Origin of the sequence: Streptosporangium sp. NPDC051023 (assembly GCF_040689595.1) — a bacterium.
Taxonomy (GTDB): domain Bacteria; phylum Actinomycetota; class Actinomycetes; order Streptosporangiales; family Streptosporangiaceae; genus Streptosporangium.
Genome location: NZ_JBFBCE010000001.1, coordinates 169413 through 226005 on the forward strand (window position 1 = coordinate 169413; position 56593 = coordinate 226005).

General features: G+C 70.5%; 51 protein-coding genes (2 of these 51 only partly in view). 27 read left to right on the forward strand and 24 right to left on the reverse strand.

Going from position 1 to position 56593, the window contains the following annotated elements; all coding sequences use genetic code 11:
• The 3 genes in view from AB0395_RS00800 to AB0395_RS00810 are tightly spaced (at most 16 nt apart) and all read right to left on the reverse strand, a layout consistent with a single transcriptional unit that may run on beyond the window.
• A protein-coding gene (locus AB0395_RS00800) for a hypothetical protein (RefSeq protein WP_366275718.1) crosses the window boundary here: on the reverse strand, positions 1-443 show its 5' portion. It extends 130 nt beyond the left edge of the window; the window shows 443 of its 573 coding nt (coding positions 1-443); the start codon lies at positions 441-443; its stop codon lies off the left edge, out of view.
• A gap of 6 nt (positions 444-449) precedes the next feature.
• Positions 450-1280 (reverse strand): hypothetical protein, encoded by an 831-nt coding sequence (locus AB0395_RS00805; protein WP_366275720.1) that lies wholly within the window; start codon positions 1278-1280, stop codon positions 450-452.
• A gap of 16 nt (positions 1281-1296) precedes the next feature.
• A complete protein-coding gene (locus AB0395_RS00810) occupies positions 1297-2715 on the reverse strand; it encodes a hypothetical protein (protein ID WP_366275722.1) in 1419 nt (472 codons plus the stop codon).
• 60 nt (positions 2716-2775) lie between these two features.
• Between AB0395_RS00810 and AB0395_RS00815 the strand changes: the two genes are divergently transcribed.
• Positions 2776-3030 carry a hypothetical protein gene (locus tag AB0395_RS00815; protein ID WP_366275724.1) on the forward strand — a complete coding sequence of 85 codons (255 nt, stop codon included), beginning with the start codon at positions 2776-2778 and terminating at the stop codon, positions 3028-3030.
• A gap of 127 nt (positions 3031-3157) precedes the next feature.
• Here AB0395_RS00815 and AB0395_RS00820 read toward each other — a convergent pair whose 3' ends face one another.
• From AB0395_RS00820 to AB0395_RS00865, 10 genes are all read right to left on the reverse strand, one after another.
• Positions 3158-5692, reverse strand: coding sequence for a penicillin acylase family protein (locus tag AB0395_RS00820; protein WP_366275725.1), 2535 nt, complete (start codon positions 5690-5692; stop codon positions 3158-3160).
• Between the two features lie 519 nt (positions 5693-6211).
• On the reverse strand, positions 6212-6688 hold the full coding sequence (locus AB0395_RS00825; RefSeq protein WP_366275727.1) for a GNAT family N-acetyltransferase: 477 nt from the start codon (positions 6686-6688) through the stop codon (positions 6212-6214).
• A gap of 187 nt (positions 6689-6875) precedes the next feature.
• On the reverse strand, positions 6876-12338 hold the full coding sequence (locus AB0395_RS00830; RefSeq protein ID WP_366275728.1) for a carboxyl transferase domain-containing protein: 5463 nt from the start codon (positions 12336-12338) through the stop codon (positions 6876-6878).
• A 221-nt stretch (positions 12339-12559) separates the two neighbouring features.
• On the reverse strand, positions 12560-13939 hold the full coding sequence (gene cysS, locus AB0395_RS00835; RefSeq protein ID WP_366275729.1) for a cysteine--tRNA ligase: 1380 nt from the start codon (positions 13937-13939) through the stop codon (positions 12560-12562).
• A 67-nt stretch (positions 13940-14006) separates the two neighbouring features.
• Positions 14007-15854 (reverse strand): sigma factor-like helix-turn-helix DNA-binding protein, encoded by a 1848-nt coding sequence (locus tag AB0395_RS00840; RefSeq protein ID WP_366275730.1) that lies wholly within the window; start codon positions 15852-15854, stop codon positions 14007-14009.
• A 49-nt stretch (positions 15855-15903) separates the two neighbouring features.
• Positions 15904-17961, reverse strand: coding sequence for a UvrD-helicase domain-containing protein (locus AB0395_RS00845; protein ID WP_366275732.1), 2058 nt, complete (start codon positions 17959-17961; stop codon positions 15904-15906).
• 3 nt (positions 17962-17964) lie between these two features.
• Positions 17965-20535 carry a hypothetical protein gene (locus tag AB0395_RS00850; protein WP_366275733.1) on the reverse strand — a complete coding sequence of 857 codons (2571 nt, stop codon included), beginning with the start codon at positions 20533-20535 and terminating at the stop codon, positions 17965-17967.
• A 111-nt stretch (positions 20536-20646) separates the two neighbouring features.
• Positions 20647-21399, reverse strand: coding sequence for a methyltransferase domain-containing protein (locus AB0395_RS00855; RefSeq protein ID WP_366275735.1), 753 nt, complete (start codon positions 21397-21399; stop codon positions 20647-20649).
• Between the two features lie 129 nt (positions 21400-21528).
• Positions 21529-22608 carry an extracellular solute-binding protein gene (locus AB0395_RS00860; RefSeq protein ID WP_366275737.1) on the reverse strand — a complete coding sequence of 360 codons (1080 nt, stop codon included), beginning with the start codon at positions 22606-22608 and terminating at the stop codon, positions 21529-21531.
• A gap of 69 nt (positions 22609-22677) precedes the next feature.
• Positions 22678-22884 (reverse strand): hypothetical protein, encoded by a 207-nt coding sequence (locus AB0395_RS00865; RefSeq protein ID WP_366275738.1) that lies wholly within the window; start codon positions 22882-22884, stop codon positions 22678-22680.
• A gap of 160 nt (positions 22885-23044) precedes the next feature.
• On the opposite strand from AB0395_RS00865, the gene fdxA reads away from it, so the two are divergent.
• The 3 genes from fdxA to AB0395_RS00880 all read left to right on the forward strand — a co-directional run bounded on the left by fdxA (position 23045) and on the right by AB0395_RS00880 (position 25296).
• On the forward strand, positions 23045-23371 hold the full coding sequence (gene fdxA / locus AB0395_RS00870; protein ID WP_366275740.1) for a ferredoxin: 327 nt from the start codon (positions 23045-23047) through the stop codon (positions 23369-23371).
• 165 nt (positions 23372-23536) lie between these two features.
• Positions 23537-24616 carry a succinyldiaminopimelate transaminase gene (dapC, locus tag AB0395_RS00875; protein WP_366275742.1) on the forward strand — a complete coding sequence of 360 codons (1080 nt, stop codon included), beginning with the start codon at positions 23537-23539 and terminating at the stop codon, positions 24614-24616.
• Between the two features lie 11 nt (positions 24617-24627).
• Positions 24628-25296, forward strand: coding sequence for a DUF4178 domain-containing protein (locus AB0395_RS00880; RefSeq protein ID WP_366275745.1), 669 nt, complete (start codon positions 24628-24630; stop codon positions 25294-25296).
• Between the two features lie 119 nt (positions 25297-25415).
• Here AB0395_RS00880 and AB0395_RS00885 read toward each other — a convergent pair whose 3' ends face one another.
• Entirely contained in the window at positions 25416-26270 is an 855-nt protein-coding gene (locus AB0395_RS00885) for a hypothetical protein (protein WP_366275747.1), read from the reverse strand.
• 153 nt (positions 26271-26423) lie between these two features.
• Between AB0395_RS00885 and AB0395_RS00890 the strand changes: the two genes are divergently transcribed.
• From AB0395_RS00890 to AB0395_RS00905, 4 genes are all read left to right on the forward strand, one after another.
• A complete protein-coding gene (locus AB0395_RS00890; RefSeq protein ID WP_366275748.1) occupies positions 26424-27362 on the forward strand; it encodes a DapH/DapD/GlmU-related protein in 939 nt (312 codons plus the stop codon).
• A gap of 79 nt (positions 27363-27441) precedes the next feature.
• Entirely contained in the window at positions 27442-28515 is a 1074-nt protein-coding gene (gene dapE, locus AB0395_RS00895) for a succinyl-diaminopimelate desuccinylase (RefSeq protein WP_366275750.1), read from the forward strand.
• 296 nt (positions 28516-28811) lie between these two features.
• On the forward strand, positions 28812-29606 hold the full coding sequence (locus tag AB0395_RS00900; RefSeq protein ID WP_366275751.1) for a TIGR00730 family Rossman fold protein: 795 nt from the start codon (positions 28812-28814) through the stop codon (positions 29604-29606).
• A gap of 40 nt (positions 29607-29646) precedes the next feature.
• A complete protein-coding gene (locus AB0395_RS00905) occupies positions 29647-30234 on the forward strand; it encodes a TIGR00730 family Rossman fold protein (protein ID WP_366275753.1) in 588 nt (195 codons plus the stop codon).
• A 48-nt stretch (positions 30235-30282) separates the two neighbouring features.
• Here AB0395_RS00905 and AB0395_RS00910 read toward each other — a convergent pair whose 3' ends face one another.
• Entirely contained in the window at positions 30283-30582 is a 300-nt protein-coding gene (locus AB0395_RS00910) for a hypothetical protein (protein ID WP_366275755.1), read from the reverse strand.
• A 42-nt stretch (positions 30583-30624) separates the two neighbouring features.
• Here AB0395_RS00910 and AB0395_RS00915 point away from each other — a divergent pair, with 42 nt between their 5' ends.
• Both AB0395_RS00915 and AB0395_RS00920 read left to right on the forward strand, forming a co-directional pair.
• A complete protein-coding gene (locus AB0395_RS00915) occupies positions 30625-31119 on the forward strand; it encodes a hypothetical protein (protein WP_366275756.1) in 495 nt (164 codons plus the stop codon).
• The gene (locus tag AB0395_RS00920; RefSeq protein WP_366275758.1) at positions 31116-31661 is read left to right on the forward strand and encodes a DNA-3-methyladenine glycosylase I; all 546 of its coding nucleotides are present in this window, start codon (positions 31116-31118) and stop codon (positions 31659-31661) included. Before AB0395_RS00915 ends, AB0395_RS00920 begins: the two co-directional genes overlap by 4 nt.
• Before the next feature lie 107 nt (positions 31662-31768).
• On the opposite strand, the gene AB0395_RS00925 is transcribed toward AB0395_RS00920, so the two are convergent.
• Positions 31769-32551, reverse strand: coding sequence for an enoyl-CoA hydratase-related protein (locus AB0395_RS00925; protein ID WP_366275759.1), 783 nt, complete (start codon positions 32549-32551; stop codon positions 31769-31771).
• Between the two features lie 486 nt (positions 32552-33037).
• On the opposite strand from AB0395_RS00925, the gene AB0395_RS00930 reads away from it, so the two are divergent.
• Both AB0395_RS00930 and AB0395_RS00935 read left to right on the forward strand, forming a co-directional pair.
• Positions 33038-33205 (forward strand): DUF3117 domain-containing protein, encoded by a 168-nt coding sequence (locus tag AB0395_RS00930; RefSeq protein ID WP_012894793.1) that lies wholly within the window; start codon positions 33038-33040, stop codon positions 33203-33205.
• A 175-nt stretch (positions 33206-33380) separates the two neighbouring features.
• A complete protein-coding gene (locus AB0395_RS00935; protein ID WP_366275761.1) occupies positions 33381-34898 on the forward strand; it encodes a leucyl aminopeptidase family protein in 1518 nt (505 codons plus the stop codon).
• Here the strand turns inward: AB0395_RS00935 and AB0395_RS00940 are convergent.
• On the reverse strand, positions 34888-35538 hold the full coding sequence (locus AB0395_RS00940) for an O-methyltransferase (RefSeq protein ID WP_366275763.1): 651 nt from the start codon (positions 35536-35538) through the stop codon (positions 34888-34890). The genes AB0395_RS00935 and AB0395_RS00940 overlap by 11 nt on opposite strands.
• A 171-nt stretch (positions 35539-35709) precedes the next feature.
• Here AB0395_RS00940 and sigE point away from each other — a divergent pair, with 171 nt between their 5' ends.
• The 5 genes from sigE to AB0395_RS00965 all read left to right on the forward strand — a co-directional run bounded on the left by sigE (position 35710) and on the right by AB0395_RS00965 (position 40125).
• Entirely contained in the window at positions 35710-36342 is a 633-nt protein-coding gene (sigE, locus tag AB0395_RS00945) for an RNA polymerase sigma factor SigE (protein ID WP_366275765.1), read from the forward strand.
• A gap of 52 nt (positions 36343-36394) precedes the next feature.
• A complete protein-coding gene (locus tag AB0395_RS00950; protein ID WP_366275766.1) occupies positions 36395-36922 on the forward strand; it encodes a zf-HC2 domain-containing protein in 528 nt (175 codons plus the stop codon).
• Positions 36919-37932, forward strand: coding sequence for a sigma-E factor regulatory protein RseB domain-containing protein (locus AB0395_RS00955; protein ID WP_366275767.1), 1014 nt, complete (start codon positions 36919-36921; stop codon positions 37930-37932). Before AB0395_RS00950 ends, AB0395_RS00955 begins: the two co-directional genes overlap by 4 nt.
• Before the next feature lie 96 nt (positions 37933-38028).
• Positions 38029-39645, forward strand: a complete 1617-nt coding sequence (locus AB0395_RS00960; RefSeq protein ID WP_366275768.1) for a trypsin-like peptidase domain-containing protein — start codon at positions 38029-38031, stop codon at positions 39643-39645.
• 105 nt (positions 39646-39750) lie between these two features.
• A complete protein-coding gene (locus tag AB0395_RS00965) occupies positions 39751-40125 on the forward strand; it encodes a sec-independent translocase (protein WP_366275769.1) in 375 nt (124 codons plus the stop codon).
• Positions 40126-40391: 266 nt separating this feature from the next.
• Here AB0395_RS00965 and AB0395_RS00970 read toward each other — a convergent pair whose 3' ends face one another.
• Positions 40392-41534 (reverse strand): P-loop NTPase, encoded by a 1143-nt coding sequence (locus AB0395_RS00970; RefSeq protein ID WP_366275770.1) that lies wholly within the window; start codon positions 41532-41534, stop codon positions 40392-40394.
• A 266-nt stretch (positions 41535-41800) separates the two neighbouring features.
• Between AB0395_RS00970 and AB0395_RS00975 the strand changes: the two genes are divergently transcribed.
• The gene (locus AB0395_RS00975; RefSeq protein ID WP_366275771.1) at positions 41801-42259 is read left to right on the forward strand and encodes a MarR family transcriptional regulator; all 459 of its coding nucleotides are present in this window, start codon (positions 41801-41803) and stop codon (positions 42257-42259) included.
• Here AB0395_RS00975 and AB0395_RS00980 read toward each other — a convergent pair.
• The gene (locus AB0395_RS00980; protein WP_366275772.1) at positions 42256-42753 is read right to left on the reverse strand and encodes a DUF1003 domain-containing protein; all 498 of its coding nucleotides are present in this window, start codon (positions 42751-42753) and stop codon (positions 42256-42258) included. The two genes, AB0395_RS00975 and AB0395_RS00980, sit on opposite strands and share 4 nt — an antisense overlap.
• A complete protein-coding gene (locus AB0395_RS00985) occupies positions 42746-43981 on the reverse strand; it encodes a CBS domain-containing protein (RefSeq protein ID WP_366275900.1) in 1236 nt (411 codons plus the stop codon). Before AB0395_RS00985 ends, AB0395_RS00980 begins: the two co-directional genes overlap by 8 nt.
• Positions 43982-44119: 138 nt before the next feature.
• Between AB0395_RS00985 and AB0395_RS00990 the strand changes: the two genes are divergently transcribed.
• Positions 44120-45067: a DMT family transporter gene (locus AB0395_RS00990; RefSeq protein WP_366275773.1), complete on the forward strand. Its 948-nt coding sequence runs from the start codon at positions 44120-44122 to the stop codon at positions 45065-45067.
• 116 nt (positions 45068-45183) lie between these two features.
• Here AB0395_RS00990 and AB0395_RS00995 read toward each other — a convergent pair whose 3' ends face one another.
• Positions 45184-45549 carry a hypothetical protein gene (locus tag AB0395_RS00995; RefSeq protein ID WP_366275775.1) on the reverse strand — a complete coding sequence of 122 codons (366 nt, stop codon included), beginning with the start codon at positions 45547-45549 and terminating at the stop codon, positions 45184-45186.
• Between the two features lie 175 nt (positions 45550-45724).
• Between AB0395_RS00995 and AB0395_RS01000 the strand changes: the two genes are divergently transcribed.
• Positions 45725-46666, forward strand: a complete 942-nt coding sequence (locus AB0395_RS01000; protein ID WP_366275776.1) for a CoA ester lyase — start codon at positions 45725-45727, stop codon at positions 46664-46666.
• A gap of 70 nt (positions 46667-46736) precedes the next feature.
• Here the strand turns inward: AB0395_RS01000 and AB0395_RS01005 are convergent, their stop codons facing one another.
• Together AB0395_RS01005 and AB0395_RS01010 are read right to left on the reverse strand one after the other, a co-directional pair.
• On the reverse strand, positions 46737-47288 hold the full coding sequence (locus AB0395_RS01005; protein WP_366275778.1) for a DUF6529 family protein: 552 nt from the start codon (positions 47286-47288) through the stop codon (positions 46737-46739).
• Positions 47288-48016: a hypothetical protein gene (locus AB0395_RS01010; RefSeq protein WP_366275779.1), complete on the reverse strand. Its 729-nt coding sequence runs from the start codon at positions 48014-48016 to the stop codon at positions 47288-47290. The genes AB0395_RS01005 and AB0395_RS01010 overlap by 1 nt, the downstream gene beginning before the upstream one ends.
• 427 nt (positions 48017-48443) lie before the next feature.
• Between AB0395_RS01010 and AB0395_RS01015 the strand changes: the two genes are divergently transcribed.
• A complete protein-coding gene (locus AB0395_RS01015) occupies positions 48444-51890 on the forward strand; it encodes a hypothetical protein (RefSeq protein WP_366275780.1) in 3447 nt (1148 codons plus the stop codon).
• Here the strand turns inward: AB0395_RS01015 and AB0395_RS01020 are convergent.
• On the reverse strand, positions 51853-52272 hold the full coding sequence (locus tag AB0395_RS01020) for an NUDIX domain-containing protein (protein WP_366275782.1): 420 nt from the start codon (positions 52270-52272) through the stop codon (positions 51853-51855). The two genes, AB0395_RS01015 and AB0395_RS01020, sit on opposite strands and share 38 nt — an antisense overlap.
• 74 nt (positions 52273-52346) lie before the next feature.
• Here AB0395_RS01020 and AB0395_RS01025 point away from each other — a divergent pair, with 74 nt between their 5' ends.
• The 6 genes from AB0395_RS01025 to AB0395_RS01050 all read left to right on the forward strand — a co-directional run.
• Positions 52347-52988 carry a DUF6758 family protein gene (locus AB0395_RS01025; protein ID WP_366275783.1) on the forward strand — a complete coding sequence of 214 codons (642 nt, stop codon included), beginning with the start codon at positions 52347-52349 and terminating at the stop codon, positions 52986-52988.
• Positions 52989-53323: 335 nt separating this feature from the next.
• A complete protein-coding gene (locus AB0395_RS01030; RefSeq protein WP_366275784.1) occupies positions 53324-53941 on the forward strand; it encodes a MarC family protein in 618 nt (205 codons plus the stop codon).
• Between the two features lie 259 nt (positions 53942-54200).
• Complete coding sequence (locus AB0395_RS01035; protein ID WP_366275785.1) at positions 54201-54914, forward strand: MBL fold metallo-hydrolase; 714 nt, start codon at positions 54201-54203, stop codon at positions 54912-54914.
• An 8-nt stretch (positions 54915-54922) separates the two neighbouring features.
• Positions 54923-55828 carry a PD-(D/E)XK nuclease family protein gene (locus tag AB0395_RS01040; protein WP_366275787.1) on the forward strand — a complete coding sequence of 302 codons (906 nt, stop codon included), beginning with the start codon at positions 54923-54925 and terminating at the stop codon, positions 55826-55828.
• Between the two features lie 318 nt (positions 55829-56146).
• Positions 56147-56302 carry a hypothetical protein gene (locus AB0395_RS01045; protein ID WP_366275788.1) on the forward strand — a complete coding sequence of 52 codons (156 nt, stop codon included), beginning with the start codon at positions 56147-56149 and terminating at the stop codon, positions 56300-56302.
• 19 nt (positions 56303-56321) lie between these two features.
• Positions 56322-56593: the start of an MBL fold metallo-hydrolase gene (locus AB0395_RS01050; protein WP_366275789.1), read on the forward strand. Its footprint extends 676 nt past the window's final position; 272 of the gene's 948 nt are visible here — the first part of the coding sequence; its start codon is at positions 56322-56324; its stop codon lies off the right edge, out of view.

Below are 56593 nucleotides of genomic sequence, written 5' to 3' on the forward strand. Positions count from 1 at the left end.
GGCTGAACGACGACAACGGTGTTCCCCGTCTTGAAATCGGTGTGCTGACGCACCAGCGGACCGCGCTCACGGTCTCGCAGTTCCTCCCCTCCGTCGGGAGGAATGAGATAGGTGTAGTTCCGATCCCCCAGCTTGATGTCGAGACCGCGGTCCTCCTTGCGCAGAGCGCGCCGGTTCTGGCCGAGGACGGCGGTGAACCCGCCCACGCTCAGCCGTGTCCGCTGATCGACGGGGAGGAGTTCGTTCCTCAGGTCATCAGGGTGGGAGGCCGACGCGTCCGGCAGTCCCGGCGCGCTCAGGGTCGCCTGTGAGGGGGCCAGTTCGAGCGTGACGATCACCTCTCCGTACGGCCCCGCCGTACCGGCCAATACGCTCGTGGTGCCCTTTTTCCTGGCCGCGCGGGGAATCTTCTCCGCTCCGAGCTCGAACGTGAAGCCGGACATGTCATGTCACCTTTCAATGGGAGAAGGTAGTTCCTCGACACTGGGAATGAGCTCGGTGATCAGTTCCCACACGCGGCGCACGTCAGTGAAGATCAGCCTGAGTTCGTCGTCAGATGTGACCGTCCCCGGCATGATCGGCTCGGCGGGTCGTTCGCGCAGCCAGTATCCCAGGGGTCCGCAGTCGAGCACGGTGATGCCACGGATGTCGGTGCCCCTGCCCTCCCGGTTGTTCCACGCGACGGTCATCCGCCAGTTGCCGTTGAGCTGCAGCAGCAGATGGGTGAAGACCGTCAGCTCAGGGTCTGAGAGCCCTCCTTCTCCGGACAGCAGCGCGCGCAACCGCTCGGCGGCGTCGTCGACGCTCAGGGCGTCCATGTCGGCGAGTGCCTCGAACCCGGCGTCCATGACGCCGATCCTCGTCGTGACGACCGGCGCCGTGGGAGGTTTCGCCCCCCTGTCACGCAGTCCCACGACGCGCGCCAGCGACCAGACCAGGAGAGGAAGGTCGGTGCGGACGTACTCGGACTCCACCTCGCCCGGCCAGGTCTCGTACACGTAGCAGGCGTCGTTGCCGACGACCGCACCGTGGTCGGTGACCCCCTCACCTCCGGTGATCTCGATCTGGACGAGCACGACGGGATCGGCGAGCGCGGCGACGAGATCGGCGAGTTCGGGGATGACGGCGTCGTCGTCGCTCGCGAGACCGGCTGCCCGCAGCTCGTCGCGGGCGGGCACCAGGTCGTCGGTGACGTCTTCCCCGCCGTAGAGGCAGCCCAGTACCCCAAGGTGGGCGGGGCCGATCCGGAAGCGGTCGCGTGCGCTGTCGAAGGATGGCATTACGTGGTCTTTCTGCCTAGTCGAACGGATTGAGACTGCTGAGAACCTTCTTGGCGCCGTCACCGATCGCCGTAACCGCCTTTTTCGCGCCGTCCTTGACGGCGTCCCAGTGCTCGACGACCTTCGCGCCGACGTACACGGTGCCGAACGCCACGCTGGCGCCGATGGTGAGAGGGTTGGGGCAGACCATCGCGGCGGTGAGCGAGGCATTGAACCCCAGTTCGGCGACGTCGGCGACGTAGCCGGCGCCGTTACGCTTGAAGGCGTCGACGGGGTTGCCCTGGGAGACGACGTTGGCACCGCTGTAGAGGGTGGAGGCGACGCCTCCCGCCACACCGAGTGTCCTGAGGGCGCCCGCGGTCCTGGCGACGGTCCCTACGCGGCTCAGGGCGGCTGGTTCGGTCTTCAGGACCTTGGCCGCTTCCGCCATCTTGCCGGGATCCCCGGTGGCCTTCCAGACCTTGAGGAGGTTGGCCTCACCAGAGGCTTGCACGGCCTGTCCTGAGTGAGTCGTACTTCCCAGCTTCTTGGCGAGTTCGTTGTTGCCGAAAAGCCCGTCGATGAGCTTGTTGACTCTGGCTCCGGCGAGTTGCCTGCCTACTTTCGCCGCATTGGAGATCCTGTCCATCTCCATGTACTCGGGAAGCCTGGACACGTAGTCCCGATAGAGACCGCTCTTCATGAAAAGCCTGCGCGTGAGGGCGGCGACGCCGGTCCCCGGCGAGGTGGCGGATCGTGTGCGCAAAGCCAGTTTCAGGTCTGCGATCTGCTTATTCTTGCCCGAGAGGCTCACGGTCCTCGAGTAGGCTTTTCCCAGGAATTCGATGTTTTTGGCCCTCGCGCCCGCCTGTTGGCTCAGGGGGACCGAGACGTGGTTGTTGAGCATCAGGCGGCCGAGTGCCACCGACTGGCCCGTGACGACCGGGATCGTCACGGCCACCCCGCGATAGTCGCCGACCGCCTTGAGCACCTCGGCGACCGTCGCCTCGTGCGGTCTCAGGGCGGGAACGTAGTGGCCGATGACGGCGGCCTCCTGCCGCTTCACGTAGTCGTCCAGCGACTCTTTCGGCCTGCGTTCGAGGTCGGCGTGGCCGGTCGCGCTCGCCCACGCGGTGACGGTGTTGACTCCGACGAGGGTTTCCGGGGAGAGCTTGTCGGCGCCTGCGGCGATCTCCTTCGGAGAGAAGCCCGCCCAGGCGAGCCCCGCGAAGGGATCACCGGTCTGAAGTCTTCCGATGGCGGCGCGCTGTTTCAGTTCCTTGGCCGTACGGCTTCCCCAGCCAGGCATTTCTCTGAGCAGATTGAAGAAGCTCGACACCCCGAGGTGGGACGCCTGTTTGAACATCTCGTCCGTGGCGCTGCTGAGGTGGTCCATCAAACCCGCCAGGCGTTCGAGCTCATCGGGTTTGATGCTCCGGACATCGTTGCCGCCCACGAGATGGGAGTCTATAGATAAATTAATGATTGGTCATGCTTTTAGGGGATAGGGGAGATTTTGACGTCGCTCGAGGCGGAGGAGTTTCAGAAGCAGGCGTCCAAACTGCGGAAATTCGCTAATGACGTGGAGAAACTCGCTGACGGAGCGCATGACATGGCGGGCGGGATGGAATGGTCGGGCCCGCTGACCGACCGGGTGCGCGGTGAGATCGCGACATGGAGGACGCGCTGTGCCACGGTGGCGGCCAATCTTCGGCAGGAGGCCGACCGGCTGGACGCCGAGGCCCGTGGCCTCATGGGAAGGAACCACTGAGGGCCTTCCCGGGATGGGAGCCGTGAGGTCCGGGGATGGCTTCCCGGTCTCGGAATCCCCGGAGGTTTCCGGGGCCGGAGGCCTCGTGGCGTGGGGCCCCGAGCCTCGAAAGGCTCGGGGGCGAGGGTCACGGTTTGAGGGTCAGGCTGTGGACGGCGGCCTTTCTGATGGACTCCTCGCGGGCGAGCATGGGGGTGGTACTCCCGCTCGCCCACAGCGGCGCCTGGTCCCAGTAGTTGTCGTGGAAGGCGTGGCCTGAGGTGCCCGTCAGGTTGATCCACCGGGACTTGTCCAGGTCGGAGAGGTCGACGATCATCCGCATCGACGGCAGCCAGTTGACCGCGTACCCCTCCTGGACGTCCCAGCCCGCCGCGTCGACCGCGTCGTCGCTGCCCGGGACGGGGAACGGGCCACGGTTGAACAGCCACTCGATCGGGGCGATCCCGGAGGAGCCGAAGGTCTGGCTGGTCAGCTTGAGCGTGTGCAGGTCACCCCAGCGCCAGGCCTTGACGTCCCGGCCGAGACGCTCGGCCAGCTCGTCGTAGGCCGTCGCCATGGCCCGCCGCAGCATGTCGTCACGGGTCTCCCGCTGTGGCGTCCGCGTGTCGTCCCAGAACGGGTCCTCCGGCCTGTCGAGCATGACGCGGACCACCTCGAACCACCGGTCGCCGCCGGTCGGCCACGCCCCTTCGGGCAGGTCGTCGTTGAAGGTCTCGATGAGCAGGTGCCGCCAGACGGCGTTGAAGTACGCCGCCGCCCCCGATCCCGTGTCCTGCGAGCCGTCCCAGACGCGCAGACGCTCGCGGGCGTCGGCGGCGGGGCCCGCCACCTTCAGTGCCATCAGCCTGGGCACCAGGAACTCGGCGAAGCCGTTGTGGGTGTCCTGCTGCACCGTGCTCATGGTCGTCGCGTCGACCTTGCCCTTCTTCAGCTCGGCCTCGAGGCGGTCCAGGATGCGCTGGGAGCGGTAGCCGTACGCCCAGTCCTTGGTCAGCATGTGCGGGTAGCGCTCCGGGTCGATGACCGCGTTGTTCGCGGTCACGATGTAGCCCTCCGGCGGGTTGTAGAGGCTGGGCAGCTCGTCGAAGGGGATGGTCGACTGCCAGGAGTACTCGCCGGTCCAGCCGGGGACGGGCCAGGTGCCGTCACCCCTGGTCCGCACCGGGATCCGGCCCGGCGCCTGGTAGCCGATGTTGCCGTCGACGTCGGCGTAGATCAGGTTCTGCGAGGGCACCTCGAACTTGCTCGTCGCGGTCCTGAACCCCTGCCAGTCCTGCGCGGCGTCGAGCTCGAAGATCGCGTCCGCGGTCCTGCCGGGTTCGAGCGCCGTCCACTTGAGGGCGACCGCGTCCGCCTGCTCCTTGAAGATCGTGGCCGTGCCGGGCAGGGCGTCCTTCGCGTTCCGCATGACGTCGGAGATGATCGGCCCGTGCATGGTGTCGCGGACCCTGAGCATGACCGGCTCGCCGCCCGCCACCTCGATCTTCTCGACCCTCGTCGTGAGCGGTTTCCACTCGCCCATGAACAGGTAGGAGTCGTCCTTCACCCGTTCGAGGTACAGGTCGGCGACGTCGGGGCCGAGGTTGGTGAACCCCCAGGTGATCCGGTCGTTGTGCCCGATGACCACGCCGGGCACTCCGGAGAAGGTGTACCCGGTGACGTCGAACGGGCACTGGGCGCTCCTGGTACGGCAGTGCAGCCCGGCCTGGTACCAGACCGAGGGCATGCTCGCCCCCAGATGCGGGTCGTTGGACAGCAGTGGCTTGCCGGAGACGGTGTGCGCGCCGCCGACCACCCAGGAGTTCGAACCGATGCCGTTGCCCCCCTTCGGGTCGCCCATCAGGCTCGGCACCGCGCCGACGGCCTCGGCCGCCCTGGTCAGCGCCCTGGGGTCGACGGGGGGCTCCGGCTGCGAGGCGCTCCTGCTCGGTTCCTCCCGCTGGTCGAACCCGTGGTCGGTGACCGACCCCCTGGTGACGATCGGCTGGTGCGTGCCGAAGGGATAGCCGGGCCAGAGCTGCTCGACCCGCTCACGCGGCAGCCTGCTCGCCGCGAGCGCCCTGCCGAGCTCCTCGGACAGGTTGGAGCGCAGGTCCCAGGCCATGGCCTTGAGCCAGGCGACGGAGTCGGCGGGGGTCCACGGCTCGGGCTGGTAACCGGAGTTGGTGAGCCTGAGCACTCCGTACTCCAGGCTCTTTCCGAGGGCGCCCTCGTGCTGCCCCATCCAGGAGTTGACGCCCTTGGCGTAGGCGTCGAGGTAGCGCCGGGTCTGCTCGGAGAGCATCGGCAGCTCCTGCTCGGCGATCTTCCGCCAGCCCATGGTCCTGACGACCTTGTCCTCGACGAGGGTCGCCGAGCCGAACATCTCGGAGAGGCGTCCCGCCGTCACGTGCCTGCGGAAGTCCATCTCGAAGAACCTGTCCTGGGCGTGCACGTAGCCCTGGGCGAGGAACAGGTCCTCCGGGGAATCCGCATAGATGTGCGGGATGCCTGTTTCATCGCGATATACGGTGACTTTTCCGGCCAGGCCTGCCACCTTGAGCTCGCCCGAGAGCTGGGGGAACGACACGCGCACGGCCCACACTCCGGCTCCGGCCAGAGCCAGGGCGAGCACCACGAGGACGGTCACCACCCGCGCGAGCCATGTGAGCGGTCGGGGCATCCAGGCATAAGGCCGGAACTTCACAAACACCTCCTGTGCGGCGTGCTCGAACAAGTTTGGCAGCCCTCTGAAGCCGGGACACCGCCTCCCGAGCCGCTCCGGCACGACATGACGGCACACGATACGACGAGGTGTGACCTGGAGGGAACGCCTGCCGGACGTCGAGCGGAAAGATTCGAGCCGCGTACGGCGGCGCAGTTCCGCGCGGTCCTCGATCGCTTCCAGCGAGTCTGGATGGTCTCCGGGCCGCCGGTGGAGGAAGGACCCGCGCTGCCGGGTGCTGCTGGCCGATCCCCTCTTCCGCCGGACCCCCAGCCAGGAGGTCGGCCGCGTCTATCGCACCCTCTTTGCCAGGGCCGGGGCGGACGCCGCCAACCGGGCCTCCGCCCTGTCCCAGACCCTGGCCCGAACTGTGTCCCAGACCCTGGCCCGAACTGTGTCCCAGACCCTGGCCCGAACTGTGTCCCGGACCCTGGCCCGAACTGTGTCTCGAACCATGTCTCGCGCCGGTGTCCTGAACTACAGCGGGGTCTCCAGGACCACAGAGCGCGTGCCGAAGCCGTTGCGCTGGTAGAAGCGGATCGCGGCCTCGTTGCTCGCGTAGGCCGTCACCCCGGCGTACTGCGCGCCGTGCAGGGCCGCCCACGTCCTGAACTCCGCGACCAGCCTGCTGCCGATCTTCTGCCCGCGGTAGGCGGGCCGCACGTAGATGCTGCCCAGCGTCGCGACCGTGACCGGCCGCATCGGGGTCGGCCCTGACAGCGAGCCGGTCAGGTGGCCGACGATCCCGCCCTCGTCCTCCGCGACCATCACCAGGCGCTCCGGGTCGCCCAGCGCCTCGGCGAACCGGGCCTGGCCGTACTGTCTGGGCCAGCTCACGTTGAGGGTCGGGTCGCGGGTCCCGGCGTCCTCGGCGAAGAGCGCGGAACTGCACGCCACGACTCCGTCCAGGTCGGCGGCGGTGGCAGGCCGTACGACAATGCCGATCTCACTCATGATCGGGACGTTATCGGCCGCCACCGACATTAACCGCGATGTGCCGTCACGGCCTGCGGAAACACCGTCGCTCCACGGTCGGCGGACGGGGTTTCCGGCAGGGCGCGGCCACCCTGCCTGTCCCCGCCCGTCCCCGCCCTGTGCAGGGCCTGCCGTGGGCGGGGCTTGGGCGCCGGTGGGTTGGGGACTACCCCAGATGGGATTCGATGGCCTCGATGATGCGCGGGCGGAGTTCGGCGGCGCGGATGACGGCGTCGACGGAGCCGACCTCGACCGCGCGCTGGATGTTGTGCACGCGGTCGAACTCCGTGGCCACCTCGCCGAGCTTCTCCGCGCGGACCGACGAGCGGAGCTCGTCGAGCTCCGCGGTCAACACGGCGCGGTCGGTGCCGGAGGTGGCCGCGACGCGGGCCTCCAGGTCCCGCACGCGCGGGTCGGCCGCGGTGCGGACGTTGACGTCGCCGGAGAACACCACCGCGGCGGCGGGGGCGCCGCCGAGCACCGAGGCGAACGAGCCTTCCAGCGCGAGCACGGTCATGTTCGGGTTCAGCGCCTTCGAGAACACCACGAACGCGCCGCCGTGGTACCGCGAGATCACGCAGAACACGATGGGCCCGCGGAAGTTCACGATCGCGCGGCCGATCTCGGCGCCGTACTCCAGCTGCAGCTTCCGCATCGACTCCGGCGAGCCGTCGAAGCCCGACAGGTTCGCCAGCACCACCAGCGGCCGGTTGCCGCTGGCCGCGTTGATCGCCCGCGCGGCCTTCTTCGACGACCGCGGGAACAGGGTGCCCGCGGTGTAGGTGTCCGGGCCGTCGGTGGGCGGGAAGCCGCGCCGCGGCACCGCCCGCGACTCGATGCCGAGCAGGCACACCGGGATGCCGCCGAGATGCACGTCCTGCACCGCCGTGGTCTCCGCGTCGGCCATGCCCGCCCAGCGTTCCAGCACCGGGTGGTCCTGGTCGGAGAGCGCGCGCATCACGGTCCGGATGTCGAACGGCTTCTTGCGGTCCGGGTTGGCCTCGGCGGAGAAGATCTCTCCGACGGTGGTGAAGTCGCTGTCCACCACGGCATGCGGGAAGGCGGAGATGTCGCGGTCGACGGGGTCGGTCGTCCTCGCCCGCCGCGGTGCCTCCTCACCGGGGGCGACGTAGGTGTGGTCGTAGTACGACATCAGCACGTCCCGCGCGGCGGTCAGGTTTGGCGCCCAGTACTGCGCCTGCCCGTTCGGGCCCATCACCCGGTCGTAGCCGCCGATGCCGAAGTTGTCCTCGGCCGACACACCACCGGAGAAGTCGAGCGACTGCTTGCCGGTGAGCACCATCGCCGAGTCGGGCGTCATCACCAGGATGCCCTTGGTGTGCATGAGCATCGTCGCCTCGGCGTTCCAGTACGGCTGCGCGCCGACGTTGATGCCCGCGACCACGATGTTGATCTCGCCGCCGTCCTGGGTGAACTCGACGATCCGCTTGAGCGCCGCGGCCACCCAGTCCATGTTCTCCGTGCCCGACTCCATGGAGATTCGGGCGCCTGCGGACAGTGCGTACCACTCCAGCGGCACCCGCATCCGCTCGGCCAGGTCCAGCGCGGCGATCACACGGCGGCACTCCGGCTCCGACAGCGCGCCGAGTGACTTCGTCGGGTCGCCGAGCAGCACGACCCTGGTGACGCCCTGAGGGTGCCGCAGGGTCGGCGTGGTGACCACGCCCGCGACGATCGCCGCGGTGTTGCGCCCCTTCGGCCGGTCGACCGGCACCAGCGCGTGGTCGTCGTCGAGGTCGTGCTCGGCGAAGTCGCCGAGCAGGCCGGTCAGCTCGTAGGGGTACACCGTGTTGCGGCTGCTCGCGCGCAGCACCTTCTGCCGGTAGTCGTCGAGTGGCTCGACCGGCTCGTCCGACGGCTCGCCGACGGTCAGCTCGGTGCCGCCGGTGGCGTCGAAGGAGATGCGCACGGCGATCTTCTTCAGCTCGCCGGTCTTCCGGTCGCGCTGCCGCGCGATGAACAGGATCTCCTCCAGCCCGGCGCCCGCGATCGTCGGCAGCACGCGCCCGGCGATCATCTCCAGCTCCGCGCGGGTGATGTCGCTCGGCGGCCAGACGTAGATCACGATCCGGTTGCTGTTGAAGCGGTTCTTCGACGGTCGCCGCGACTGCGCGTGGCGGATCGAGTCGAGGCAGGTGGCGATGATGTCCTCGGCCGTCGGCAGCGCGACCAGCCTGCCGTCGTGCTCGCGCAACTCGGTCAGGTCGCGCACCTGCGCGAACGCGACGAGGCGGTCGTCCGAGGGGTTCTCCCGCGCCACGCACCGGAAGAGGTAGACCTCCTCGTCCGACGACGGCAGCCGGGTGAGGTCGAACTTGCTCAGCCGCTCCATCTGCATCCGCTGCGCGATGTACGGGTGCAGGCCGCGGATCAGCCGCTCCTCGGTCATCCCGGTGGCCGACGGGCGGAACGTGAAGTGGTGGTGCATCACCGCGCCGCCGCTGCCCGCGACGGTGGTGGTGAGTCTGCGGACCTGGTCCGGCAGCGGGTAGGTGCTGACGACCTCGTGCAGCGCGGCCGCCATCGCGCCGAAGTCCTCCGGCTGCTTCTCCCAGGAGAGATAGATGTCGGCGTCGATGGCGTCCTCACCGCTCGCCAGCTCCGCGAGCCCGCTCAGCGTGTCGCCCAGCGCCTCGAAGCTCACCGCGGCGGAGACCACGGACGAGTCCGCGCGCTCGGCGACCACGAACGTGCAGCCCGCGACCTCGCTGGTGCGGACGCCGGTGAGACCCTTGTTGCCGTAGTAGCGCCGGGTCAGCACCTCCAGCATGATCGAGTTGTCCAGGTTGTCACGGGTGAGCCGCTGGCCGAGCAGCCGCACCAGCGGCTCGGTGCTGCGCACCATCTCGGCGACGCGCTCGGCGCGGTCCGGCGAGTCCGGGTGCGCGTCCAGATGGCGCAGGTGCTTGCGGACGTCGGCGTAGACGCGGGCGCGGTTGCGGCGCAGCAGCGGCTGGCCGAACCAGGCGAAGACCACGCCGCGCGCGAGGTCGGAGACCACGGGGAAGCGGACCTGTGTCGCGGCCACCAGCCGCTCCAGCGCGAGACCGGCGGGCTCGCGCAGCGTCTCGTCCGGCGGTGACTCCCGCAGCCATGCGCGCAGCAGCGTCGTGATGACCGTGGCGTCGGCGGACGCGCGCTGCTGGGCGAGGAAGATCCGGAAAACCCCGGACTCGAGCTCGGGGGAGCGCTCCAGATCGGTGACGCCGTAGTGCCCGAGCGCCGTGGCGAGCTTGGCCTGGAACGCCTCCGGCAGCCCGGCCCGTTCGACGTCGAGGCTCTGCAGGTAGGTGTGGAAGTACTCGCGGGCGCTGTACACGTGGCCGTCGCCGCCGTCCTCGCCCGCGGGCCGGTTGCGGCTCAGCTCGGCGAGGTCGGCGAACACGCCGACGAGTTCGAGCTCCTCGGCCAGTGGCCGGTGGCCTTCCTCGGTGGCCGCCCGGCGCGCGGTGACGTAGTCGTCGAGCACCCGGCGTTCGTCGTGTGGGTCGACGTCGAAGCCCAGCAGCAGGCCGCGCAGGTCCTCCTGGCCACGCCTGGCGCGCTCCCGCGCCGGGACCCTTCCGGGCGCGGCGGGCAGGTCCAGCTCGACGGACTCGGCGGCCGAGGTGTCCTCGGCTTCGGCGTCGTCGTCGGCGAGCGGCTCCAGCCGCAACAGCGGCGCGCCGGTCTCCACCTGGCTGCCCACGGACACGGCGCATTCCCGCAGCCGCGCCTTGAACGGCGCCCGCAGCACCGTCTCCATCTTCATGCTCTCCAGCACCAGCACCGGCGCGCCCGCCTCGACCTCGGCGCCGACCGCCAGCGGCGTGGCGACGACCAGCGCGGGCGCGGGCGAGCGGACGACGCCGCCCTCGTCGCGGCTGATCCGGTGCGTCACGCCGTCCACCTCGACCAGGTGGGTCGGCCCGTGGGTGCCGGTGAGCAGGCGGTACCGGGTGCCGTTGACGATGATCTGCCCGGTGTGCCGGTCAAAGCGGTCGAGCTCGACGTCGGCGACGTGGACGTCGCCACCCGCTTCGAGGCCGACGCGGAACCGATGCGCGCAGACCCGCGCGACGCGCACGCGGTAGCCGACGCCACGCAGCTTGAGGTCCAGCGGCCTGCCGCTCTCGTGCTGCACCTGCGGGCGCCCGCCGAACGCCGTCGACAGCAGCCGCTGCCGCTCGACGCGCTCCTCCTCCTCGTACGCCTCGATGGCGGCGGCGGCCAGCGCGACGGCGGAGTGCCGATGCGAGACGAGCCTGCCCTCGCCGCGGACGCGGTCGATCCAGCCGGTGTCCGCACTGGCGTCGATCACCTCGGGCTGGTCGAGCAGGTCGAGCACGAAGCTCTTGTTCGTCGTACCGCCCTCGATGATCACCTTGGTCTGCGCCATCGCCCGGCGCAGCCTGCCGAGTGCCTCGTCGCGGTCGCGGCCGTAGGCGATGATCTTCGCGATCATCGAGTCGAAGTCGGCGGGGATGGTGTCGCCCTCGCTGACGCCGGTGTCCACGCGGATGCCAGGCCCGGCGGGCAGGTCAAGCCGTACGACGCGGCCGGGGGAGGGCGCGAAGTCGCGGTCGGGGTCTTCGGCGTTCAGCCGGGCTTCGATGGCGTGCCCGCGCTCCAACGGCGGCTCCCCTTCGAGCCTGCCGCCGGATGCCACCCACAGCTGCGCCTTGACCAGGTCGAACCCGGTGGTGGACTCGGTGATCGGGTGCTCGACCTGCAGACGGGTGTTGACCTCGAGGAACGCGAACAGCTTGTCGCCGGGATGGTAGAGGAACTCCACGGTCGCCGCGCCGCGGTAACCGACCGCGACGGCCAGTCGTTCGGCCGACGACTTGAGCTCGGCTGTCTGCGCGGGGTTGAGCACCGGCGACGCCGACTCCTCGATGACCTTCTGGTTGCGCCGCTGCACCGAGCAGTCGCGGACGCCGAGCGCCCACGCGGTGCCCTCGCCGTCGGCGATCACCTGGACCTCGACGTGCCGGGCACCGGTGACCAGGCGCTCCAGGAACACGATGCCGCTGCCGAACGCCCGCGCGGCCTCCTGGCTGGTGCGCTCGTAGGCGTCGGCGAGCTCGGCCTCGTTCGTGATCACGCGGATGCCACGCCCGCCACCGCCCGCCGTCGCCTTCAGCATCAGCGGATAGCCGATCTGGGCCGCCGCCGCCAGGGCGGCGTCCAGGCTCTCGACCGCGCCGCGGCTCCACGGCGCGACCGGCACGCCGACCTCCTCGGCGATCAGCTTCGCGCCGATCTTGTCGCCGAGCTTGCGCATGGCCTCCGGGCTCGGCCCGACGAAGGTGACTCCGATCTTCTCGCACAGCTCGGCGAACGCCGGGTCCTCCGCGACGAAGCCCCAGCCGACCCATGCGGCGTCGGCCCCGGTCTCCACCAGCGCGCGCTCCAGCGCCTTCAGGTCGAGGTACGGGCGCGCGGACGCGGGACCGAGGTCGTAGGCGATGTCGGCCTCGCGCACGAACGTGGCGGTGCGATCGACGTCGGTGTGCAAGGCGACGGTTTCGATCGGTGTCCCGGTCTCCGCAGCCAGGTCCCGGACGGCGTGGATGAGCCGCATCGCGGCCTCACCACGGTTGACGATGGCAACACGATTGAACACTCGATCGACCCCTCTTGTTGACTGTGCGCGCCTTCCCTGCGGCAGCCCCCTCGCGCCTGTACAGCCTTACCTCTACTGGCCGGTAGGGGAATGCCGCTGAAGGAGCACATCACGGCTCCGTAGTTGTGGAGAACGACCAAAAGCACGTGTGCGCGAGCACACAGGGTTGGCGTGGTTCGCCGTACGGTCACCGCGGTGTGACCGGTGTGACAGGCGGGGCGCTACGACCAGCTCTGTCCCTCCGGGGTGTCGGAGACCCGCACGCCCAGGGCGGCCAGCTCGCCGCGGAGGCGGTCAGAGGCGGCCCAGTCTCCGGCCTCGCGCGCCCGGAGGCGCTGTTCGAGCAGGTCGGACGCGCCGGGCGGGAGGCTTGGCAGCCTGCCGATGTCGAGCGACAGGTCCAGGCCCAGGATCTGGTCAAGGTGGAGGAAGGCCTCGAACCGGGAGCCCGGCGCGACCGAGTCGTCGCGTTCGAGCTCCCGCAGCAGGCGCAACGCCAGCGGCGTGTCGAGGTCGTCGTCGAAGGCGGCCTCGATCCGGGAGACCCGTTCGACGGGCATCGGGCGGCTCGGCGACTCCGACCACTCGGCGACGCGCCTGCGCCAGCGCCGCAACGCCCTGTCGGCGGCTCGCAGGGTGTCCCAGGTGAGGTTCATCTGCTGGCGGTGGCGGTGTTCGAGCAGCGCCAGCCGTACGGCCAGCGGATCGAGACCCGCCCCCGCCACATCGCCGAGCAGGACCACGTTTCCGGTCGACTTGGCCATCTTGCGCCCGTCGAACAGCAGGTGCTCGCCGTGCACCCAGTGGTCGACCACCTCGTGCCCGGCCGCGGAGTCCGACTGGGCCCGCTCGTCCTCGTGGTGCGGGAAGCGCAGGTCGATCCCGCCCGTGTGCAGGTCGACACGCTCGCCGAGGAACCGCAGCGACATGGCGGAGCACTCGATGTGCCAGCCGGGGAAGCCCCGGCCCCACGGGGTCTCCCAGGTCATCTCGCGATCGGAGGGCTTCCACAGGGCCCAGTCGGCGTGGAAACGCTTGCGCGGGTCCACGCCCTCGATGCGGTGGCCGGGTTTGAGCCGGTCGAGGCGGTTGCCCGAGATCTCGCCGTAGGCGGGGAAGGAGGCGGCGTCGAAGAAGACGGACCCGTCGGGGGTCGCGTACGCGTGCCCCTTCTCGATCAGCTTGGCGATCATCTCGACCATCAGATCGATGGTCTCCGTCGCCCTGGGGGAGTGCTCCGGCGGCCGGATGTTCAGCGTGGCCGTGTCGGCCCTGAACGCCTCCTCGTAGAACCGCGCGATCTCCAGGCCGGTCCGCCCCTCGGCGCGGGCCTGGAGCAGGATCTTGTCCTCTCCGCCGGGGTCGATCTCGGAGTCGTCGACCAGATGCCCGACATCGGTGATGTTCCGGCAGGCGACCACCCGGATCCGGTGCCGCTCCGCGACCCTCCTGATCAGGTCGGCCAGCAGGTAGGAGCGGAGATTGCCCACGTGCGCGTGGCGGTAGACGGTCGGCCCGCAGGTGTACATCCGCATTGACCTGGCGCCCTGCGGGACGACCGGCTCGATCTGGCGGCGCCGTGTGTCATACAGCCGTAGCATTCTCCGAGCCTATTGCCAGGCGGCGCCCCCAGGAAGGTCACGGGCCCCCGCCCTCCGGTGGGACACCTCAGGCGGTCCCCTCGAGGAAGACGAGGATGTCGCGGTCGCCGCGGTCGCGGAGACGGGCCACGACCTCCTCCCTGCCCGAGCCGTCGGGCAGGCCGATGCGGGCGCCGATGAGGCGGACGCCCTCGGCCTCAGAGGCGACGGGAGCGGTGTAGCCGATCAGGTGCAGGGCTCGGTTCAGCGCGGGCAGGCCCGCCGCCGCCGCGGGAAGGTAGCGGGTCAGCAACTCGCCGCCGTCCGAGACCGTCAGGAAGACGTGGTCGCCCTCCGCCGCGTTCGCGGCGACCAGGACCGGACGGATGGAGCCCATGGTCGGCTGGTTGTGCCAGCTGATCACCACGTCGCCCGAGGGGGTCGAGGCCGTCAGCTGGCCGCCGGGGGCCATGCCCAGGTGCGCGGCGAAGCCCGTCGGCAACGGGGACCCCGAGCCGCGCAGGTGCTCGGCGTTGACGTCGACCCGGTGCCACCAGCGCCCGTCGCGGCTGCGGAAGCAGCGCCTGGTCGCGGAGACGTCCCTGCGTGGCTGGTAGTCGGGCTGCTCGGCGCCCGCGACCCTGATCCAGCCGCGCTGGGTGCGCTCGAAGCCGGGACCGCCCGCGTAGGCGCGGACCGAGCTCTCGCTCACGTCGTAGCGCGAGGTCAGGCTCGTGACGATCGTGTTGACCGAGGCCTCACCGTTCGCCCGCTCGATCTCGCGGACGATCATCTCCCTGATGCCCAGGTACTGCTCGCCGCCCCACCGGGACAGGCCGTACTTGTTGCGGTCGAGCCGTAGGAAGCGGTCGTCGGCGGTGAGCTGGTTGCGGATGCCGACCAGGCTGTAGTCCTCGCCGATGCGCTCCTGGATCTCCTCCGGCGTCAGCGCGCTGCCCGCGACCGCGAGTACGGCCTCCGCCTTGTCGTTGACGCTGCGCGGCCACGGCACGACGTGGTCCTCCAGGACCCGTAGCTGCGGCACGGCGATGAGCCACCGCTCGGCCACGTCCTCGCGGATGCCGAGCTGGCTGACCAGCGTGACGGCCTCGTCCAGCGGGCGCGGGCCGTCGGTGAACAACTGCCTGGTCTTCTCCCGCAGCTCGTCCGCGCCGCCCGCGACGAGCCAGCCGTCCACCTGGTCGTAGCCGGTCAGCAGGGTCCGCACGAACCGCCAGGCCGGGATGCCCAGCGTGGTCAGGTCACCGCGGTGCCACGGCACCGCGGCCGCCAGGTCGTCCGCGGGCACCGCGGAGCCGAGACGGCCGCGCAGCCAGGACACGTGGCCGACCAGCGGGGCCGCGTCCTCGCCCGCGAGCCAGGCCTCGACGTGGTCGCGCAGGTCGCGCTCGATCTGCCGGATGCGTTCCCTGGTCACGGAGAACCGCTGGGCCAGGTCGTCCAGCGTGGCCCGCTGCGAGGCGTACAGACGGTCCCTGGCGATCGCCCGCTGCCGGTCGTCCAGGCTCGCGAAGACCTCGTCGATCAGCTCGGGCAGTGGCCGGTCGGGGCGGGAGGGACGCACCTGGGCGACGCTCTCCTCGGTCACGGGCTCAAGGAGGCGTTCGAGCACTCCGGTGAACAGCTTGTGCACCACCTCGCGACCCAGGCTCTCGGGCGTCCTGACGCTCGAAGCCGGGTCGGCGAACCTGAGCAGAGGTAAAACGTCGCCGAGCATCAGGTGTCCCCAGCACGTCAGGGCGAGGTCGGACAGGCGTCCGGCGACCTCGGACGTCCCGATGGTTGAGCAGGCTCGGTCGAGCGGGAGCGCCTGCCACCACGCCTCGGGGAGACGGGGGTCGGTTGCGATCGGCGCTACCTGGCCAGGAGAGGTCCAGCGCAGGGGTGGCGCGATGTCGCTCAGGCTGAGGTTCATTGAGGTCCAACCGGCAAAGGGGAATATATCCGCAGTTCAGAGTATGTCGTCAGGTGGGAAGGAAGGGGCTGGCTCGTCCGGAGTGAGACACGTAAAGAAGCTCCTTGGCCCTGGTGCAGGCGACGTAGAGCAGGCCGCGCTCCCGTTGGAGGTCGTGCGCCCGCGCCGCGGGGTCCTCCTCGGCGGGGGTGAGGGAGTCGGGGGCGGGCACGACGCCGTCGGCCACACCGATCACGGCGACCCGCCGGAACTCCAGGCCCTTCATACCGTGCAACGTCGTCACCTTAACCCCCAGCTCACGCAGGGCGTCGCGGGCGTCGCGAACGAGGCCCGCCGTCCTGGCGGCCACCCCGATCTCCTGGAGCGGCACACCCTCCTGGACCCACTGTCCCACTTGTGCGACCAGACCGGTCAGTTCTTCCTCCGGTGAATCGTAGGCTCGGACCACCGGACGCGCCCCATGTCCCGTCGCGCGGAAGCCGTACAGCTCCTGCACCCCATCGACAAGCCCGTCCGCGGGGCCGCCGCCGCGTAGCCGTACGCCCCAGGTGAGGATCTCCTGCGGAAGCCGGTACGACACCTGCAAACGCCGCCTGATCGCGTCGATTCCCACGGAGCCGAGCGCGACCCGCGTGTCGAAGATCCGCTGGTGCGGGTCGCCCACGATGAACAGGTCGTCGCGGCCGTACGGCACGGCGGCGCGCAGCAACCGCCACTGCGCGGGATGCATGTCCTGCGCCTCGTCGACCACGATGTGCCGGTACGGCTCCCGCCCCGGCTCCCTCTCCTCGAGCAGGTCCCCGGTCGTGCGGCCGAGCAGTTGGGAGGCCTCGGTGGCCAGCTGGAGCAGGGTGCGCTTGCCCCGCTCACGCAGCCGCCCCGTGACGTGCTCGACGGCCTCCCAGACGGCGGTCCGCTCGGCGGCGGACAACTCGACGCTGCGGCCCGTGCGGGGGGCGGCCAGATACTCGTCCAGGGTCCTGAGGTTCTGTGCCAGCACCACCTGCTCCCACTCGCGCAGCAGGAAGGCGGGACTGTGCTCGCTGCCCGTCTCCTGCCAGAGCGCGGTCAGCTCGGCGGCCCCGGCCAGCGCGGGCGCCCGCCCCTCCGCCTCCGCGACGATGCGGTGGGCGAGCCGGTCCACGTTGCCGACCTCGACCCGCTTGCGGGTCACCTCGTCCTCGATCAGCAGGTCGAGCCGGGTGGCGAGGTCGGTGCTCAGCCGCTGGGAGAAGGTGACGAGCAGGATCTGGCCGCCGCCGCGCCTGGCCAGGAAGGCGGACCTGTGCAGGGCGACGAGAGTCTTGCCCGTGCCGGCGCCACCGGTGACCAGTATCGGCTGCTCATAGGACTCCCAGCGGGCGAGACGGTGCTGCGCAGGGTGCAGGAACACGCACCAGCCGGGGGCGTCGAGGACGTGGTTCAGCTCGCGCGGGCTGCCGACGAAGATCGCACGGTCCGGGCTGCGCAGGAGCGCGGCCATGATGTCCTCGGGGTCGATCGGGTCGCTCGCAGGGGCGGTCGCGCGGCACGCCTCAAGCTCCCGCCAGGCTCCGGCCATCGACTCGCCCCTGGCCAGCGCGGCCAGCGGCGCGTACTGCGTGGCGGGGAGCATGGACTCCAGCGCCTCCAGGGTCAGCTCGTCGGGGATCTGCCGGACCAGCCCGAGCAGCCCGCGGTCGATGCCCAGCTCGGCCATGTCGGTGTCACAGGTGTCCGCGAACAGCCGCGCCGACGTCGACCCGGCCGCCCTGCGCACCGCGGGCTCGATCCGTTCCAGCGTCTCCGCGTCCCACAACTCGACCACGCCCAGCGCGGTGTTGACGCTGAAACGATGGTGCCGCGCGTACGCCCACGCCTCGGCGTCCGGCAGCACGGTCAGCAGCCAGTAGACGTCCCGCTGCCTGACCACGACGCCGCGGTGCCCCTCGGCGAGCCTGAGGGTGGCGATCCTGGGGTCCCTGGCACCCCTGACCCGTTCCGGGTGCGGCGCCCCCGCCACGTTCTGCATGAACCGGCGCACCGCGACCACGGCGTCCCGGCGCGCCGGCTGGGCCAGCGCGCCGAGTTCCGCGGGGAACTCCGGGGAGATCGCGAGTCGGGGCATCGGCTAGGCCAGCAGGGACAGCAGGTCGCGGTCCCCGCGCTCTCTCAGCCGGGCGAGGAGGTCGGGCAGGGCCACCTGCCCGGTCATGCCGACCCGGGTGGCGATGACCCGTCCGGCCTGCTCGGTACTGCCTCCCGGGGCCGTGTAACCGACCAGCCGCAGTGCCCGCGCGATCGGCTCGACCTCCTCGGCGGCCGCGGGCAGATGCCTGGCCCGCAGGACCCCCTCGTCGGACAGCGTCAGGAACAGGTGGCTTCCCTGCCTGGCGCCCACGTCCTCGAGCAGTGTCCTCAGCGACTCAAGGGTGGGACGCTCCTGCCAGCTCAGTCCCAACTCGCCGACCGCGCTCTGCACCCTGCGCCCCATACCGGGCGACAGGCCGAGATAGGCGGCGAACCCGCTGGGCAGCGGGCACTCCGCGCCCTGGATGTGCTCGGCGGTGACGTCGATTCTGAGCCACCAGCGGCCATCAGGCTGCCGGAAGCAGCGCCGGGTCAGCGAGACGTCCTTGAGCGGGCGGAACGGGCCTTCCCTGCGCTCAGGTTCCTCGCCCGCCGTACCCGGGCCCGCCGTACCCGACGCTCTGTTCTGGGGGCCCGGCGGGGCCGCCGCGTCGCTCCCTCCGCCACCGGTGCCGCCCGCGCCGTTGACGCGCTGGGGCGGACGCTGGCCGCCGCCGAGGATGCGGAGCTGCGGGACGTTCTCCAGCCACTCCTTGGACACGTCGGGATGGATGCCCAGTGAGGCGACCAGGTCCAGGGCCTTGCTCATGGTCAACGGGGGCTTGGCGCCACTGATCACGTCGCGGGTGCGGTGCCGCAGTTCGGTGATGTCGCCCTCGACCAGCCAGTCCTCGGCCAGGGTGTGGCCGGGAAGGGTGGCCAGCACGAACTGCCAGGCGGGCACGTCGAGAGAGCGCAGCTCGCGGGCGTGCCACGAGGCGACCGTGATCAGGCGGGCCTTGGGTGCGGCCTTGCCGAGTGCCTCGCCGACCTTGGCCAGATGCTCCCGGTACGGCGCCGCCTCGTCAGAGGCGAGCCATTCCCCGAGCCTGCGCCGCAGGTCGGCCTCTGCCTCGTCGATGACCTCTGGCTGCACCGCGAAGAGCTTGGACAGCGCCTCCACGGTCGCGGGAGCGTCGGTGAACACCCTGTTCTGGGCGACAGCCCAGCTCTTGTCGTCGAGGTCGGCGAAGGCGCCGTCCAGCAGCGCGTGCAGACTCCCCGCCTGCCCCCGCTGTTGTTTCGCGTCCTTACCAGGGGCCCTGTCCTTGGCCGGCTCCCTGTCCTGGCCGGTTCCCGCCGCGACCGGCTCCCGTTCCCCGTCCTGCACGGCTCCCGCGCGCAGCTCCGGCACGGGAGCGCTCCGAAGAACGTTCTCGCGCGGCTCGGGAGTCCGCTCGGGTTTGGCAGGAACGGGCTCGGAGGCGACCGCCTCGTGGCTCACGGGCTCGGCGGGCGAGGACGCCCCGTCGGCGGCCTCGGCGCTCGCAGGCCCGGCGGGTACGGGTTCCCGGTCGGCGGGTCCGGCGCTCGCAGGCTCGGCGGGTCCGGCGTTCGCGGGTCCGGCGGGGGGCGCCCCGGCTCCGGCCGCGGCCGGAGCGGCGGATCCGGCCTCCTCCGCGCTCGCGATGGCGGTCATCGGCTCGAAGAGCCCGCGCATGGAGGCCGCCGGTTCCGAGGCGGCGGCCCCGGAGGGCGCAGGCTTGGAAACGGGACGCTTGGGCAGCGATCCGGGGGCGGGACGCTTGGGCAATGGTTCCGGGGCGGGACGCTTGGGCAACGGTTCCGGGGCGGGACGTCTGGAGGGCAGCGGCTCCGGAGCGGCGGCCCCGGAGGTCGCCGGTTCCTGGTCGGCGGGCCCTGAGGCTCCAGGGCCGGGAGCGGCGCCCTCCGCCGTCTCCTGCTGCGCCGTTGTCACGACCCCCGGGACGGCCTCAGCGGCCGGTTCAGGGGCCGGTTCAGGGGCCGGTTCAGCGGCTGGCTCCGGGGCGGCCCTGGGCGCGGCCTCGGCCATGACCTCCGCGCCCTCTGCGTCCTCCGTGCCCTCTGTGGCCTCCGCGGCCGTCTCCGTGGCCTCCCCTGGCTGGGGGGCGGGGGAGGGGAGCGCGGTCCCGGCTGCTGCCCCGCTGTCGTCGGCGAGCGCGGGTTCGTGCCGCCGGCCCGTGACGGGGTTGGCGATGCGGCCGAGGACCGCGGCGAACAGCGCGTTCAGCACCGGGATCGGCTGGATGAAGGGCTGTTCGCGCAGCTCGTGACCAGTGAGGGCGAGCAGGCCCGCCCACGAGCCCGTACGGTCGAGGGCGACGGCCGTATAGGGCTCGTCGGCCTCTTCTGGATCCAGGACGTAGAGGGCGGGCAGGACGTCGCCGACGGCGGCGGCAGGCCAGTGCTCCAGGGCGATCCGCACCAGGATCTCGGCGAGCCGTTCCGGCCCCAGCACGGCGAGCACCCGGGTCATCGGCAGGGTGCGCCACCAGGCGTCAGGCAGCTCCGGCTGGTCACGCAGGAGTGGGATCGTGGCCGCGTCGCTCCAGCGGAGCGGCGGCACGAGGTCACTCAGACAGAAGTTCATCCGTTCCCTTCACCAGCCCCTCAAGCCGCCCGAGTCACTCCACGTCGCCGGGGAACGAGACTCATGGAACAGACCATAGTCTGGCAAATCGCCCCAGCGCATCGGGTCTGGTCAGCGACGTACGGCTGCAAACCTGAGTCGCACGTAGTCGGCCATCCAGCCCGTCTCCCGCCGCAGGGCGGGCGCGGCCAGCTCGTTCACCCGGCGGAGCAGCGGTTCAACCAGTTCCGCCGGCATTCCCTGGAGTAGGGAACCGGCGAACATCCGCACCCAGTCGGCGGCTCCGCCGGGGCACTCGTCAAGCGGAGTCGGCCGGTCGAAGTACTCCAGCAGGCGGACGGTGAACCCGCCCTGCTCCAGGCGCGTTGCGTACTCGGCCGGACTGGGGAAGTACCACGGCAGATCGGGTTCGGGGAGCCCGTGCTCCCGCCACGCGGTCGACAGCGCCGCCGTCAACGCGGCGCAGTTGCCCGCGCCGCCCATCTCGGCCACGAACCGCCCGCCGGGGGTCAGGGCCTCCCGCACGCTGGATATCACCGCGTCCGGCTCGCGGCCCATCCAGTGCAGGGCCGCGTTGGAGAAGACGGCGTCGTACGGCTCCGCGACCGTGAAGTCGCGGCCGTCGCCCACGATGAAGTCCAGTCCCGGATGCAGTGACAGGGCCTTCTCGATCATCGCCGGGGACCCGTCGATCCCCAGGACGCGGGCGCCCCGTGAGCTGATCTCCGCGGCCAGCGTCCCGGTACCGCAGCCAAGGTCAACCACACGCTCTCCCGGCTGCGGATCGAGCAGGTCGACCAGGGGAGCCCCGTGCGCGGAAACGTAACCGAAGCTGCTGTCGTAGGCGCGAGCGTTCCACCTCATCTGACTCGGGGTGTCGTATCGCAAGACGATCAGCTCACATTCCGAGACGCAACGGCCTCTTATCGGTCCTCTCCAGACACTTTAGAGCCTCAAAGATGTCCCGACATATCAGTCTCATCAGCCTCAGGCTTAACCGACCTTCGCCGCCCACTCCTTCTTGAGGTAGGTCTTGGCCGTGTCGGTCTCCGGAATGGTGAGGATCACCGGCTTCGCGCTCGTCACGGGGAGCCTGGCGGCGAGTTCGTGGTCCAGTGTGCCGCGCATCTGAAGGGCCTCCATCCTGACCGGCCTGGCGTACCCCTTGAGGAACATGTTCTGGCCCCGGTCGGAGAACAGGAACTCCTGCCAGAGACGGGCGGCGGCGGGATGCGGGGCGTTCTTGCTGATGGCCTGGACGTAGTACGCGCTGAGCACGTTCTCGCCGGGGATCGCGACCTTCCAGCCCGGCTTGTCGCCGTTCGCCTGCTGGGCGGCCCGCTCGGCGTTGTGGTAGTCCCAGTCGACCACGACCGTGGCCGTCCGCTCTGTCGCCGCGAGGTTGCCCGCCTTCTTCAGGCGGCCGAAGAAGTCGACGCCCCTGGCCGCCTCGGCCTTGCCTCCGCTGAGCGAGGCCGCCATCACCCCGTTGAAGGCGGCGGACGTCTGCCGGGGGTCGCCGGGCAGCGAGACGCTGTAGCCGGGCTTGAGCAGGTCCTCGTACGAGGTCGGCGCCGCGACCCTGCGCGGGTCGTAGCCGATCGACATGTAGCCGCCGTACCCGGCGTACCAGCGCCCGCCGTAGTCCTTCAGGTGGTCGGGGATGTCCAGCCACTGCTGCACCCTGTACGGGGCGAACATGGGAGCGTTGGCGACCGCGACCTCCAGGCTCAGGTCGAACACATCTGGTTTGAGCTGTGTCGCGGCCTCGATCTCCCGCTGGCTGCTCGCGCCGGGCTCGACCTGGTTGACCTTGATTCCGTACTCGTCGGAGAAAGCGTCGACGATCTCGCCGTAGTTCACCCAGTCGCGCGGCAGCCCGATCACGGTGAGCGAGCCCTCCTTCTTGGCGGCCTCGATGAGACGGTCCATCGTTGAGAAGCCGTCCTTCAGAGAGGCGGCCTGAGGCTTGACCGGCGGGAGTTGCCCGCCCTGCGGGGCCGGGCTGCTGCTGCATCCGGCGATCGTGGCGGTGAGGATCATGGCGGCGGCGGCGCTGATGCGTACGGTCACGCGCCGAATACTCTCCGTGACCGAAGGGCGGGTCGAGGAGGCGCGGCCTTTTTTGGGGAACGGCTTACGTCAGGCGGGTTTCGGGGACGACTCCGCCCGGCGGGGTGGCCCGCCCTGGACGACCTTCGCCGCGACGAGCGTGGCCTGGGCGATCTCGACCAGGCTGCCGTCGCGCTTGCGCACCCCGAGAACGCCGTCTCGCCAGAACTCGAGTTCGCCGACGGCGTCCCGAAAACCCTCCGGTACACGTCGCCGGGTGGTTACCCTTTTCCCCACGTCAGAAGGGGTTATGGTGATTTGAAGGGCAGCACCGACGCCGCGGATCATCGTCTTTTGCCCCCTCCCGTTTCAGACATCTGGTGGGCACGGCAATACTAGGGCGTAGCAACCCGCGGTCGAAGTCGTGCCCTAGGTGCGAAAAAAGAAGGAGCCCGAGGTGACCTACGTCATCGCGCAGCCTTGCGTGGACGTCCTGGACAAGGCGTGCATCGAGGAGTGCCCCGTCGATTGCATCTACGAGGGCGAGCGCATGCTTTACATCCACCCTGACGAGTGCGTGGACTGCGGCGCCTGCGAACCCGTCTGCCCCGTTGAGGCGATCTTCTACGAGGACGACCTTCCCGAGCAGTGGAAGGACTTCTACAAGGCCAACGTGGATTTCTTCGACGACCTGGGGTCGCCGGGCGGCGCGTCCAAGGTGGGCAAGATCGAGAAGGACCACCCGATCGTCGCGGCCCTGCCCCCGCAGGCCGAGAGCCACTAGTCGTTCGCGCGGGCGGGCACGGCTCACCGAGCCGCTCTCGCCCGCATGGGTTCAACCGAGTGCCCGAACCCGGACGTCCCGCCTCCACGGCGAGGCGGTGCCCGGAACGAGACGTCTTCCTCCTGGCTCCGCGGGGCACGGAGGACATCATCAGCGGGGAGAGCTGTGATCGGCCTGCCGGACTTTCCATGGGATCGGCTCACGCCGCTCAAGGCGCTGGCCCAGGCGCATCCCGACGGGATCGTCGACCTTTCCGTCGGCACGCCCGTCGACCCGGTGCCCGCCGTCGTACGGCAGGCGCTCGCCGACGCCTCTGACAGCCCCGGCTACCCGCTGACCTATGGCACGGAGCGGCTCCGCTCGGCCGCCGTGGGCTGGCTGCGCCGCAGCCACGGAGTGATCCTGGACCAGGCGGACGTCCTGCCGCTGATCGGGTCGAAGGAGTTCGTCGCCTGGCTGCCGACGCTGCTCGGCGTCGGGCCGGGGCAGCGGGTCGTCTTCCCCGAGCTGGCGTACCCCACCTACGACGTCGGAGCACGCCTGGCGGGTGCGGAGCCGTACGCGACGGACGGTCTGCTCTCCCTCGGCCCCGAGCGGGTGCCGCTGGTCTGGGTGAACTCCCCTTCCAACCCGACCGGCAGGGTCCTGCCCGCTGAGCACCTGCGCAAGGTGGTCGCCTGGGCGCGCGAGCACGGTGCGATCGTCGCCTCCGACGAGTGCTACATCGAGCTGGGCTGGGAGGAGCAGCCGATCTCGATCCTGCACCCCGATGTCTGCGGCGGCTCGCACGAGGGCCTGCTCGCGGTGCACTCGCTGTCGAAGCGCTCCAACATGGCGGGCTACCGGGCCGGGTTCGTCGCCGGAGATCCGGCGCTGATCCAGCGCCTGCTCGAAGTCCGCAAGCACGCGGGCATGCTCATGCCCGGTCCTGTCCAGGTGGCGATGGCCGTCGCCCTTGACGACGACGAGCACGTCGAGGAGCAGCGGGCCCGCTACGCCGCCCGCCGCGCCGCCCTGCGCCCCGCGCTCGAGGCGGCGGGCTGGGAGATCCAACACTCGGAGGCGGGTCTGTACCTGTGGGCGACCGACGGCACGGACTGCTGGAAGCAGGTGCGGGCCCTGGCGGACAGGGGCATCCTCGTCGCGCCGGGTGACTTCTACGGCGAGGCGGGTGCCGGACATGTCCGGATTGCCGTAACCGCGAGTGATGAACGCATAAGTGCGGCGGTGCGTCGCCTCCAGTAGGATCGCGCGCCATGACCCCTGAGGTCGCCGCGATACTGGGATTGAGTGCGGTCACACTTGTCCTGCTGCTGGGCGCACTCCTCGCGACCACGCGCCAGAACAGAAAACCGCGCACGTCCGGGGCCCCCGGCGAGTCCCCCCTCCAACCGGCCGAGGTCGCTCAGCCGTCACGGCCCAGTGCGGGCCATGTCGGCATCGACTATCCCGATCCACGCACGATCAAGGTGGGCGACACGATCGACTGCCAGGGCGTGCGAACCCGGGTCCTGGGCGCCCTGTACCTGTCGTGGCAGGGAATCCAGTGGACCGAATATCTCCTCGACGACGGCAGCCGCCGTTACCGGTGGCTGTCGATCGAGACGCACGCGGGACTGAACCCGGGCGACGAGCCGCACCTGGAGGTGCTGCTGTGGACGCCCGTGCCCACGCAGGGCATGATCCCGGCCAAGACCACGTTGAGCGTCGAGGGGGTCGAGTTCTTCCCCGTCGACCGGGGCATCGCGGCCTTCCGCTCTGAGGGCGTCACCTCGATGCCGGAACGCGGCCTGCTCGACTTCGCCGACTACCGCGCGGCCGATGGCCGCCTGCTCTCCTTCGACCGGCTCCAGGGCCAGCCCTGGAGCTCCTCCTACGCCCAGCCGCTTCCCCCCGGCTCGATCACCTTCGAGAAGAAGGGCTGACCCGACCCCACCAGGAAGGCCGGGTTCCGTTCACGTGATCGTTCTCTTCACCGGGCTCGCTGAGATCGGCGGCGCCGGTACAGGTAGAAGGTCCGGTTCCTCGGGTTTTCTGGGTGTTTTTACGAGATCTCCACCTTGCCGGTTGGAGCCCCGGAGTCGGGTTTCCATCCCTCTTCGCCGTTGGCCGACGTCCACGACTGGCCGCTGTAGCGGATCTTCCGCAGTCCGAACTTCTTGGCGTGGGTGACCGACCAGCTCGCCATCAGCCAGCCGTACCTCTGGGAGGTCGTGGTGAACGTGGCGTTCGCGCCGAGCGCGTGGGCCAGCCCGCGGCGTGCCCTGTCGGTGCTGGGCAACGGTGTCGCGCTCGCGGTCGCGCCCGTGGCCGTAGCGGTCGTGGTCGGCTCGGGGAACCAGCAGTGCACGGCCTTCGGCACCCGCCCGGTGAAGGCCGCGGCCAGGATCTTCCCCTCGTCCTCGTGCTGGGCGTAGGCCGATCCGTCGGCCGAGCGCTGCACCTTCTGGGCCGCCTCGTGGACGGGCAGCTTGCGGTAGTTCTTCACCTTCACCAGCGCGGCGAAGAACTTCTCCGTGGCATAGACGGGATCGATCAGCTGCTTGGCCGTGCCCCAGCCCTGGGAGGGCCGCTGCTGGAAGACTCCGACCGAGTCACGGTCGCCGAACGACAGGTTCAGCAGCTTGGACTCCTGAATGCCGGTGGCGTAGGCGATCACGACCGCCCGCTCGGGAAGCTTCCTGCGGGCGGCGACCACCGCGATGATCGAGGCGACCTGCGCCTGTCCGATCTCCAGTTCGAGGGAGCCGTCCGGCGTGGTGATCTTGCAGCCCTCACCGGTTTCCTTAAACGGTGTCACCCGGTTGAGCAGGGTGAAAATGCCCACGGTTATGGCCACCGCCAGTACGGTCACGATCGAGATGATCGCGATGACCCCTTTGGAGAAGCGCTGTCGCACCCTTAAAAACCTACCGATCTCGGACAGCCGGAAAGCGGCGGCGGATCTCGTTGAAACCTCGACGTTGGAATCTCGAAGGCGAGCCGTCGCGCTCTGTTATCGTTTCACAGGTTTTGCGGGCAGGCCCGCCCGTCGCGATGCCTGCCTGTCGCGATGCCCGCGCGGCTCGGCGAGAAGCCGCTTTCGTCCGGGAGCGGAGGAGTCACGAGCCAGAGCCACGCCAGCCCGTTGCCCGCGGCCGTCGATGAGCTGTGGAAACGCAGAGCGGCGCTCGACCCCGGTGATGCGCAGGCGCGCAGCGTCGTCGTGAACGCCGTCGACATGCTCGACACCGGCAGAGCTCGTGTCGCCACGGTCTCGGACGACGGGGAGATCGTCGTTGACGACCGGGCGAGAAAGGCCGTCGCGCTGGCCTTCCACGTGCTCGGCATGGCCAGGTCCCAGGTGGGTGACTTCCAGCACAACGACCGCATCCCCCTGAAGACCTCCTTCGACGGCGTTCGCGTTGTGCCGGGGGCGATCGCTCGCTGGGGCGCTCACCTGGCGCCCGGCGTTGTGCTGATGCCCTCGTTCGTCGACATCGGCGCCCATGTGGGCGCGGGAACCACGGTTGGCACCTGGGCCTCGGTCGGCTCATGCGCCCAGGTCGGGGACCGCGTGCGCCTGTCGAGTGGAGCCGTCGTCGGCGGAGCCGAAGGGAACGCGGAGACAGGGGAGATCGGGGAGGCCGGGGAGAGCGGAGAGGCGGTCGTGGCAGGCAACGGCGTTCCCGCGCTCGTCGAGGACGGCGCGCTCGTCGGAAGCCGCGCGGTGATCACAGAAGGGGCCAGGGTCGGCAGGGGAGCGGTGCTCGCGGCGGGCGCGATCCTGTCCGCCCGTATGCCGGTCGTCGACGTGCGGACCGGTGAGGAGCTGGGGCGCGGGTACGTCCCGGACCGGTGCGTCGCGGCCCAGGGCACCAGGAACGTGTCTTTCGGGGGTGGTGCCTTCGGGGTGTCCTGCGTGCTGGTGATCGGCCACCTACGGCGGGGACCGCGCCACGACGGGGCTGAGCTCGACGAGATCCTGCGCGAGCACGGGCTCGGCGTCTGATTCGTTGGTTTCCCGGCCGGGAACACCCACCGGGGAGCGTCTTCCGGGGTGGGTCGGGGAGCGGGATAGGGTCGCGGGCATGAGTACGCGTCTGGATCTCACACAGGACGTCGGGGCGCTCACCGCGCGGATCGTGGACGTCGAGTCGGTCAGCGGCGACGAGAAAGTCCTGGCGGACGCCATTGAGGAGGCGCTGCGGGCGCTGCCCCACCTGCGTGTCGACCGCGACGGTGAGTCGATCGTGGCCAGGACCGAGCTTGGCCGCGGCGAGCGGGTGGTGATCGCGGGCCACATCGACACCGTCCCGATCGCGGACAACCTGCCGAGTCGTGTCGAGGGCGACCTGCTGTACGGCTGCGGCACCTCGGATATGAAGGCGGGCGTCGCGGTGGCGCTGAAGCTGGCCGCCGCGCTCAGTGAGCCGGACCGGGACGTGACCTACGTCTTCTACGACTGCGAGGAGATCGAGGCCGAGCGCAACGGCCTGCGCGGGCTCAGTCGTGACCATCCCGACTGGCTCGCCGGGGACTTCGCCGTGCTCATGGAGCCCACGGACGGTGAGATCGAGGGCGGTTGTCAGGGCACGCTCAGGGCCGAGATCACCACCAGGGGGAAGAGGGCGCACAGCGCCAGGTCCTGGCTGGGCGTCAACGCCGTCCACGCGGCCCTGCCGGTGCTGGAGATCCTGAACGCCTACCAGGCCAGGCTGCCGGTCGTGGACGGGCTCGAGTACCACGAGGGACTCAACGCGGTCGCGGTCCGTGGCGGCGTCGCGGGCAACGTGATTCCCGACGAGTGCGTGGTGACCGTCAACTACCGCTTCGCCCCCGACCTGTCGCTTGAGGCAGCCCAGGCGCACGTGACCGAGGTGTTCGACGGGTTCGAGGTCCGTTTCACCGACGGCGCCGAGGCCGCGCGCCCCGGGCTGACCGACCCGGTCGCCGCGGCCTTCGTCGCGGCGGTCGGCGGCACGCCGCGGGCCAAACTCGGCTGGACCGACGTCTCGTTGTTCTCCGGGCTCGGGGTTCCCGCGGTGAACTACGGCCCAGGGGATCCCAACCTGGCGCACCAGCGCGGGGAGTTCGTCTCGTTGGAAAAGATCGCCGACTGCGAGCGCGGAATGCTCGGCTGGCTGGGTCCGCGCCGTTCCTAGCGCCGCCCGGGAGCGCCTTCCGGGGCGCGCCCGCCCGGCCCCGCGTTGCCGCGCCGTACCGGTGCCCGGAAAGACCTCGCGCGCGGTGAGACGAGGCGGTGACGGGCCCCGCGTAACCGTGGGGCTGTTCCGGCACAAATGAAAGTGGCTTTCCTCGCCGGCCATTTGGCGGGGAAAGCCACTTTCAGTCCCGAGCAGCACCCTCGGCAGTTAGACGGGGCCTCTGGGAAATCCGGTTCCCGGTTTTCGGGGAGAATTTTCAAGATTTTTCCGGTAGCGGCGCTAGCGTGTTCGGCATGAAGAAGACACGCCCGGAACGCCGTCAGGGCGCCGCAGTCGTCCGTGGTGACCTCGTCCCCGACTCCACCCATGACCAGCGACTCCTCGACCGCAGGGGCCCCGCCGACTGGTTGCACATGGATCCGTGGCGGGTCATGCGCATCCAGGCGGAGTTCGTCGAGGGGTTCGGCCAGCTCGCCGAACTGCCCGAGGCCGTGACCGTGTTCGGGTCGGCGCGCACCCCGGAGGACTCGCCCGACTACGCGCTGGGCGTCAAACTCGGCCGCAGGCTGTCCGAGGCGGGCTACGCCGTGATCACCGGCGGCGGTCCGGGCTGCATGGAGGCTGCCAACCGGGGCGCGAGGGAGGCGGGCGGGGTCTCCGTCGGCCTGGGCATCGAGCTCCCCTTCGAGCAGCACATGAACGAGTACGTCGACCTCGGCATCGAGTTCCGCTACTTCTTCGTCCGCAAGACCATGTTCGTGAAGTACTCCTGCGGCTTCGTCGCACTGCCCGGCGGCTTCGGCACGCTGGACGAGCTGTTCGAGGCGCTGACCCTGGTCCAGACGCGCAAGGTCACCTCCTTTCCCGTGGTGCTGCTCGGCACGGAGTTCTGGGGCGGGCTGGTCGACTGGATCAAGACGACCCTCGTGGACTCCGGCAAGATCTCTCCGGCGGACCTGGACCTCGTCCAGGTCACCGACGACGTTGACGAGGCCGTACGGATCATCGTCGAAGCCGACAGGAACAGGGTGAACCGGCTCAGGACGGAGCAGAAGGCGGCCAGGAACACGGTCGGTGACGCCGAATAAGGGTTTTTCTCCGGCCCAGGAGCCCGACTAGGGTTCCTATGTGTTCATATGCGTGTTCCTGGCATCGCACCAGAAGATCGACCAGAAATATCTTGCATTGGCGGAGGAAGTCGGAGCCGAGCTGGCCCGGCGCGGGCACACCCTGGTCAGCGGGGGCGCCACGGTCTCCTGCATGGGGGCGGTCGCCAGGGCGGCCCGCGCGGGCGGCGGCCGTACCATCGGGGTGATCCCGAGGGCCATGGTGGACGTCGAGATCGCCGACCACGACTCGGACGAGCTGGTCGTCACCGCCGACATGCGCGAGCGCAAAGGCGTCATGGACGCCCGCTCCGACGCCTTCCTGGTGCTGCCCGGCGGCATCGGGACGCTGGAGGAGCTGTTCGAGATCTGGACCGCGCGGACGCTCGGCCTGCACGACAAGCCCCTGGTGCTCCTCGACCCGTGGGGCCTCTACCGGCCGCTGAGAACCCTGGTCGAGGGCATGCACGAGGCGGGCTTCACCCGGCCGAACGTCTTCGACGCGATCTCCTGGACCACCACGGTCGAGGAGGCCTTCGAGCTCCTGGAAAAGCGGACGAGGCACCTGGAGCCGAGCCTTGAGGAGCTGGGCGAGGCCACGGCGGGTTAGCCGGGCGAAGTCGCGGCGGATCGGCCGGGCGAGGCCACGGCGGGTTAGTCAGGCGAGGCCGCGGCGGGTCAGCGTGGGCGGGCGCCGCCCGGCCAGTGACTCGGTCATCTCGACCGCGAGCTGTACCTGGTCGGGGCGCGAGGTCCGGAAGACCCTCGCCCCCGCCCACGCGCAGACGGAGGCGGCGGCCAGCTCTGCGGCCTCCCCGTCCTGCCCGGCCAGGTCGGCGGGTGTGACGACGACGGTGCGTCCCGCGCGGACGAGCTCCTCGATCTCGGCGATCGAGCCTGCCTCGGCCCAGGCGGGGTCACCCTTGTCCGCGGGGGCGAGCACCGTGAGAGCGGTCATGACGCGATCCTAGGTCAGCGGGAGTTGTGGCACGATTCGTATGTGCTGGTCGTACTCGCCCTCGCTGCCGTAGCCGTCCTCGCCGGGGTGGTGGTCGTAGCCATGGGCCAGGGAGGCGAACTGGCGGAGTTCGCTCCCGACGTGCCCCCGCTTGACCTGCCCGAGGCGGCGCAGCTCGGCGCGGCCGACTTCATGGCCCTGCAGCTTCCGGTGAGCATTGTCGGCTACAACACGCAGAGCGTCGACGAGACCCTGAACCGGGTCGTGAACGCGCTGAGTGAGCGCGACACCAGGATCGCGGTGCTGGAGCAGCGGGTGGCCGAGCTGCTCGCCGGCAGGCTGCAGGCGCGCCAGGAGCTCCACGCGGCCCCGCTGAGCGTGCCGCTGGTCGAGCACGAGCCGGAGGAGCCCAACGAGCCCGCGGAGCTTCCCGAGCTGCCACAGCCCCCCTCGGAGTCCTTCGGCGACTGGGACGACGGCGACGGTGAGCGTTCAGGCGAGCGTTCAGAGGTGCCGGACGCGAAGGAGTCACGATGACCGAGCTCGTGCGCTGCGGTTGGGTGAGCTCCGCCCCCGAATACATCGCCTACCACGACGACGAGTGGGGCCGTCCGGTCACGGGCGACGACCAGGTGTTCGAACGGCTCGCCCTTGAGGCCTTCCAGTCGGGTCTTTCGTGGATCACGATCCTGCGCAAGCGGGAGAACTTCAGGGCGGCCTTCGCCGGTTTCTCCATCCCCGCCGTCGCGGCGTTCGGCCAGGCGGACGTCGACCGCCTGCTCGCCGACACGGGCATCGTCCGCAACCGGGCCAAGATCGAGGCCGTGGTCGCGAACGCGCGGGCCGCGCTCGATCTCGACCTCTCCGACCTGGTCTGGCGGCACGCCGACCCCGGCTCGCCCGTCCCGAAGACCCTCGCCGACGTGCCCGCACAGACCTCCGGCTCCAAGGCGCTCGCCAAGGAGCTCAGGTCGCGCGGTTTCCGGTTCATCGGCCCGACGACGGCGTACGCCCTGATGCAGGCCATCGGCCTGGTCAACGACCATGTGGATGACTGCTGGGTGCGCGACACCTACTGAGAGCATCCTCAAGGCACCCGTGGGACGGCCCCCACCGTCCCTGGGAGGGCCCAGACGGCCCCCACCGTCCCTGGGAGGGCCCAGACGGCCCGCTGACGGCTCTCTCCTCAGCGGCCGTCGAAGACGGGGCGCTCCTTGTGCAGGAAGGCCCTGGTCGCGTTCAGGTGGTCGGAGGTCTTCACACAGGCGTCCTGGAGGTCGGCCTCCAGTGCCAGGGCGTCGGCGAGGGAACTGCTCGCGGCGAACTCCAGGGCGCGCTTGGTCGCCGCGTAGGCGCTCGTCGGGCCCTGTGCCAGCCGTACGGCCAGCGCGCGGCCCGCGACGGCCAGCTCCTCCGCGGGGACGACCCTGGAGACGATCCCGAGCTCCAGCGCGCGGGCCGCGTCGAACGGCTCGCCGAGCAGGAGGAGCTCGCCCGCGCGGGCCCGGCCGATCAGGCGCTGCAGGGTCCAGGACGCGCCGGAGTCGGGGGCGAGGCCGATGCCGGAGAAGGCCATCGCGAACTTCGCCTTGTCGGCGGCGATCCGCAGGTCGCAGGCGAAGGCCAGGGCGGCGCCCGCGCCCGCGGCGACGCCGTTGACCGCGGCGACGACCGGCTTGCCCATCTCGGCGATCGTCAAGACGATCGGGTTGTAGTGCGCGCGCACCGTACCGTCGAGCCCGCGGCCCGCCTCCAGGTTGGCGGTGTGCTCGTTGAGGTCCTGACCGGCGCAGAACGCCCGGCCGGACCCCGTCAGCAGGACCGCCCGCACCGCGTACGCCTGCGAGGCCATGGTCAGCGCCTCAAGAAGCTCGGCCTTCATCCGTGTCGTCAACGAGTTCATCGCCTCGGGGCGGTCCAGGGTGATGGTCGCGACGGCGTCGTCGACGGAGTAGAGGACGTCGTTCAACGGGAGGCTCCTTCTGTGACTGCTGTGGTTCCCCCGGCTCGTTCCCGGGACCGGTCGCCCGGGTCCGGCCGGAGGAGGGACAGTTCGCATTGAATCGCTTTCGCGGGGAACGGGCGCGCACCGGTCCCACCGCGGGCACGTCCCTCAGCCCGGTCCAGATGATCGTCTCGACTCGGTAAATTCTCCCCGCCGTCGTGTCGGCACGGCGCGCGCCCCGTAATCCGTCGTCCCGAAGCCCGGCTCACCGGGGCCGCGGGCGTGCGGCGCAGAGGCGGCCGGGGCGGCACTGACGTTCGCGAGGACAAGTTTGGCCGTCCCAAGGGGCTCGGACGACGGTCTTGATTGCCCGATGAGTCGATGCTGAGGCTGATCGTTCCCATTCCGAGCGCGGAGACGGGATAATAGGACATCACAGAAGACGTGAATGCGTCGGCCACCCTCGGGTCAGTCGGAGATCCGGAGCCCGAAGCAGGAAGGGATACACGCATGGCGGCTATGAAGCCGAGGACCGGTGATGGTCCGCTGGAGGTCGTCAAGGAAGGCAGGGGCATCGTCATGCGGGTTCCCCTTGAGGGTGGCGGCCGGCTCGTCGTCGAGCTCTCGGCGGACGAGGCCAGTGCTCTTGGTGAGGAATTGAAGAAGGTCGTCGTCTGATCCCGATCTGAGACCAGCGGTGAAGCCGGGCCCCGATTCGATCTCGTTCGCAGAAGATGACATCCGCTGTGGCCCGCGCAACCCCGATCGATGAACACGGCCCTGGCCGTCGGACCGCAGGAACGCGGCTCGCGCCAGGGCCGCGGTGTTCCCCGCCTGATGACTGGAGTCCCAAATGCCGATCTCTCCGTACACGTTGCTGTCAGGCGCGTTCCCAGGAGGGAAGACCGCTGCCCGCGTTGGAGCGGAGGACGGCGCGGGAGCCTCGCCCCTCGGGGGCGCAGGGCTGCTCGCGGTGCCCTTCTCCGCCGACCTCGCCCCGGAGATCGACCTGCCGGTGCCGGTGGCCGCGCTGCTGGCGCACTACGAGGCCAGGGGAGAGGCGGGGGAGATCGTCGAGGTTCCGGTCGCCGACGGCGACGGCGTCGGCCGGGTGCTGCTCTACGGGACGGGTGACGGTTCCGCGGGCGCGCTGCGCAAGGCGGGCGCGGCGGTCGCGCGGCGGGGCAAGGGCAGGGACTCCGTCAGGGCCGTGCTGCCCGAGGGGCAGGTGGCCGCGTTCGTCGAGGGCGCGCTGCTCGCCACCTACACCTTCAGGATCGGTGAGGAGAAGTCGCCTCCCGTCGCCCTGGTCGAGTTCGTCGGCGAGGGCGCCGAGGCGGAGGTCACCAGGGGCAGGGTGATCGCCGAAGCCGTCGCCTTCGCCAGGGACCTGGCCAACACGCCGTCCTCGATCAAGACACCGGCCTGGCTCGCCGAGCGCGCCGTCGAGCACCTCCTCGGCGAGGGCGCGGAGAACGGCGGGGGCGAGCGGGAAACCGGCGACGGCACCAGGATCGCCGCCAGGGTGCGGGACGAGACGGAGCTGCGCGAGGAGCGATTCGGCGGCATCCTGGCCGTCGGTCAGGGATCGGTGAGCCCGCCGCGGCTGGTCGAGCTCTCCTACCACCCCGAGGGCGCGACCCGTCACGTGGTCCTGGTCGGCAAGGGCATCACCTTCGACACCGGCGGCCTGTCGCTCAAGCCGACGGACAACATGAAGTTCATGAAGACCGACATGGCGGGCGGCGCCGTCGTCATCGCGGTCATCGGCGCACTCGCCACCCTGGGCGCGCGGGTGCGGGTCACCGGCCTGATCGCCGCCGCGGAGAACGCCTTCTCCGGCGCCGCCCAGCGCCCCTCCGACGTGATCACACAGTACGGCGGGCGGACCGTCGAGGTGCTCAACACCGACGCGGAGGGCCGACTGGTGCTGGCGGACGCGCTGGCCTACGCCGACGCCGAGCTGGAGCCGGACGTCATGGTCGACATCGCGACGCTCACCGGCGCGATCGGCGTCGCCCTCGGCAAGGACGTCGGAGCCGTCTTCGCCTCCGACGACGCCCTGGCGGCCGAGCTGACCGAGGCGGGCGGAACCGCGGGGGAGCGGCTGTGGCGGATGCCGCTCGTCGAGGACTACGTCCCGGCCCTGGAGTCGAGCGTGGCCGACCTGGCCAACATCGAGGCCGGGACGACCTACGGCGCGGGCTCCATCACGGCGGCGCTGTTCCTGCGCGAGTTCACCGGCAGGCGGCCGTGGGCGCACCTGGACATCGCGGGCGTCGGCAGGAGCACCGCGGACGAGGGCATCCTGAGCAAGGGCGCGACCGGCTACGGCGTGCGCCTGCTGCTGGAGTGGTTGGCTAGCCGCTGAGTTTGATGGCGGCCAGGACGCCGTCGCCGAGAGGGATCATCAGGGGCCGTAGCCGTTCGTCGTCACGGATCAGCTTGCCCAGCTCCCGCACGGCGACGGTGTCCGGGTCACGCTGCGTGGGATCGGCGACCCTGTGCTGCCACAGCGCGCCGTCGAAGACCACGATGCCGCCGACACGCAGCAGGCGGATCGACTCGGCCAGGTAGTCGGCGTACTCGTGCTTGGCGCCGTCGCAGAAGACCAGGTCGTAGCCGCCGTCCGAGAGACGCGGCAGGACGTCCAGAGCCCGTCCGGTGATCAGTCGGGTCCTGCCGCCGGCGAAGCCGGCCTGGGCGAAGCTCTGCCGCGCGAGGCGCTGGTACTCGGGCTCGACGTCGACGCTGGTGAGCGTGCCGTCCTGGCGCATGCCCCGCAGCAGCCACAGCCCTGAGACGCCACATCCCGTGCCGATCTCCACGACGGCCTTGGTGTTGATGGCCGAGGCGAGGAAACAGAGCGCCGCGCCACCGCCGGGAAGGATCGAGGTGACCCCGACCTCCGCGGCGCGCTGACGCGCGGCCCAGAGGATCTCGTCCTCCGTGTGGAATTCCTCGGCATAGGCCAGAGTGGCCTCCAACGGACTTGTCGGCGTCTCTGCCATCGGCCTCTCCTCCCGCTTTCTCCGTACAGAGTCATATAGGCACTGGGTCGCAGCCTAGGGGAGGCAGGCCCGATCGGGAACTCATGTCACGCCCGGTGCGTTGCACGGTTTAAGCGGCCTTTGCCGGTCCTGAGGGTAGTGAGTGCGCACGAAGGGACGAAACCAGGCACTATGGCGATAGCGGTGGTCCCGGAGAGAGGAGTGCTGGTGGACGAGTTCGACCACCAGACAGAGGCTCCCGTGTCTGAATGGACACCTCCCACCTGGGAGGAGGTGGTCCAGACTCACTCGGCGCGTGTCTACAGGCTGGCCTATCGGCTGACCGGTAACGTTCACGACGCCGAGGATCTTACGCAGGAGGTCTTCGTCCGGGTCTTCAGGTCCCTGTCGAACTACACCCCCGGCACCTTCGAGGGCTGGTTGCACCGCATCACCACCAACCTGTTTCTCGACATGGCGCGGCGCAAGCAGCGCATCAGGTTCGAGGGGCTCGCCGACGACGCCGCGGAGCGGCTGCGTGGACGCGAGCCGTCTCCCGCCCAGGTCTACGACGACACCCACCTCGAGCCCGACATCCAGGCGGCACTCGACGCGCTCGCGCCCGAGTTCCGTGCGGCCGTCGTTCTCTGTGACATCGAGGGGCTGTCCTACGAGGAGATCGCCGCGACGCTCGGCGTGAAGCTCGGCACGGTCCGCAGCCGCATCCATCGTGGCCGGGCACAACTGCGTGAGGCGCTGGAGCATCGCGCGCCCCGTGGAGACCAACTCCCCCCGACCATCACCCGCGGGGAGGAACTCGCATGAGAAACCACAGTCATGACGAATGTCACGACGAGCCGCTCGGCAAGGAGTGATCATGAGTCATCTTGGAGAACGCGTTTCCGCACTGGTCGACGGTGAGCTGAACCACCACGAACGCGATCGTGCGCTGTCCCACCTGGCCTTCTGCGCCTCCTGCAGGGCCGAGGTCGATGCCATGCGGGCGTTGAAGAACCGGCTGAGGTCCCTCGAAGGACCGGCCATGCCCGCCGACCTGACCATGTCGTTGCTGAGGATGGCCGACCCCGGTGGCCCTTTACCACCGCGTGAGCGGCCTTTCCCCAGCTCGCGGACCTTCGGCGGGGCGCCGATCCCGAGCATGCACAGCGTCGCGCCACCGGACAACCGGCCGAGGGGGCGGGCGGCGGGGCCGCGCCGCTCGCGCAGGGTCGGCTATGTCGCGGTCGGCGTGGCCTCGGCGGCCGTCGCGCTCGGCACGCTGTTCGTCGTCGGTGGCCCCGACCCCGGCCCGCGTGTGCCTCCGGTCGACATGTTCGCCAACCAGCACAGGAACACCGCACCCTACGGCGGCTCCGCGACGCCGACCTTCTCGCCGACTCCGTGATCCGGCTGCCCGCCGCCCTGATCCTCGCAGCCGTCATGCTGCTGGGGGTGGTGGCGGGCAGTCCGGCTCGGGCCGTGCCGCCCGACGCGGCGGAGAACGAGGACACGGGGCTGCAGCTGCTGCGTGAGGCGGCGACGGCCGGCAGGACCCGTGGGTACGCAGGCACGCAGTACGTCACGACCTGGGGCCGTTCAGGCTCCTTCTCCTCCGTGCTGGGGGTTCGCAACATCCCGGGGAAAGGCCTGTCGGTGCACGCCCAGCCCTCGGGCACCACCACGCGGGTCGACCCGGGCACCCCGGCGGGGAGCATGGCCGCCCCCTCGGAGACGATGCTCGAGGTCCTGGCCCGCAACTACCGGGTCGTCGAGGTGGGTACGGCGCGGGCCTGTGGCCGCGCCGCCAGGCTCGTGAACGTCCTGCGCGCTGACGGCACGCTCGCCGCGCGCTACTGGCTGGACGAGGCGGGCGGGCCCGCGCTGCGCCGTGAGCTGTTCGATGGCCGCGGCCGGATCGTCCACGCGGGTGCGTTCCTTGACCTGACCCTCGACCCGGCCGGGAAGGCCGACAACTCCACGCCGGCCGCGGGCGGCTTCGACGTGGGCGAGGCGCCCGGCCTCCTCGGCGCGGGCTGGCGTTTCCCCACTGCCCTGCCTGGCCGTCTCGAACTGTTCGCCGCGCACGCCGCCGCCACCGGATACGTGTACCTGGGCTACTCAGATGGATTGTCAGTAGTGTCGGTTTTTATCCAGCCTGGTGTGCTTGATGGGGAAAAGCTGCGCGGGTGGCATGCTCAGCAGCGCGACGGGCATACGATCTGGATGCGGAACTCAGCCGAGCAGGAGACGATCTGGGCGAGTGGAGGCCATGTCTATACCGTCTTCGCGGACGCTCCGGCCGACACGGTCGACGCCGCGGTTGCGGCGCTGCCCCACGAGCCCGTCCCGAGCCTGTGGAACCGGCTCGGGAGGGGCGCGCATCGCCTGCTGTCCTGGGTCAACCCTTTCGGGTAAGGCGCGCTTTACATCTCTCGTATGCCGTTCAGGGGAAGATTGCCGGGTTGTCCCCGGTGAGTGGCCTCATACGAGGCAAGGAGTGGTGAACATTCGATGACCGACGAGAACCGTACCCACGAGGCGAACGACGCCGAGGGGCGTACGCCGTCGGACCTCACCGACGGCAGAGGCGGTAGAGGTGCGGTCCCGGAGTTCTCCCGGCCGGAGTTCCTGCCCGCCGGAGAGACGCTTCCCTCCCACGGGGATCAGCCCCGCAACGACGGCTGGAGCCAGCTCGGCGATCCTCCCGGCCTGAACCGGTGGGACCGGCCGGGGCCGGGCGGCCAGGTGGGCAACCCTGGATACGACGACTGGACCGGACGGCAGGGCCCACCGGTCGCAGGCGCCGGTGACGGCGGCTGGGGCGACCCGTCGGGCAGGCCCCGCCAGGACACGGCGGTCTTCGCCGTCCCCGGGAGCCCGCCGCCTCCGCCGTCCAGGGCGTTCGGTCTGGGACCCGGCTGGGCGCCACCCCCCGGAGGTCAGGCGGCCCCGCCGGGGCCGGGGCCGTACGGGGCCTTCGGCGGTCCTGTCGCTCCCGCGGGCCGCGGGCCGCGCACCGGCACGCTCGCCATCCTCGCGGTGCTGATCGCGCTGCTGGCCTCGACGCTCGGCAGCGTCGGCACCTACCTGCTCACCCGCCCCTCCGGCTCGGATCTCGACCCCTCCTACCGGCTGGGAACGGCGCCGAGCGGCTCCAGTTCGAGGGCACCCGAGTCGATCGCGGGCGTGGCCTCCAAGGTCCTGCCCAGCGTGGTCTCACTCTCCGTCAACGCGGGCACCAGCTCAAGTACGGGCTCGGGCTTCTTGATCAAGGGCGGCTACGTGGTGACCAACAATCACGTGGTCGCCGGGGCGGAGCCGAACAGCGACCAGATCCAGGTCCAGTTCAGCAACCGCAAGTCGACCTCCGCCCACGTCGTCGGCCGTGACCCCGAGTCCGACCTCGCCGTGGTCAAGCCGGACGAGACCTTCGGCGCCCCGGAGATCGCCCTCGGCAACTCGGACAACGTGGTCGTCGGCGACCCGGTCGTGGCCATCGGCTCCCCGCTGGGCCTGACCGGCACGGTCACCTCCGGCATCGTCAGCGCGCTCAACCGCCCGGTCCAGGCCGGGGAGGAGAACAGCAGCGACACCACCTGGCTGAGCGCCATCCAGACGGACGCCGCCATCAACCCCGGCAACTCGGGCGGCCCGCTGGTCAACGCCGCGGGCGAGGTCATCGGCGTCAATTCGGCCATCGCCACGCTCGGCAGGTCGGTCGGCGGCCAGAGCGGCAGCATCGGCCTCGGTTTCGCCATCCCGGTGAACCACGCCCGCCGGGTCGCCGAGGAACTGGTGACCACCGGTTCCGCGAAGAAGTCGCGGATCGGCATCACCATCGACGCGACCTACCAGGGCACCGGGGTGCGCATCGAGACGGAGGCCAAGCAGGGCAACCAGCCCGTCGAGCCGAACGGTCCCGCGGACAAGGCCGGCCTCAAGCCGGGAGACGTCATCCTGGAGGTCAACGGCACCGTGCTGCAGGACGGCAACGAGCTGATCGCGCTGATCCGCAACAAGGCTCCCGGGGAGAAGCTGACGATCAAGTTCCAGCGCGGCGGCCAGGAGAAGACGGCCACTGTGATCATTGGTGCCGCCCCCGCGCAGCCGACGCCCAGTCCTTCGTGATCGATGACGGTCAGGTGCGTGCTATGGGTCAAGGGCATTAGTCTGGAAACACTCCGGGCGTGTGCCCGGAGAACCGCCTCGGTGTTGTCCCGGTAGGAGATCACGGTGTTCGGACTCGGCTGGCCTGAGATCGTGGCGCTGGTGGTCATCGCGCTTCTCGTTTTCGGGCCTGAGAAGCTTCCCCAGGCCGCCGCGCAGGCAGGCAGGACGTTGCGCACCCTACGGGAGATGGCCAACAACGCGAAAGCGGATCTGCAGACCGGCCTCGGGCCCGAGTTCGCCAACTTCGACCCGTCCGATCTGAACCCGAAGAACTTCGTCCGCAAGCACCTCACCGGTGATCTTGAGGACGAGTGGAACGACGTGACGGCCGCCGCCGCGGGAGCGGGCGGAGCCGCGTACGCGGGCGCCAGCTCCTCGGACCCGGCCCACGAGCTGGGATACGGCGAGATCCCGCCGTACGACTCCGAGGCCACCTGAGCGCGCCGCGTTCGAGGCGAACCACATGTGATCGGTGAGGCACCCGGCCGGGGCCTCGCCGATCTCTGTTTCCCGGCTGTTTCCTGAGATGCCCCGGGCCTCGTGGACGCCCGCCAGGCCGCAGGAAGGCGGAGAGCGCCACCGCTTGTGACGCTTGAGAGGGGCGCGTCGCCGTCCGGAACGATCACCTTCCCGTCGAAGTCTCCCGCACGTCGCCCTGAGATGGCCGGGACGACGTGCGGGAAGTGACGTGCGGGAAGGAGGATCTAGCGGCCCCGGGTCGGGGAGATGCCGAGCTGCATGCCCTTGAGACTGCTCGACCTCTTGCTCAGGCCCGCGGCGATGCGGGTCAGTTCGGTGGAGGCCGGGGCGTCGGGGTCGGTGAGCACGAGGGGCTTGCCCTCGTCGCCGCCCTCGCGCAGCCGCATGTCGATCGGCACCTGGCCCAGCAGCGGCACCCGGGCGCCGAGAGTGCGGGTCAGCGCGTCGGCGACGGTCTGGCCGCCGCCCTCGCCGAAGACCGCGATCCGCTCGTCGCAGTGTGGGCACGGCAGCCAGGCCATGTTCTCGATGACGCCCGCGATCTGCTGGTGGGTCTGCACGGCGATCGACCCGGCGCGCTCGGCCACCTCAGCAGCGGCCTGCTGCGGGGTGGTCACCACGAGGAGCTCGGCCGTCGGCATCCGCTGCGCCACCGAGATCGCGATGTCGCCGGTGCCGGGGGGCAGGTCCATCAGCAGGACGTCGAGGTCGCCCCAGTAGACGTCGGCGAGGAACTGGTGCAGCGCCCTGTCCAGCATCGGGCCGCGCCACACGACTGGGGTGTTGCCCTCCGGCTTGAACATGCCGACCGAGATGACCTTGATGTCATGCGCGATCGGCGGCATGATCATGTCCTCGACCTTGGTCGGGCGCTCGGAGACGCCGAGCATGCGGGGCACGCTGTGGCCGTAGATGTCGGCGTCGACGACGCCGACCTTCAGGCCACTCGCGGCCATCGCGGCGGCGAGGTTGACCGTGACCGAGGACTTCCCGACGCCGCCCTTGCCCGACGCGACCGCGAACACGCGGGTCAGGGAGCCCGCCTGGGCGAAGGGGATCTCCTTCTCGGGGCCTCTGTTGCCGCGCAGCTTGGTCTGGAGCGTCTTGCGCTGCTCGGTGCTCATGACGTCCATCTCAACCTGGACGCCGGTCACTCCGTCGACCTTGGAGACCGCGCCGGTGACGTCGCGCGTGATGGTGTCTCGCATGGGACAGCCGGACACGGTGAGGTAGATCCCGACGCGCACCACCCCTTCGGGGGAGATGTCGACGCTCTTGACCATGTCCAGTTCGGTGATCGGCCGACGGATCTCAGGGTCGTTGACGGTCGCCAGCGCGGCCGTCACCAGTTCCGGGGTAGGTGCCATCGAAGTGTCGGCAACATGGCGCCACCGTGAGGCGACGGGGTTGCCGTCCCTCCTTGTCTATTGTCGTCCAGGCGCCCGGCGGGCAGGGCTCGCCCGCTACGACGCCGTGTGGCCTGGTGAGGGACCGCTCCCGGCTGGGAGCGGAGGAGTCACGGACCCATGGTATGAACCCGGGGATGATGCGAGGAATTCCAGGATCCGGCAGCGAAGTCTGATCCCGGACAATTCGCTATGTAGATGCGCGTGCAACAGTCTAAGGTTACTCCGTGACCGTGACGGCGGGCGAGTCGGGAGAAACCATCAGCTCGGAGGAGCTCGCGGTCTGGAAGACGCTGCAACGCGTCCAGGTGCGCGTCACCCGGGCTCTGGAGGCCGAGCTGCTGGTCGGGCACGACCTGGCCCTGGCCTCCTACGACGTGCTCACGCAGTTGTCCGAGTCGCCGGAGCGTCGCCTGCGCATGAACGACCTGGCCGAGCGGGTCCTGCTCTCCCGCAGCGGGCTGACCCGGCTGGTCGACCGCCTGCAGCGTGAGGGCCTGGTCGAGCGCGAGATCTGCCACAGCGACGCGCGCGGCCTGTTCGCGGTCCTCACGGAGGGCGGTGCCGTACGGCTCGCCGAGGCGACCCCCACCTACCTGCGCGGCATCCGCACCCAGTTCCTCGGCACGCTCGGCCCCGAGGAACTGCGCCGGTGCGCCTCGACGCTGAACAAGCTCTTCCCTTAGGTTTTTGCGACGCCTGGCGGCGTTGCGGGGGTGTAGGTCTCCTGGAGGTCCTCCTGCAGGCGCTGGAGCTCGGAGCGGACGTAGTCGCGGGTCGCCACCTCGCCGAGCGCGATGCGCAGGGCCGCGATCTCCCGGGTCAGATACTCCAGGTCGGCCTGGGTGCGCTCGGCCGCCGCGCGGTCGAGTTCGTTCTGGATCCGGTCCCGGTCGTCCTGCCGGTTCTGGGCGAGCAGGATCAGCGGCGCGGCGTACGACGCCTGGAGCGAGAGCATCAGCGTGAGGAAGATGAACGGGTAGGGGTCGAATCTCCCGGCCGCCAGCGCGAAGGCGTTCCACAGCACCCAGATCGCCACGAAGACGGTCATGTAAACCAGGAATCTGGCGGTGCCGAGGAAGCGGGCGATCCGCTCCGACAGCTGTCCGAAGGCCTCGGGGTCGTAGTGCGGGCGCAGGCGCAGGCCCTGTTCCCTGGGCTGGTCGAGCCGGTCAGCCATGCTCAGCTCCTGGTTCATGGTCCCGCTCCCGCCAGTCTTCGGGCAGCAGGTGATCGAGCACGTCGTCCACGGTGACGGCGCCGACCAGGCGGCCGAGCTCGTCGACCACGGGTGCCGCCATCAGGTTGTAGGTGGCCAGGTAGGAAGTCACCTGGTTCAGGGTGAACTCGGGCCTGATCGGGTCGAGCGAGGTGTCCATGACCCCGCCGATCAGGGTCGAGGGGGGCTCGCGCAGCAGCCGCTGAAAGTGTGCCAGGCCCAGGAAGCGGCCTGTCGGGGTCTCGATGGGCGGCCTGGCCACGTAGACCTGCGCGGCGACCGAGGGCGTGATCTCTCGTTGGCGGATATGGGCGAGCGCCTCGGCGACGGTCGCGTTCGGCGGGAGCACCACGGGCTCGCTCGTCATCATGCCGCCCGCCGTGTTCTCCGGGTAGATCAGCAGCCGCCGGATCGGCGCGGCCTCCTCGGGCTCCATCAGCGCCATCAGCGCCTCCGCCTGTTCCGGAGGGAGGTCCTGTAGCAGGTCGGCCGCGTCGTCGGGGTCCATCTCCTCAAGCACGTCCGCGGCGCGCTCCGGGGTGAGCCTGCTCAGGACACCGATCTGGTCGCGCTCGGGAAGCTCCTCAAGCACGTCGGCGAGCCGTACGTCGTCGAGGGCGGCCGCGACCTCGGCGCGCCGCTTGTCCGGCAGCTCGTGCAGGGCGCTGGCCAGGTCGGCCGCGCGCATCGTCTCGAAGGCGATCAGTAGGCTGGAGGCGCCCTGGTCCTTCTGCACCGCGCTGAAGCCGCTGACCTCGGCCCAATCCACGATCCTGGTCGGGCCGCGCCGCCGTAGGCCCAGCCCCTGTCCCGTTCTGACGACCGCCACCTTGGTGACCAGCCACTCGGTGCGCCTGGTCTGTTCCATGGCCAGGTCCAGGACTGTCATGCGCTCGCCCTCGACCTGCACCTCCAGGTCGAGCATCTCGCCGATGACGAGGTTCTCCGTGGTCCGCCGCTCGAAGCGCCGCACGTTGATCTGCCCGCTGAAGACGACGGAGCCCGCCTCGATGCCGCGCACCCTGGTGATCGGCAGGAAGACCCGCCGCCGGGGCTGCACCTCGACGACCAGGCCGTGCACGCGTGGCGGCGAAGGGCCCGCGATCGCCACCACCACGTCCCTCACTCGCCCGATCTGGTCCCCGGCCGGGTCGAAGACCGGGGTACCGGCGAGCCGCGCGATGAAGATCTTCACATGTGCAGCGTAGGTCGCGTCACCGGTTCGCCGGTTCAAGGCTCGCTCACATTTCGGACGTCCCCTTGCCGCTCACACACCTGCCGTGACAGTATCAAAAGGTACTAACGGTAGTTACATGGATGGTGGCTCATGAGACGTGACGGTCTGCTGATCGCCTTCGCGTCGTCCTGGTGTTTCGCGTTCTCCGGCCCGATGGCCAAATACCTCGGCGCCGCGGGGCTGACCCCGCTCGAGGCCGTCTGGGTGCGGATGGCCGGAGCGGGGCTGCTGCTCGTCGGAGTCCTCGCGGCCGTCAGGCCGGGCGCGCTGCGCATCCCGCGCTCACGGCTGCCGTTCTTCCTGGCCTACGCGGTCGTCGCGGTGGCCGGGGTGCAGGCGCTGTACTTCGCGGCGATCACCAGGCTGCCGGTCGGCGTCACCCTGCTCATCGAGTTCACCTCGCCGGTCCTGGTCGTGCTCTGGGTGCGCTTCGTCCGCCGGGTACGGCTGCCGCGCGCGGCCTTCGTCGGCGCCGTGGTCGCGGTGGCCGGCCTCGGCATCGTGGTCGAGGCGTGGTCGGGTCTCGCCCTCGACCCCTTCGGCCTGCTGCTCGCCTTCGGGGCGGCGGCGTGCAGCACCGGATACTTCCTGCTCAGTGATGGCTTCGGCGATGACGTCGACCCGCTCGGCCTGATCGGGTGGGGCCTGGTCGGCGCGGCGGCGGTGCTCGTGCCGATCTCCCAGCCGTGGAACATCCCCTGGGAGGCCTTCACCAGGACCGTCGCGCCCGCGGGCGGTCCCGCCCTGCCCGCGCTGGCCGCCGCGCTGTGGATGATCCTCATCGCCACGGTCACCGCCTACATCCTCGGCGTCACCGCGGTCCGCCGCCTGTCGGCCGCCATCGGCTCGACGGTCGCCTCACTGGAGGTCATCGCCGGAGCGGTGATCGCCTGGATCCTGGTCGGCGAGACGCTCGGCCCCTTCCAGATCATCGGCGGTCTCATCGTCCTGTGCGGCGCCTACCTGGCCCAGCGGGCCACCTCGGACCTGCCTGAGCCCGTCGCGGAGGCCGTCAGGGAGCCGGTCGGGGTCGCGTAGCCGTACGGGTCCACAGAGGCCGCACGGGAGCTCATAGGGGCTCATAGGGGCCCACCGCGCTCCTCCGGCATGATGCCCCGCCCTTCGGAATCCCGACCTCTGGGGCAGGGAGGACGTCAGGAGGCGGGTTCGCGCGGCGTGAGCCGTATCACCGTCGAGCGGGCGGCCCAGCGCGCCGTCAGGCCGGCGCCGTCGACGGCGTTGAGCCGCTCCTTCGCCAGCGCGGCCACCGCCTCCGTGGCCGTCGCCTGGTCGACCACCTCGACGGAGGCCTCGAAGGTGATCAGCCGGGCGCCGTTGTCCTTGCTCCTGAGCGTCACCTGAACCTCGCTCTCCTCGGCCAGGCGGGGCAGCTCCTGCTCACCTCCGCCGGTGACCAGATAGATCGCGCCGTCGTGCCACACGTGCCAGGCAAGCCGGGGCCGGTCCAGGGACAGCCACAGGACCCCCGACTTCTTGGCGCCCTCCTCGATCACACCCATGTGACGAATGTACGGCCTGCGCCCTCGCGGGACAGGGAACGGGAGCGGTACCGGAGTCCGGTTCCCCCTCTCCGCGGGCGGCCCGTGCGAGGGACGCGAGGAAAGAGAATCCGCGTGGCCGCCATAGAAAGACCCGGTCTGCCGTGCTCGCCCGACCGGCCGCTACCGTGAGGCCATGCGCTCGCGACGTTCGTGCCTGGCGGTGCCCGGCAGCAACCCCCGCTTCCTTGAGAAGGCCCAGGGCCTGCCCGCCGACGAGGTCTTCCTCGACCTTGAGGACTCCGTCGCGCCGCTCGCCAAGGAGAGCGCGCGCAAGAACGTCGTCGCCGCCCTCCGCGAGGGCGACTGGTCGGGCAAGACCAGGGTCGTGCGCGTCAACGACCTGAGCACGCAGTGGACCTACCGGGACGTCATCGAGGTCGTCGAGGGCGCGGGGGAGTTCGTCGACTGCCTGATGCTGCCCAAGGTCGAGGATCCGGTCCAGGTGGTCTGGCTGGACACGCTGCTCACCCAGATCGAGCGGGCCAACGGCCTCGAGGTCGGCGGGATCGGCATCGAGGCGCAGATCGAGAACGCCAGGGGCCTGGTAAACGTGGACGCCATCGGCGGCTCGTCCAGGCGCCTCGAGACGCTGGTCTTCGGCCCCGCCGACTTCATGGCGTCGATCAACATGCGGACCCTGGTGGTCGGTGAGCAGCCCCCCGGCTACACAGAGGGCGACGCCTACCACTACATCCTGATGCGCATCCTGATGGCCGCCCGCACGCACGACCTGCAGGCCATCGACGGCCCCTACCTCGCGATCAAGGATCTGGACGGCTACCGCCGGGTCGCCGCGCGGTCCGCGGCGCTCGGGTTCGACGGCAAGTGGGTGCTCCACCCGACCCAGGTCGAGGCCGCGAACGAGGTGTTCTCGCCGTCCCAGGAGGACTACGACCGCGCCGAGCTGATCCTCGACGCCTACGAGTACTACACGACGGTCGAAAGGCGCGGCGCGGTCATGCTCGGCGACGAGATGATCGACGAGGCGTCGCGCAAGATGGCGCTCGTCGTGACGGCGAAGGGCAGGGCGGCGGGCCTGGCGCGCACCACCGCCTTCACCCCGCCGACCGCGTGACCCTTCCTCCGTCCGCCACGCGGTCCGCCACCCCGGGCGGTCGACGCCTCCTCGTCCGCCCGACGCGAGCTTAAAGCGTGACCCCGACCGTGGTGAGGAACCACAGTGCGGAGGTCAGCCAGAGCCCGGTGAGCGCGGTGAACGCCAGGCCGCCGAGCAGGGGGAGTGCCAGGGCGGGCAGCCCGCGCCGCGGCAGCGCCAGCATCTTCGCGGTGAACACCCCGTAGAAGAAGCAGCCGAGCAGTGAGTGGACCAGCACGCGGGGCGTGTCGTAGCCGATGCCCAGGGCGTACAGGCAGTGGAAGGCGACCGGGATCGTCAGCAGGAAGGCGATCCGCCCCGACCAGCGGTGCGCCGCGCCGATCCACGGCACGTCCAGTTTGACGCGGCCCCACATCACCAGAGCCGAGGCTGCCTGGAACAGCCCCAGCACGACCGCACCCGTGGTGAGCCAGGTCTTCATGGCCAGTGCCCCGGAGAACCCGGCGACGCCGACCGCGTAGCCCGCGGGCGCGTGGAGGCGTCCGTACACGCCGAGCCCGACCGCGACCAGGGCGCCGACGGCGAGTGGCGTGAGCAGCGCGGCGGGGGTGACCCTCCGCATGGCCTGTGTGTCGTTCATCACATTTCTCCCATGAACTCGTCGACGCTCCGCGGGACGATCGGCTGGCCGTCGACGGTCGCCTTCCCGCCGGGTGGGGGGATCGGCACGTCGGCGGGCCTGCCGTCCACGAGGGTCAGGCCGACCCGGCTGCCGTCGTCCAGGTAGATCCAGCCCGCTTTGACGCTTGCGCCGCGGACGACCGCGCTCGCCCGGTAGAGCCCCGAGGGCCTGCGCACGGTCGGGGCGGTGAAGTTCCACTCCCTGCCGCCGATCTCCAGCCGCCCCAGGGCGCTGCCGCCGCGGAGCACCGCGGTCACGGAGGCCGCGTGGGGACCGGTCAGGGTGACCCCGCCGTTCTCGGCCCTGCCCTTGAGCCAGGCCTCGACCCTGCCGTCGCAGAAGTAGGCGATCGCCTTCCCCTCACGGATCGAGACGGCGATCAGGCCGCCGTTGCCCTTGACCCGTCCCGCGTAGTCGGCCCTCACGGGGGTCGGCGCGGCGCTCTCCGTGGCCTCGGGCGCCGTGGAGGCCGTCGGGGCCGACGCGGGGTCGGGGCCTTCCGAGGCCGTCTTGGAGGCCGTCTCCGGGGCGGTGGACGCCACCGAGGCCGCCCCGGACCTCGGGGCGGAGGCGGTCTGCGCCCGCGTGTCTGTGGCCGCCGGTGAGGTGGCGACACTCAGCGCGGCGAGCGCGAGGGCCATGACCGCTCCCGCCGTCAGCGTGTGGACGGGCCCCAGTCGTTTCATCGTTCGCTCCCCGGGGTGGTGGTTCCTGTGTCGGGTTCCGGTGGTCCCCGCGTCAGGTCTATCCCGCCGGGCCGCGCGGGTCTGTGAACTAATCCGCATATGGGGCGGCTTGAGGAGCCGGATGTTTTTCGCGGTCAGAGATCTCGGAATTAAAGCCACAAACGGTGATAATTCCGGCGCTTCGCAGATAAATCTGACTAGAGAGGTCTCGTCATCGCGGCTCTAACGTGTTGCTCTGGATGCGTACGGCTGGAACCCCGCCGTCCGGCCGACGGAGGTGATCATTTCGGCGGAACGGGGTAGTAATAAGGTCACGTGCGATTTGCCGTTGCCATACGACGGCGCGGCAGAGTGTCACGGAGACGACTGGAACGGTCCGGGGTGCTGACTCCGGGCTGAACGGGCTTCCTGCGAGGAGGTGCTGAGCGTGGCCCCGGGCCCCCACGACCCGCGCTCGCGAGAGTGGCCGGCGGACGACGACGGTGTCCACGACGACGGGACGCACGAGGGCGGATCCCCCCGCCGACAGGGCTCCCCGCCGACGATCCAGCACTCCCCACCAGGCCCCTCTGACAGCGGCCACCGAGGGTTTCCGCCGGCCTCCCCGTGGATGCTGCCCCCGTTCGCCGCCCCGACGCCGGACGACGAGGAGCATCCCAGAGCCCGCCCTGAGGGCCTGGGCGGCGAGCGCCGTCGTGCCCACACCCAGCCGTACGCGTCCCCGACGGGCCACCCCCAGACCGATCCCGTCTCGCGGTCCGCTCCCTTCGGACCCTCCGGCGCCGACCTGCCCGCCGGGCAGGAGCGCGCCTCCTCCGGCGGGCCAGAGGAGGCCGACGCCGGGCAGGGGCGCCGCAGGAGGCGGGCCGAGCGGCCCGACGTGCTGGTCGCCTCAGGGCCGCCGCGCGACCCGGGGAACGCGGGACGCGGAGAGCGCCCCGGCGAGCCGCGTGAGCCGGGCGACGGCGACTACGGAGACCTTCTCGGACCCTCGTACGCCTCGCACGAGGACGACCGCGGGGGCCGCTTCCACGAGCCGCGTGTGTCAGAGGGCGGCGGCTACGGGGACCTGCTCGGCCCGTCGCACGGGCCAGAGGACGATGATCGCGCCGATTCCTCCGAGCCTCCGCGTGAGCCGGGGAGACGCAGGCGCGGGGACCGGCCCGACGTGCTGGTCGCCTCGGGACCGCCGCGCAGGCCCGCGACCCCGCCCCCGCCGGACGAGCCGGATCCGTTTGCGACCCCCGACCCGCTCGTGACCTTGGGCCCGATCGTGACCCCTGACCCGCTCGTGACCTTGGGCCCGCCTTCCGAGGAGGACCCCTGGGCGGTACAGCCGGTACAGCCGGAGCCCCCGATGTGGGAACCGGAGTTCGAGGAGCTCGCCGTACCCGAGGAGGACGACGACTTCGAGCCGGTGCGCCGCGTCGGCCGCCCACCGGGCGGCAGGCCGGCCAGACCGGACCTGTTGGTCGCCGAGGGACCGCCGGGCAGGCGGGGGACGAACGGCGGCCGGCACCACCGCTCCACGACCGCGCCCTCCGCGCTGCGCCGCTCGAGCCCGACGAAGCGCGGGCGGGGCAGGAGCCTGGTGGTCCCGGCCGTGATGGTCGCCGTCATCGCCGCCGCGGTCGGCGGTGGCCTGGCGCTGTGGGGCTGGACGGGCGGCCCGTTCACCACCGGTCTCCAACTGGTCGGAGACGAGATCCGCTCGGGCGACGCGAACTTCGTACCGCCGTCGAACGTCGGCGGCAACGGGTCAAGCCAGGTGCTCAACGCGGTGGCCTCCGTCGGCTCCTTCATGGTGGCCGTCGGCAGCGACACCACCAGCCCGGTCCCGAGGCCGCTGTTCCTGGTCTCCCCGGACGGCGGGACAAGCTGGCAACTGGGCAAGGTGACCGGCCCGGCGGGCTACGAGAACGGGCCGACCACGGTCGGCAGGGTCGCGGGCGGCGACGGCCTCTGGCTGGCCGCGGGCAACGACCTCCTCGGCGCAGGGCGGGGCCTGTGGACCAGCTCGGACGGCTACACCTGGGCCGCCGTCGACCCGGGCAAGCTCAGCGCGTTCGCGAGCGGCGACAAGATCATGGACCTGGCCAGGACCTCCTCCGGCTTCGTCGCGGTCGGCACGACCGTGCTCCAGGACGGCACCGTCGGGGCCGTCGCCTGGATCTCGCCGGACGGGCAGAGCTGGGAGCGGGTCGAGACCGGGAAGATCGGCACGCCGGACAAGGTCAGGGGACTCAAGGCGGTCGTCGCCAAGGGTGACTCCGTGGTCGCGCTCGGCGATCCCCCCCAGGGCGGGTCCGCCTCCGTCGTCCTGCGTTCCGCGGACGGGGGCAGAACCTGGCTGCGGGCCGGTCCCGCGCCCGCGGGTGTCATGCCCGAGGCGGGCGCGCTGGCGGTCGCCTCGGGCGGGTTCGTGCTCGTCCCGACCCAGCAGCGCAGCGAGAAGGGCGACGTCGACGTCTACTGCTCCACCGAGGGCGTCGACTGGAGCCGGTGCGGCGCCATCACCGGCCTGGCCCGTGAGGGTTCAGGGGTCAGGCGGCTGGCCTCCTCAGGCGCGGGAGTCGCCGCGGTCGCCGAGTCCGGCTTCGAGCGCTACGCCGTGTACACCAGCGACGACGGCCGCGACTGGCGCAAGACCACCGACCTCGGCGATGTGCCGGGCTCGCTGCGGGCCCTGGCCATCTCCGATGACGGCACACTCGTCGTCGGCGGGGACGAGCGCGCCGCCGACGTGGACAACCGCCTGGTCCTCATCACCGCCCCCGAGGGAGGCCAGGCCAGGCCGGTCGCACTCGACCGGATCGACGGCCTCGCCAGGGCCGCCCGCGACACGGCCAGGGTGGCCTCGGGCGGCGGCGGGTTCGTCGCCGTCGGCGCGGTCTCCGGCGACGCGGGCATCTGGACCAGCGCGGACGGCCAGAACTGGAAGGCCGGCGGTCCCGAGCAGGCCCTCGGAGGCTCGTGGCGGCAGGCCCTCAGCGACGTCGCACAGAGCAAGCGGGGCTGGCTGGCCGTCGGCAGCACCATGACCGACGCCTCGTCGACGGGGCCGCTGCTCGTCACCTCGGCCGACGGCAGGAACTGGCGCCGGGTTCCGGCGACGGGCCCCCTCGCCCCCGGGGCTGAGCACGACTTCCTCGCGCCACACGCGGTCACGGCGGGCCCGGCGGGTTACGTCCTGGCCGGTGAGGACCGGGGCCCGTCAGGCACCGTCCCGGTCCTGTGGTTCACCTCCGACCTCAAGCGCTACACCCGGGCGACGAAACTCCCCGCGGGAGGCGGCGGGGTGCGCCTCTACGACGTCTCCACCACCTCGTCCGGATACGTCGCCGTCGGCGGCATGGGGACGACCGAGCACGAGACCGGCGTGGTCTGGGTGTCCGCCGACGGGATCAACTGGGTCGCGCGCAAGCCCGTCCTGCCCTCAGGGGCGACGTCCGCCGGGCTGCGGCACGTGGTCTCACACGGCACCAGCATCGTCGCCGCGGGTACGGCCACCACCGCGGAAGGGCAGCGGGCCTTCGGGGCGGTGTCCGAGGACAACGGCTCCTCATGGGAGTTCTCCTGGCTGTCCGCGGACCAGGCGGCGGCCGTACAGGATCTGGCGGCGACGGCGGAGGGTGTGGTCGCCGTCGGCTGGCAGGGCGTCCCCGGCGAGGGCGACAGCGTCGCGTGGACCTCGGAGGACGGGCTGAAATGGCAGAGCCACACCCCGACCGAGGGCAGCCTGGGCGGGGAGGGCGCCCAGCGGCTCAGCGCGGTCGCGGTCTCCGGCGACCAGGTCCTCGCCCTGGGGCGGTCGACCACCTACAACAGCGACCACCTCACCCTGTGGCGCTCGACCCTGACGGCCTCCCGATGACCTCCCACGTGGCGAGGGCGTCGAGGAGACCCGGAGACAGCGGCAGCCGGCCGAGATCCTCCTCGGAGAACCAGCCCGCGTCCGCGGCATCGTCTCCGGCGGCGAGCGTGCCGCCGGAGACCTCGGCGAGATAGTCGCGGATCTCGTAGACGACGCCGCCGGGGCCGGGGCGGTCGACCACGCCCGCGAGGCCGCGGGGCGTGACCGTCAGCCCCGTCTCCTCGAGCACCTCGCGGACCAGTGCCTCGGCGTCCGACTCGCCCGGCTCGACCCGGCCGCCGGGAATGGACCACAGGCCCTGGCCCGGCGGGCGGCCACGCCGGATGAGGAGCATCCGCCCGACATGGTCACGGACTATCGCTCCGACACAATTTACGCGCACATGAACAAGATTACGGCTGCATAACGAGAAGCGCCCTTGACGAACGGGGCACGAACAAAGCACCGTGGGTAGGCGTGAGAGCCGAGCCCATCTGCCCGCGCTGTTTCGGCCCGCTCCGCCCGCCCAGTGCCTGGTCGAGCGCCTGGCGGTGCGGACCGCACGGTGACGTCCTGCCGCTGCAGCCGCCAAGACGCCCCTCCGCCGCCGCGGTCGAGGCCCTCGGCAAGAGCGCCAGGGTTCCGATCTGGCTGCCGTGGCCCCTGCCACAGGGCTGGCTGGTGACAGGGTTCGCCGAGGCGGGGGACGAGCGCAGCGGCGTCAGGGGCACCGTGGTCGCGCTCTCCGGCCCATCGCTGACCCACGGACCCGCCGACATGCTGATCATCGCGGAGGAGCCAGGTGTGGGGCTCGGCTCCGGATACGCCGGGCTTCCCGCAACCGATCCCGGCGAGGGGTTCGGCGAGGGGCCGCCGCACGCCAAGGTCGACATCATGGGCCACCCAACCCCGCTGTGGTGCGTCGGCGCGGAGCCCGACAGGGCTGTCTACGCGGGTGAGGCCCTGGGCAACTGGCTGTGGGCGGTCATCTGGCCCGCCGAGGCGGGATACCTGATGACGCTCGCCGAGCTCTCGCTGCGCGACCTGCGAGACGAGAACCAGGCCTTCGACCTGCCGCTGGGAGCGTTCTCCCCCCGCCTGGGCGACGACGGCTCCTGACCCGCTCGCGCGGCACCCCGTAGCCCGCATCCCGCACCCGACACTCCGGCTCGTCGCCGTCCTCGGTCATCCGTCCGTGCCCGGTGCCGCGGCCGTCACGTGTCGTCGATCATCCGTTCGCGCTCCGGGCCGGCCGTCGCGGCGGTTCGTCGGCCGCCCGTGCCCTCGGACGGCGATTCCGCGCCATCGATCGCCCGTCCGTGCCAAGTGCTTCCGCCCCTCCGGTGACTCCGCGCGACGAACGACATCCGTATTCGGCGCTATCGTTACTCTGCGCGATAGAGGGGTCCGGCCTGACGCGGGTGTGCCCCTCACTTGAGGGTCGGGGGAAACGGGTGTTCGACGTCCAGTTCTTCGTCGAGGCGTTCGTCACGATGTTCGTCATCATGGACCCGCCCGGGATCATCCCGCTCTTCCTCGCCTACACCGGTGGCCGTACGGCCCGCGAGCGCAGGCGGATCGCCTGGCAGGCTCCCATCGTCGCCTTCTGTCTCATCGTGATCTTCGCCGTCTTCGGCAGGGCCATCCTGGGATACCTGCATGTCGAGGTCGCGGCCATGCAGATCGCCGGTGGCCTGCTGCTCCTGCTGGTCGCCCTGCAGCTGCTCACGGGCGAGACCGAACCCCCGGCCAACGCCGTGAAGTCCAACGTCAACGTCGCGCTCGTCCCGCTCGGCACCCCGCTGCTCGCCGGGCCGGGCGCGATCGTCGCCACGATCGTCTTCGCCCAGCAGGCCGGGCGCAAGGAAGGCGGCATCCTCGCCCTCGCCCTGGCCATCGCGGCCGTGCACCTCCTGCTGTGGGTGTTCATGCGCTTCTCCGTCACCGTCATCAGGGTGATCAAGGAGAACGGCGTCGAGCTCATCACCCGCGTCTCGGGCCTGCTGCTGTCCGCCCTCGCCGTACAGCTCATCATCACCGCGATCCGCACCCTGGTAGGAGCGGGCGGTTAGTGCGGCGCCCCGAACTTCCAACGCCCAAAAGTCAAAACGAGCCCCATTTCTGGTCCTGGTTTTGGCATGGGCGCACCACTGTCCAGGACTGGGTTTGGCGTGGACGCGCCGGTGTCCGGGCTGGGACCCGTCCCGCCCTTGGGTGGTGGGGACTGGCGCCGGCGCGGAAGCGCTCAAGCCCGCGACGCCGCCAGGCGTCGCCATCAGCACAGCCCGGTGACGCGAAGCGTCGCCAATAAAAGCAGTAAAGTTCGGAAGCGTGACAGCGCGTATCGAACGAGTGGTGACCGAGGGCGTCGTCGATGTCGACGGCGTCGAACACAAGGTCGAGAACAATACCTGGATCCTGGGTGACGATGAGGAGGTCATCGTCATCGACCCCGCGCGCGACGCGGAGCGGATCCTGGAGAAGGTCGGCGAGCGCGAGGTGCTGGCGGTCGTCTGCACCCATGGCCTGCCCGACCATGTGGGTGCGGCCATCGAGGTGGCGGCACGCGACGAGGCCGTGGTCGCGCTCCACCCGAAGGACCGGCCGCTGTGGCGGCTGACCTGGTCGGAGACCTGGCCGGACATCGACATGGAGGACGAGGGCCTGTTCGGCGTCGCGGACGTCCAGCTTGAGGTCCTGTCGACCCCCGGTGTCTCGCAGGGAGGCGTCTCGCTGTACTGCGAGGCCCTCGACGCGGTTTTCACCGGCAAGTCCCTGCAGGCCGACGGTCCCGGCAAGATCGGTGGAGAGTACCCCGCGCTGGCCGACCAGCTCACCGCGATCGGCGGCAGGCTGTTCACCCTGCCGCACCACACCCGTGTGCTGCCCGCGCACGGCGAGGAGAGCACCATCGGTGATCTGGAGCCGCAGTTCGACGCATGGCTCTCCGGGTCGCTGACCCGCGGTGCGGCCGAGCAGCACGAGAGTCCGCTGAGCGACGGGACGAAGGCCGCCGGAATCCGGATCAACCTCCACGACGAGTAGTCCTTTTTATGGACCAGCTGCCCCTGGAGGGCATGCCGCGGCGGCTGTACTCGTGCACGCCGTCGCGGTTGAACACCTGGCTGGACTGCCCGAGGCGCTACCGGTTCACCTACCTGGACCGGCCGTCGCCGCAGAAGGGGCCGCCGTGGGCGCACAACAGCGTCGGCGTCAGCGTGCACAACGCGCTGGCGGCCTGGTGGCGGGAGCCGTACGACCGGCGGACTCCCGCGATGGCGGGGATCCTGCTCGCCAACGGGTGGATCGGCGAGGGGTTCCGCGACGCGGAGCAGTCAACCGCCTGGCGGGACCGAGCTCGTGAGATGGTCGTCGGATACACCGCCTCGCTCGATCCCTCCGACGAGCCGGTCGGCGTGGAGCGCACCGTCGCCACCAGGACGTCCGTCATCGCCGTCTCGGGGCGCATCGACCGACTCGACCAGCGCGGTGACGAGCTGGTCGTGGTCGACTACAAGACGGGCCGCCGCCCCCTCACCGCCGATGACGTGCGCTCCTCACTCGCGCTCGCCGTTTACGCCGTCGCCTCGTCCCGGGTGATGCGTCGCCCGTGCCACCGGGTCGAGCTCCACCACCTGCCGACCGGCTCGATCGTGGAGTGGGAACACACCGACGAGTCCCTTTCGCGGCACCTGGAGCGCGCGGAGGCGATCGCGATCGAGGCCTCCGAGGCCGACGACGCCTACCGGGACTGGGCGGGCGTCGCCCCCAGAGGCTCCCGTACGGCGCAGCCCGCGGGCACGGAGCGCAGGCCGCCCGCCGTTCCGCCCCGGGTCGATGAGCTTTTCCCGCCCAGAACCGGTCCGCTCTGCTCCTGGTGCGACTTCCGCAGGCACTGCAGGGAAGGCCAGGAGGCCGCCGGCGACCGCCGGCCATGGGACGGCCTCGCCGACGCCTGAGGGATGACCTCGCCGACGCTCGGGAGACGGCTCTCCCGAGGCGGATGTCTGAGGCATGGATGTCTGAGGCATGGATGTCTGGGGCACGGATGTCCGGAACATGGCGTTCAGGGCACGACGCTTTCATTGACGCGACGTCGCGCACCCCAGATTCATCGGATGAAAGATGTGTCAAAAGTGGTAGATTATTATATTTGTGGCCAATAACGGGAAATAGGTCCGACGTAATTGCTGCAAACCATTGACGAAAGTGGTGATATCGGGTCATAACGGTTGTGACCCAAAACCGCGCGTCACATGGAAGGCGGGTGCACGTTCATGGCGGAATCCAAGGAACAGAGCGCGAAACAACCCCTCCGGACCCACGGCAAGCAGGTGAAGAGCCGGGGCGAGGAGACGACCTGGCACAAGCCCGGCTACCAGGTCGTCGAGGCGTCGATGGAGATGTCGGCGTACTTCCTGGCGACCAGGTAAGCGAGGGGGGACTCACGCCATGCGACTGCGCATTCTCGGCACCGCCGCAGGCGGTGGCGTCCCCCAATGGAACTGTGCGTGCCCCGGATGCGCCGGGGCACGCACGAACCCCGGATGGCGGCGGAGCCACGCGTCGCTGGCCGTCGAGGACCACATCGTCAACGCCACCCCCGACATCGCCGAGCACATCGAGGCGTGCGAATGGCTTCGTCCCATTCCCGCCGCCTCCCCGAGCGCCTCCGGCCCGGTTAGCGCAGACGCCCAGGATCCCGCTGACAGCCCCATCTCCGG

What these genes read in the sequence shown, in the direction of transcription:
- AB0395_RS00805 (WP_366275720.1), bottom strand. Translation starts at nt 1,280, where the DNA reads ATGCCATCCTTCGACAGCGCACGCGACCGCTTCCGGATCGGCCCCGCC.
- AB0395_RS00820 (WP_366275725.1), bottom strand. Translation starts at nt 5,692, where the DNA reads ATGCCCCGACCGCTCACATGGCTCGCGCGGGTGGTGACCGTCCTCGTG.
- AB0395_RS00825 (WP_366275727.1), bottom strand. Translation starts at nt 6,688, where the DNA reads ATGAGTGAGATCGGCATTGTCGTACGGCCTGCCACCGCCGCCGACCTG.
- cysS (WP_366275729.1), bottom strand. Translation starts at nt 13,939, where the DNA reads ATGCTACGGCTGTATGACACACGGCGCCGCCAGATCGAGCCGGTCGTC.
- AB0395_RS00840 (WP_366275730.1), bottom strand. Translation starts at nt 15,854, where the DNA reads ATGAACCTCAGCCTGAGCGACATCGCGCCACCCCTGCGCTGGACCTCT.
- AB0395_RS00845 (WP_366275732.1), bottom strand. Translation starts at nt 17,961, where the DNA reads ATGCCCCGACTCGCGATCTCCCCGGAGTTCCCCGCGGAACTCGGCGCG.
- AB0395_RS00850 (WP_366275733.1), bottom strand. Translation starts at nt 20,535, where the DNA reads ATGAACTTCTGTCTGAGTGACCTCGTGCCGCCGCTCCGCTGGAGCGAC.
- AB0395_RS00855 (WP_366275735.1), bottom strand. Translation starts at nt 21,399, where the DNA reads ATGAGGTGGAACGCTCGCGCCTACGACAGCAGCTTCGGTTACGTTTCC.
- AB0395_RS00880 (WP_366275745.1), top strand. Translation starts at nt 24,628, where the DNA reads ATGACCCCTGAGGTCGCCGCGATACTGGGATTGAGTGCGGTCACACTT.
- AB0395_RS00890 (WP_366275748.1), top strand. Translation starts at nt 26,424, where the DNA reads ATGCCCGCGCGGCTCGGCGAGAAGCCGCTTTCGTCCGGGAGCGGAGGA.
- dapE (WP_366275750.1), top strand. Translation starts at nt 27,442, where the DNA reads ATGAGTACGCGTCTGGATCTCACACAGGACGTCGGGGCGCTCACCGCG.
- AB0395_RS00900 (WP_366275751.1), top strand. Translation starts at nt 28,812, where the DNA reads ATGAAGAAGACACGCCCGGAACGCCGTCAGGGCGCCGCAGTCGTCCGT.
- AB0395_RS00910 (WP_366275755.1), bottom strand. Translation starts at nt 30,582, where the DNA reads ATGACCGCTCTCACGGTGCTCGCCCCCGCGGACAAGGGTGACCCCGCC.
- AB0395_RS00920 (WP_366275758.1), top strand. Translation starts at nt 31,116, where the DNA reads ATGACCGAGCTCGTGCGCTGCGGTTGGGTGAGCTCCGCCCCCGAATAC.
- AB0395_RS00930 (WP_012894793.1), top strand. Translation starts at nt 33,038, where the DNA reads ATGGCGGCTATGAAGCCGAGGACCGGTGATGGTCCGCTGGAGGTCGTC.
- AB0395_RS00935 (WP_366275761.1), top strand. Translation starts at nt 33,381, where the DNA reads ATGCCGATCTCTCCGTACACGTTGCTGTCAGGCGCGTTCCCAGGAGGG.
- AB0395_RS00940 (WP_366275763.1), bottom strand. Translation starts at nt 35,538, where the DNA reads ATGGCAGAGACGCCGACAAGTCCGTTGGAGGCCACTCTGGCCTATGCC.
- sigE (WP_366275765.1), top strand. Translation starts at nt 35,710, where the DNA reads ATGGCGATAGCGGTGGTCCCGGAGAGAGGAGTGCTGGTGGACGAGTTC.
- AB0395_RS00950 (WP_366275766.1), top strand. Translation starts at nt 36,395, where the DNA reads ATGAGTCATCTTGGAGAACGCGTTTCCGCACTGGTCGACGGTGAGCTG.
- AB0395_RS00960 (WP_366275768.1), top strand. Translation starts at nt 38,029, where the DNA reads ATGACCGACGAGAACCGTACCCACGAGGCGAACGACGCCGAGGGGCGT.
- AB0395_RS00970 (WP_366275770.1), bottom strand. Translation starts at nt 41,534, where the DNA reads ATGGCACCTACCCCGGAACTGGTGACGGCCGCGCTGGCGACCGTCAAC.
- AB0395_RS00980 (WP_366275772.1), bottom strand. Translation starts at nt 42,753, where the DNA reads ATGGCTGACCGGCTCGACCAGCCCAGGGAACAGGGCCTGCGCCTGCGC.
- AB0395_RS00990 (WP_366275773.1), top strand. Translation starts at nt 44,120, where the DNA reads ATGAGACGTGACGGTCTGCTGATCGCCTTCGCGTCGTCCTGGTGTTTC.
- AB0395_RS00995 (WP_366275775.1), bottom strand. Translation starts at nt 45,549, where the DNA reads ATGGGTGTGATCGAGGAGGGCGCCAAGAAGTCGGGGGTCCTGTGGCTG.
- AB0395_RS01000 (WP_366275776.1), top strand. Translation starts at nt 45,725, where the DNA reads ATGCGCTCGCGACGTTCGTGCCTGGCGGTGCCCGGCAGCAACCCCCGC.
- AB0395_RS01005 (WP_366275778.1), bottom strand. Translation starts at nt 47,288, where the DNA reads ATGAACGACACACAGGCCATGCGGAGGGTCACCCCCGCCGCGCTGCTC.
- AB0395_RS01010 (WP_366275779.1), bottom strand. Translation starts at nt 48,016, where the DNA reads ATGAAACGACTGGGGCCCGTCCACACGCTGACGGCGGGAGCGGTCATG.
- AB0395_RS01040 (WP_366275787.1), top strand. Translation starts at nt 54,923, where the DNA reads ATGGACCAGCTGCCCCTGGAGGGCATGCCGCGGCGGCTGTACTCGTGC.
- AB0395_RS01045 (WP_366275788.1), top strand. Translation starts at nt 56,147, where the DNA reads ATGGCGGAATCCAAGGAACAGAGCGCGAAACAACCCCTCCGGACCCAC.